This window comes from Tritonibacter mobilis, assembly GCF_001681715.1.
GTDB classification, from domain to species: Bacteria; Pseudomonadota; Alphaproteobacteria; order Rhodobacterales; family Rhodobacteraceae; genus Epibacterium; species Epibacterium mobile.
Genome location: NZ_LNWY01000003.1, coordinates 226651 through 284321, shown reverse-complemented (window position 1 = coordinate 284321; position 57671 = coordinate 226651). Strand labels below are relative to the sequence as shown.

Sequence of the window (57671 nt, the reverse complement as noted above, 5' to 3'; positions counted from 1 at the left end):
ATCTCGTCTTCGTCCAGATCCAGCGTAAAGCGTGTGTCGGCAGACAGTGCGCTGTGCAGCAGATCCTGAGATTCCGTCAACAGATTGCGCAGGTCGATCATGCTTTGCTGATCGGTGGACATGCCAAGATCAAGGAAGCGGTTGATCATCTTTGCCGCGCGCGAAGATGCCTCGCTGATGCGGTTGGAATAAAGTTGGACCTTATCCGGCGGCGTGCGGTCATTCAGCAAGGCGGAGTGCCCGTTGATCACCGCCAGCAAGTTATTGAAATCATGCGCAACACCAGCGGCCAGACGGCCTATGCTTTCGTTTTTCTCGAAGTCATGCAGCTTTTGTTCAAAGCTGGTGCGGGCTCTTTCATACTCAATTCGGCGGGTGATGTCGCGCGCCACCACGATGCGCATTTTTTCGTCAATGCGGGTGACGCAGACCTCAAATGTGCGCTCCCCATCCGCCAACTTGGCCCGCATTTCGATCTGCGCGGAGCCTTCGGATGCAACCTTTGAGCGAACCTCGGAGGAGAGGCGGGCGACGTCTTCGTCACGAAAGGCTTTGCACCAGCTTTCCCCAATGATGTCGTCGGGATTTTCTGTGCCAAAGATGCGGGCGAATGCCGGGTTGGCATAGTTGATGCGGGCGGTACGCTCGACAATGGCGATGCCCTCAGCGGTGCTGTCCATGGCGGCGGCGCGCTGTTGCAGCACACGTTTTGTGCGCTTGATGTCCGTGATATCGGTGCCGGTGATGACACGGCCGCCCTCGCTGCTGTCAAAGCTGCGCACAAGGAAGATGGTTCCGTCGCTGCAGGTGACCTCGACCCGCTGATCACTGTCTTCGACGCTTTTGATAAAGGTGACGATGGCCTGATGTGGGCGCATCTCGGTGCCGTATAATTCGTGCAGGAGGCTGCGCATGGCGGTGTTGGTATAAAGCACCTCTCCGTCGGCGCCGGTTGCCAGGATAGCGCTGGTGACAGCCTCCATCGCGGATTCGATACGTTGTTCGAGCTGATGCACCACCAGCTGCGTTTGCGCATGTTCGGTGACATCCGTGTGGGTGGCCAATAGGTAGCGTAGCGTTCCGGAATCGCTGCGGATCGGGGTCAGGCTGATCTCATCGAGAAATGGGGCGCCGTCCTTTTTTGTGTTCAGGATGCGGAACCGTCCCCGCCGGCCATCGGCAAAGGCGTTGCACATGCTGTGTAGATCCGCGCCGGGGCGAAACCGCTCGGTGATAAACATCATACCCAGCATTTCAGAGAGTGTGCGCCCGGACATGACCTCATACGCGGCGTTCACATAGACCACATCGCCGCCTTGATCGGCGGGGTTGACCAGCATCACGGGAACCTCGGCATTCTCAAGAACCGAGGCGAGCAGCGACTGGCGGTCGTCCATGCGGATGCCGCGCAGTGCATGACTTGTGATGGCGGTGAGACGGGACAGAACTTGCGCTTTACTCTCGTCAAAAAAGCCGGGTTCCTGATGCCAGCACAGCACAACCATGAGCTGGCCGTTCTTGCGACGGCAGGGCGTGGCGATCAGGCTGCCTTCGTTATGGCCGCATAGGCTGGCAGCGGCGGGGGTGCGACAACGGCTGAGATTACGGATCTGACGACGGCGCGCGAACCACTCTATTTGCTCAACCTTCAGCGCGCGTCCGCATTTTGGCGGAAACAGCACGGCCGGTTGGCTCTCTGGGCTGCCGAAGTGGCGTTCGCTCACATCGCCGAAAACCAACACCTCTTGCGCGCCGGTGGTGGACTGGAGCGTCTCGCGCAGCGCTTGCAGGACTGTTTCCTGGGTCTCGGCGCTCGTCATCGCCTCAATCCCGTCCAGCATGGCGTTGCTGACATGCAACTCGTGCAGCGTGCCCTCGCGCGGGGGCGCGGGCGCTGTCAGACGATCAGGGGCGTCGTCCTTGGATAAAGGGGCCGGTCGGATGCTCATATGGGCGAGAGTAGACCGGGTATCCTTAAGGATCGGTGCAATTTTCCCAGCAAATTGCAGCGAACCCGCACGGAGTTTCAGGTCGCAAATGCCAAAAGAGGAAGGTCACAAACTGTTTCAATGTTGGGATTGAAAACAGTGGTAGCGGAGGAGGGACTTGAACCCCCGACACGCGGATTATGATTCCGCTGCTCTAACCAACTGAGCTACTCCGCCGCTCGCTGTGTGGAGGCGATTTACGGAATGCCACCGATAGGGTCAAGTGCGAAAACAAAAAGATGCGGAATTTTCAGGAAGTTTTTTCCACGCGCTACCGCATCTTGTTTGAACTCAGTCAGTTACCTCTGCTGCGAGGGGCGTTATTTGTGCCGAAGGCAGGGGAGAGGCATCTTCAAGCTCGATCAGTTTCGGCAGCGGCAACTGATCGAGAAGGGCGAAGACCCGTGAGCGGCAGGATTCCCCGACCCAATCGCCGGGGTGAAAGGCCCCCGGCAGATCTGGGTGGCGCAATGCAATGCGACGCCAGCGATGGACCAGCAGTGTGCGCAGGCAGGCGCGTTGCAGCGGGCTTAGTTCAGGGGGTGGGCCAAGGGGAGCAAGGGCGCGGTCCAGTTCGGCGCAGCTTTGGCGCAATGGCTCCGGGAACAGTTCTTCTTGGAGCCACTGTGGGACATGGGCAATTTCAATATTGGCGACCAGCATGTCTGACGCAGCTGTCGCGGTAGGCTCGGCGTGTCCTGTAGCAAGGCCAGTATGACGGTTGATGCGGATCGCCCGTTGCGGTCTTTGCTCACCGAGCGCGTCCAGTGCTTCCAGACCCTCGGGCGTGCCCGCGATCAGCAGATGCCACGCCTGCGTCTGGCAAGCGGTGCGGGCATATATCCGCGGCGTAACCAGCGCAGATTGCGCGCGACCATAGGGTGTCAGGAAATGATGCGAACCACGGCCACGACGCTCGCTCTCGGTCCAGCCGTCCTTGCGTAGGCGGTGCAGGGCAACGCGAATGGCCTCGGGCTTGATCCCAAGGGGGGTGATCACACGGGTCAGGGCGGCACTGCTGATGCCTGCGCCCTCATCCTGCGCCATGTCGCCGAGAAATGAAATGATGATGGACCAGACCCGCTGGCCCTGCGGCTCTGCAAGCGCTGATAGCGCGGTGGCAAACCAGTCATGTGTGTCCAGTGTCATAAAAATACGATAGGGGCTGGCGCGATTGAGCGCCAGCCCCATCAAAATATGCTGATATCACATCCGAGGTGGGTGCGGTCAGAATGCAACCATCGTCAGCAGTTCATATTCCGCCACCAGTTCGTCGTCCTGATTGGTGAGCGTCACGTGCCAGCGTATTTCGCCATATTCCTCGTTGCGCGGGGTCTTGGCCTTGACGGTGAGGCGCACCTTGATGCTGTCGCCGGGCACCACTGGTTTCATGAACCGCAGGTTGTCGAGACCGGTGTTGGCCAGAACCGGACCCTCGTCCGGCTGCACGAACATGCCCGCAGCAAAGGACAACAATAGATAGCCATGTGCGACGCGGCCCGGGAAGAACGGGTTCCGTTCAGCGGCGGCGTCATCCATGTGGGCATAGAACGTATCACCCGTGAACTGCGCAAAATGCGCGATGTCGTCACTGGTCACGGTGCGCGGTGCGGTGTGAAGCGTCTCGCCAATGGCCAAGTCGCCAAAGCGACGGGTGAAGGGATGCGCCGGGCCGGTGGCCTCTGGGCTGCCGGGCACCCATTTACCGGTAATGGCCGAGAGGATCTCGGGCGAGCCCTGCACCGCAGTGCGTTGCATGTAGTGTTTCACCGCACGCACACCGCCCAGTTCCTCGCCACCACCCGCGCGACCGGGGCCACCATGCACCATATGGGGCAGGGGAGAGCCGTGGCCGGTGGATTCCTTCATGGAGGTGGCGTTGTTGATATAGACCCGCCCATGGAAGGCTGCGATGTTCAGTGTCACCTCACGCGCCACCACAGGGTCGGCAGTGATGAGCGAGGCCACGAGGGAGCCTTGGCCGCGATTGGCCAGTTCAGCGGCATGCGCAAGGTCGCGATAGCCCATGACGGTGGAAACGGGGCCAAAGGCTTCGGTGTCGTGGACATGTTGGGCGGCGTCGGGGTCAGCGCAATGAAACAGCATCGGCGGCACAAAAGCACCCTTATCCTTGTCGGCGCCCTCAACGGTGAAATTATCGGGGTCGCCAAAAACGCGGGTGGCTTCGGTTGCGATCTTGGCGGCTTGCTCCAGCACATCGCGTTTCTGCGCGGCGGAGACCAGCGCGCCCATGCGGGTGTTGTCGGCGCGTGGGTCGCCAATGGTGATTTTGGCCAGCGCGGTGCTCAGCCCCTCTATAACGGCTTCAACCTGTGCGTCGGGCACGATGATGCGGCGGATTGCGGTACATTTCTGCCCCGCTTTGGTGGTCATTTCGCGCTGCACTTCCTTTAGAAAGAGGTCGAATTCCGCGCTGCCGGGTGCTGCGTCGGGGCCGAGGATCGACGCATTGAGGCTGTCTTGTTCCGCCACGAACCGCACGGAGCTTTCAACGATTGCAGGCGTTTGGCGCAGCTTCAGCGCGGTCGCGGCAGAGCCGGTAAAGCTCACCACATCCTGACAGGTCAGCCGGTCCAGCATGTCGCCAATGCCGCCGCTTACCAACTGTAGCGCGCCCTTGGGCAGAAGGCCGCTGTCCAGCATCAGGCGCACGGCGGCCTCGGTGACGTAGCAGGTGGCGGTGGCTGGTTTTACAATGGCCGGAACACCGGCGAGCAGGGTGGGGGCGAGCTTTTCCAGCATGCCCCAGACCGGGAAGTTGAAGGCGTTGATATGCACCGCAACACCGGGCAGCGAGGTGCAGATGTGCTGGCCCATAAAGCTGCCGTGGCGCGACAGTTGCTCGACCGCGCCGTCGGCATAGACCGTGCTGTCGGGCATCTCGCGCCGCCCCTTGGAGGCAAAGACAAACACCGTACCGATGCCGCCGTCCACATCAATCAGGTGGTCCTTCTGCGTCGCGCCAGTGTCAAAGCTCAGATCATACAATTTCTGTTTGTGGGCGTCCAAATGCTGTGCCAGCGCCTTGAGCATGCGGGCGCGGTCATGGAAGGTCATGGCGCGCAGGGCGGGGCCGCCTGTATCGCGGGCATAATCGAGCATCGCTTGCACATCGAGCGTGGCATTGCCTGCGCGGGCGATCACCTCTCCGGTGATGGCTGAGGCAATCTCGCGTGCGCTGTTGTCCGGTGCGATCCATTCTCCGGCGGCAAAGCTCGCCACATCTTTCGGGCACATGTCTCGGGTCTCCCTGAAGTCTGTTGTGCAACGTGCCTGCGCCCGGTTTCGGGGCGGCCCATTTTCCTGATCAGATATATTGACCGTCCGGTCGGTTTATGCAAGTCTTTTCCCAATCGGGCGCCGGATCGCCCGCCGCTGCGAGGGGAGGCATCATGGAACAGAGTATTCTGACGCAGGATCACGGGACGTGGTGCGAGATCACACTGAACCGCCCGGATCGGCTCAATGCGTTTACCGATGAGATGCATCTGGCCCTGCGTGTCGCCTTGGAAGAAGCGCGCGATTCTGGCAAGCGTGCGCTCTTGCTGACGGGCGCGGGGCGGGGATTTTGCGCCGGGCAGGATCTGTCGGCGCGTAACCCGGATGCGGCGGGTGGCGCTCCGGATCTTGGGCAGACGGTGCGGACCTTCTATGCGCCCTTGGTCAATCTGATCCGGTCGCTGGAGTTTCCGGTGGTCTGCGCGGTGAACGGCGTGGCGGCAGGGGCGGGGGCGAACCTGTCGCTGGCCGCAGACATCGTGCTGGCAGCGCATAGCGCGAAATTCATCCAGTCCTTTGCCAAGGTCGGGCTGATCCCCGACACCGCTGGCAGCTATCACTTGCCGCGCCTGCTGGGCGAGGCCCGCGCCAAAGCGCTGGCGCTGACCGGAGAGCCGCTGAGTGCCGAACAGGCCGCCGACTGGGGGCTGATCTGGAAATGCGTCGCCGATGACGTGCTAATGACCGAGGCGCGCGCCCTGACGGCCAAGCTCGCGGATGGGCCGACGCTGGGGCTGAGCCTGACCAAATCGCTGATCCAGACCTCGGGGGCCTATACGCTGGCCGAGCAGCTGGAGCGCGAGGCGGATGCGATGAAAACCTGTGGTGAGAGCGCGGATTACGCCGAGGGCGTGCGGGCATTTCTTGAAAAGCGCCAGCCGGTATTTCGGGGGGAATAAGCCGTGACCATGACCGCAAAGACCCGCGCCGAGAAATCCGCCGCCGCCATGTGGGCCGACGATCAGGCGTCCAAATGGGCCGGTATGGGCATCGAACGCGTTGACGAGGGCAGTGCCGCGCTGGCCCTGACCGTCGAGACGCATCACTGCAACGGCCATGGGATCTGCCATGGCGGTGTGATCTTCATGCTCGCCGACAGCGCCTTTGCCTTTGCTTGTAACAGCCGCAATCAGGCGACGGTGGCGCAGCACAATATGATCAGCTTTATCGCGCCGGGGCGCAAAGGGGACCGATTGCTGGCCGAGGCCCGCGAGATCTCGCTCACCGGGCGCAGCGGTCTCTATGACGTGAGCGTCAAAAATCAGGACGGACAGCTGATCGCAGAAATGCGCGGCTGCTCGCGCGCCATCAAAGGGCATCTGTTTGAGGAAACCGATGCGCCTATGCCCCGCGATTAAGCGGCACCAGGACTATCCCGCGACGGAGGACGCCAATGATAGATTTGACACCCAACCGGTCAGACCTTGACCCGATCGAGATCGCGTCCATCGACGAGATCCGCAGCCTGCAACTGGAGCGCCTGAAATGGTCGCTGCGCCATGCCTACGACAATGTGGCGATGTATAAGGCGCGGTTCGATGCGGCCGGAGTACACCCGGACGATCTACAAGAGCTGTCGGATCTGGCGAAGTTTCCCTTCACCACCAAGGGTGATCTGCGCGATGCCTATCCTTTCGGCATGTTTGCAGTCCCGCGCGAGCAGATCCTCCGGGTGCATGCGTCTTCCGGCACCACGGGCAAGCCGACGGTGGTGGGCTACACGCAAAAGGATATCGACACCTGGGCGGACCTTCTGGCGCGGTCCTTGCGTGCGTCCGGCCTGCGGCGCGGCGATATGGTGCATAACGCTTATGGGTACGGGCTCTTTACTGGCGGGCTTGGCGCGCATTACGGCATTGAGCGCCTCGGCGCGACGGTGGTGCCGATGTCGGGCGGCCAGACCGAAAAACAAGTGACGCTGATCGAGGATTTCCGCCCCGACGGCATCATGGTAACGCCGTCCTATATGCTCAACATCCTTGAGCAATATCACCGCATGGGGATCGACCCGCGCAGCTCTTCGCTGAAGGTTGGCGTCTTTGGCGCGGAACCCTGGACCGATGCGATGCGCCGCGAGGTCGAGGCGGCCTTTGATATGCATGCGGTGGATATCTATGGTCTCTCGGAGATCATGGGGCCGGGTGTTGCCAATGAATGTGTGGAGACCAAGGACGGGCCAGTCATCTGGGAGGATCACTTCCTGCCGGAAATCATTGATCCCGAAACCGGCGCGGTGCTGCCCGATGGCGAGTTGGGCGAGCTGGTCTTTACCACGCTGACCAAGGAAGGCCTGCCGATGGTACGCTACCGCACCCGCGACCTGACCCGCCTGCTGCCGGGCACTGCGCGTTCGATGCGGCGGATGGCCAAGATCACCGGGCGGTCGGATGACATGATCATCCTGCGCGGCGTCAATGTGTTTCCAAGCCAGATCGAAGAGCAGATGCTGACGGTGGAGGCGCTCGCGCCCTATTACCAGATCGAGCTTTATAGCAAGGGCCGAATGGACGCGATGCGCATCCATGTCGAGGTCTTGCCAGCGGCCACCGCACCCGAACAGCGGGAGGCCTGCACCAAGCAACTGGCCAAGCGGATCAAGGATATCGTTGGCATCTCGGCAGAGATTTCTGTAGGCGAGCCCGGCAGTGTCGAACGCTCGCAGGGCAAGGCGCGCCGCGTCGTCGACAATCGCGAGAAAGGATAGGCGCCCTTGGCCCGGACCATTGCCAAAGACCACGACCAGAAGCGCGCGCTGATCCTGTCGGCCTCGGCGCGGCTGTTTGCCGAAGAAGGCTATGACCGGGCCTCGATGACCCAGATCGCGCGCGCCTGCGGGATCTCCAAGGCCAATATCTACCATTATTACGAGGGCAAGGACGCGCTGCTGTTCGACCTGTTGGACAGCTACCTGCGCAGGCTGCGGGATCGGGTCTGTCAGATGGACCTGAGCGATCTGGACCCTGTGGCGCGGCTAAGACGTATCCTGACAGAGGTGCTCTTGGCCTATGAGGGCGCCGATCACGAACACAAGGTGCAGCTCAACGCAATCTCGGCCCTGCCGGAGCCACAACAGGAGCATCTGCGCACCTATCAGCGTGAAATGGTGAAATTCATGAGCGCCGCCATCCGCGACGCCGCACCCGAGACGTTTGGTGCGGATAAAGGCAAGCTGCGCGCGGTCACCATGTCCGTCTTTGGCATGTTGAACTGGCATTACATGTGGAATGCCGGGGCTGACACCGAAGATCGCAAAGGCTATGCCGACCTTGTCGCGCGGCTGACGCTTGAGGGTGTTCAGGGGCTGTGAGCACCGTCTTGGGTGACCGCTGCGCCAGATAAATCGGCCGTATCCATAGCCGTACAACAGTTTCCACAAGAGGCGCTCGGGCACCCGCCGATTTAGGGGGGTGTCATCGGCAATCTATTGCTGTGTCAAAATTTCTTCGCTTGGAAAGGCTGTTGAACGGTCTAGGTATAACAGAGGCTTATCGTCCGTCCCGTGATGGATCTGAAGGTATTGCGCGGCTGATGCGCTCTTTGCGGGATGACGACACCAAAGAAACGTGAACCATTCAGGAGATGGGAAAATGTCAAAGACTTCAGGTGTGATCGCAGCACTGTTTGCATCCGCACTCGCCGTGGCGGGCTGTACCGACAATCAGGACATCAACGCCGTATCTGGTGCGCTCGTTGGCGCGGCGGTTGGCAATCAGGTTGGGTCTGGTAGCGGTAAAACCGCGGCGACGCTTGTGGGCGGTGCCGTTGGCGCGCAGCTTGGTGCAAACGCACCACGTCAGTGCACGTATCGCAACGCCAACGGGTCGACCTACAAGGCCGCGTGCCCGTCCTGATCTCGGTATCGACAGGTCGGCTTTGCCGGCCTGCTCGCAAGATAAAAAATGCCCCGGCGATGTGCCGGGGCATTTTTGTTTTTGTTGACCGCGCTTACTGTCGCGATGCCAGAAGTGGTGTAATCCGCCGTACGGTGACGCGGCGATTGGCGCGTTCGGCGTCCAGCACCGGCACCGCCAGATCGCTTTCGCCATAGCCCTGGATCACCATATTTTCCGGTGGCACGTCAAAATACTCGGTCAGCGCCAGCGCCACGGTTTCCGCCCGGCGGTCAGAGAGCGCAAGGTTGTAGGTCGCTGCGCCCACCGCATCAGTGTGACCTTCGATCAGGAACACCTCGGTCGGGTTCCGCTCGATCATCTGGCGCAGTGCATTGCCAAGGGCTGTCAGCTCTTCGGCCTGTTCCGGGCGGATCACCGAGGAGCCGGTTTCAAAGGTCACCTTGTCGACGTTGATTTCCGGTACCAATCGACGCACCGCATCGATGTTACGCACCTGTGCAAGCGAGAATCGACGGTCGATCCCTTCGGGTTGTTGGGCTGCGAGTGCCGCGGCCAGATCCTCAGCGGAGATGCTGCCATCCGTCGAGAAAGCTCTGCGGTTTGGCGATGCTTTGGGCAGCTCTGTTACCACCACTTTTTCAGCCTCTTGTGTGTCGTCGAACAACACCACCGTGCGGCCATCGGTCAGGGTCTTGCTGCGGCGCAACACACGGCCATCGGCGGCGCGGATGGTTTCCACCTCGATGCCGTCCTCGCGTGTGACCACGGTGCGGGTGGAGCCGTCCTTAAACTGGTAGGTCTTCACGTTGGAGCCGGGTTGGCGCAGCAGGGCATCGTCATTTTTGATGACGCGATACTGGCCGTCCTGTTCAACCACCGCGCGGTCACCGCTGTTAGAGACCACGGTCTCGCCAGATTTCAGCAATTGCCCAACTGCCAAAGCGCCAAGCCCGAGGAGGGCTGCTTTTTCCAGTTTGGACAGGCCATCGTCTTTATCGGCTTCTGCGCTTGGCGCGGCAGGGGCGGCGTCTTCGGTCGCGGCGGTCTCGTTCACCTTGGTGTCGAATTCCTCGGCAGAGCTGCGCGCGGTGTCCTCAGTCACGGTCTCTTCAATCACCTCAGCGTCAGCCTCCGCGTCATCCCCTGCGGCGGCTGCTGCGGTGGTTTCGGTCTGGGTTTCCGCCAATGCGTCGGCTTGTTCCTGACTGTTGCGTTCGGTGACTTCGGGGTTGTCAACAGGAGCGCTATCGGCCACCTCAGCCTCAGCCTCAGCCTCAGCCTCAGCCTCAGCCTCAGCCTCAGCCTCAGCCTCAGCCTCGGTGGTGGCATCGGCGTTTTCTACCGCCAGTTCCTCCGCTAGGGCCTTAGCGGTCTCATCGGTGGTTGGTTCTGCTTCAACTGCCGCGTCTGCGTCGGTCGCAGCGCCATCTGATTGATCGACCTCGGCAGATTGTTCTGCCTCTGCAGGCTCTGTTTCAGCGGTACTATCAGTCGTCTCGGCGGGGGCGGTGGTTTCTTCAGCCTCCGCAGCAGCGGCCTCATCGAGGGGCGCTTCTTGCACCTCTTCCCCGGCGTCCGCTTCTGGTGCAGGTTCTGGCTCAGCGTCTGCCGCCTCTTCCAGCTTCTGTTCGAGGTCGCTCACTTCCTCAGCGGCCGGTGCCAAGGCCGACAGAATTGAGCCAGACTGCAACTCAACCGGCAGCGCCTCATCATAGGTGCCTTCACCATATTGTGCGCAGAACTCGGCAATCGGGTCAGCCCCGTCGGCCTCTGCGTTCGCCTCAGCGCCTTCGCGGCAACGCTCCACAAGTGCAGCGATTTCGGTCTCGCTCATTTTGCTGAGGTCGAATGTTGCATCGCCTTCAGTTTGGGCCACCCCCGGCATCGGCGCTGCCAACGAGGCGATGACGGCCAATGCGGTGGCCGATTTGAAAAATCCCGGTTTCATTGCGAGTCCTTTCCTGTGTCAGCACATGACTGTGCCCCATGAACGCAGAAGTCGGACGAAAGTTGCATCACATAAACGTAAGGGCCACCCTTTGGGCGGCCCTTCGCGTGTTCGGACGGCAGTGTTGTGCAGGTCAGATTTCGACCGGGGCAACCATGCCAACGATGTCATAGGTCTTGCGCAGGATCGGCGCGGTGATCTCGCGTGCGCGCTCCGAGCCTCGGGCGAGGATCTTGTCGATCTCGTCCTGATTTTCCATCAACCGGGCCATTTCGGTAGTGATCGGCGACATTTTCTCTACCGCCAGATCGGCCAGCATCGGCTTGAACTCCGAGAACTGCTTGCCACCCACATCCGCCAGCACCTGATCCACAGTCTGACCCGAGAGCGCGGCATAGATATTCACGAGATTGCGCGCCTCCGGGCGTTCTTCCAGCCCTTTTGCTTCGGAAGGCAGGGCCTCGGGGTCGGTTTTGGCCTTGCGGATCTTCTTGGCAATGGTGTCCGCATCATCAGTTAGGTTGATGCGGCTTGCATCAGAAGGATCTGATTTCGACATTTTCTTGGAGCCATCGCGCAAGCTCATGACCCGCGTCGCCGCGCCCTCAATCACCGGTTCGGTCAGCGGGAAGAAATCAACGCCGTAGTCGTGGTTGAACTTGGTCGCGATGTCGCGGGTGAGCTCAAGGTGCTGTTTCTGGTCCTCGCCCACCGGCACATGGGTGGCGTGGTAGATCAGGATATCGGCGGCCATCAGGGACGGATAGGCCAACAGGCCGAGCGAGGCATTCTGCTGGTTCTTGCCGGCCTTGTCCTTCCACTGGGTCATCCGCTGCATCCAGCCCATACGGGCGACGCAGTTGAAGATCCATGCCAGTTGCGCGTGCTCTGGCACTTGGCTCTGGTTGATCAGAATGGATTTCTCCGGATCAAGCCCGGCGGCGATAAAACCCGCACATAGCTCGCGGGTGGCCTTTTTCAGATCAGCCGGGTCTTGCCAGACGGTGATCGCATGCAGGTCCACCATACAGTAGATGGATTCCACATCCCGCGATTGCCAGTCGACGAACCGCTTCAATGCACCGAGGTAATTCCCCAGATGCAGATTGCCCGAAGGCTGGATGCCTGAAAAGACACGCGGGGTGAAGCTGGTTTCGCTCATCGTCGAAAACTCCCGTCTGGAATTATGCACCATCGTCGCTTACCCATGGCGCAGAGTATCGTCAACAGGCCTAGACCCGCAGAGAGCGCCGGAGAGCAGGACCAATGCAAGATCAAAACCAATCCCCCTTTAACGCGTTGCCACCGGTGGTGGTGGCTCTGGTGATCGTGATCCTCGGGATCGAGATTGTATTTTCGCTCGGCGCGCGCGGCTTCATTGGCGGGCCAGAGGCGGTCGGCTGGCGATTGAGCGCGCTGCAGGAGTACGGTTTTGGCGCGCAATATTTCTGGTGGATGTGGGAGAGCGGAACCTGGCCCTTTGATCTGCTAAAGCGCTTTGTCACCTACGCTTTTGTGCATGGGGCCTTCACCCAGACGATCTTTGTCTGTGTGTTCCTGCTGGCCATGGGCAAGATGGTAGGCGAGGCGATGGGAGAGATTGCCGTGGTGCTGATCTTTCTCGGCTCTGCCATCGGCGGGGCGTTGGCCTATGCGCTCTTGGTGGGCGGCAATGTGGCGTTGATTGGGGGCTTTCCGGCGGTCTACGGGCTGATTGGTGGGTTTACGCATCTGTTGTGGTTGTCGCTCGCGACCGTGGGGGCGCAGCAATATCGGGCGTTCTCCCTGATCGCCTTCTTGATGGGTATTCAGCTGCTCTTTGGCCTGATATTTGGCGGCAGCCCGGAATGGGTGGCCGACCTCGCGGGCTTTGGCACCGGTTTTGTGATGTCGTTCTTTCTGGTGCCCGGCGGGTGGGCGCGGATCTTACAGAAACTGCGTCAGGAACGGTGATGGGGTGGGTCCCTGCGGTCAGGCTTTGCCGCGCCGCAGGGCCGATCTGAACTCCGACAGTCTGAAGGCCCCGATGATCTGGCCGATGGCGAAATAGGCCACCGCACCGATTACGATCAGCGCCAGCAGGGCGAGGTAGCGCCAATAGGCCGTCGCTAATGCTGGGCCGAGCAGCACGGCGGCGGCGAACAAGACGCCGCCCATGGCAATTGATGCCAGCACGATGCGCAAGGACCGGCGTTGAAAGCGCGCGTCAAACTGCGCTGCTGCACCCATGCGCCGCGCGCCGAGCCAGAGCTGCAACACCATCACCCAGCCCGCGACCGGGGCGGCGATGGCCGGGGCCAGCCAGCCAAAGACAGGTTGCAATCCCACCGCAAGAACCGCGTTCACCACCATTGCCACAAGCGCGTAGTGAAACGGGCTGCGGGTGTCTTCGCGCGCAAAATAAAGCGGTTGCAGCACCTTTTGCAGCACAAACGCCGGCAGCCCTGCGCCGTAGATGGCTACGGCCATGGCAATGGCTGCTGCGTCCTGCGGCCCCGTTGCGCCACGCTCATAAAGGACAGAGACCAGCGGCAGCGGAATGGCGATAAAGGCCACGGCGGATGGGATCGTCAGCAGCAGGGAAAACTCGCCCGCGCGCGACAGCGCATCCTGCGCGCCCTGATCGTCTCCGGCCCGCAGGCGGCGCGACAGATCGGGCAGCAAGACGATGCCCACCGCGATGCCCACCACGCCAAGCGGCAATTGATAGAGCCGATCCGCCAGCGAAAGCCAGGAGACCGCACCGGCGTAGCTGGAGGCAACTGCCTGACCCACCACCAGATTGACCTGCGTGACCCCCATCGCGAGGGCGGCGGGCAGGGCGACGCGCACCAGTTGCTTCATCTCGGGAGTGAGGCGGGGCAATCCGGGGCGCAGGGAGATGCCCGCACGTGCGGCGGCGCTCCAGACCAGCGCCAGTTGCGCGATGCCTGCAAAGGGGATCACCCAGACCAGCCAGTCGATCACCTCTTGTCCGAGCAAAGCGCCCGCGAGCATTGCGGCGCAGGCGAGGATGTTCAACAGCACCGGCGCCGCCGCCGCCGCCGCAAAGCGCCCGGTGGCATTCAGAACGCCGGAAAACAATGCGGCCAGCGACATGCAAAGGATATAAGGAAAGACAATGCGACCATAGCCCACGGTCAGATCGAACCGTGCGTCGCCGTCAAAGCCACCGGCGGTCAGCAGCACCAGCGCTGGCATGAACACCATGCCCAATGCCGTCAGCAACAGAACCGAAGCCGCAAGGAGGTTGAACGCATCCTGAGCAAAGCCCTGCGGGTTCTCATCCGCCTCCCAGCGTTTGGCGAACATCGGCACGAAGGCCGCGTTGAACGCGCCCTCGGCAAAGAAACGGCGGAACATATTGGGCAGGCGGAAGGCGGCGTAAAACGCATCCCCCAGAACGCCGGGGCCAATATAGGCGGCGATCAGGATTTCACGCATGAACCCCAGAACACGGCTCGCCAGCGTCCAGAATCCGACTGTCATAAAGCCGGACATCAATTTGATCGGCTTCATGTATCGGCCCGCTTTGCACCGTCGATGATGGCTTCGCGCAGTTTTTTCTCAAGCGACTGCTGCTTGGCTGCGGAGTGGTATTTCAAACCGAACATGTCCTTCACGTAGAAACTGTCCACCACCTGTTCGCCATAGGTCGCAATAACCGCATTGGCGATATAGACATTCGCCGCCGCCAAGGTGCGCGCCAGATCATAGAGCAGGCCGGGGCGGTCGCGGGTGTCGACCTCGATGATGGTGTAGATATCGGAACCGTCGTTATCAAAGGTGATATGGGTCGGCACCCGGAAGGCACGCTCGCGCTTCTTGATCTTGTCGCGCGATTTCAGCGCGTCGCGGGCGATCACTTCACCATGCAGGGTTTTCTCGATCATGCTGCGCAGGCGGGGCAGGCGGGAGGCCTCGAACGGGTGACCGTCGGCATCCTGAATCCAGAAAGCATCGGTCACAAACCCGTCCTTGGTGGTGTAGCTGCGTGCATCAACCACATTGGCCCCCACCAGCGCTAGCGCGCCTGCGATACGGGCAAAAATGCCCGGATGGTCCGGCATCACGAAACAGGCTCGGGTGGCGTCGCGGTCCTCGTCCGGGTGCAGGCGCACCAGCATGGCCGAAGGGTCATCCAGCCTGTCGATCTCGCGCAGCATCTCGGCAAAATCCACATGCGCGGTGACATGCAGCCCCTGCCAATAGGGCGGATAATGGCGGGCGGTTTCGCGTTTGACGGCGGCTTTTTCCCAGTCGGGCAGAGCCTTGCGCAGGCGTTTCTTGGCCTCGGTGCCGCGATGCTCGCGGTTGAAGGCTTCCAGCCCGTTTTCCATCGCATCGCGGGTCTGGTTATAAAGTGCGCGCAAGAGCACCGCTTTCCAGTTGTTCCACGTATCCGGGCCGACGCCGCGAATGTCGCAGACCGTTAGCAGCAACAAGAGATCCAGCCGTTTGACCGTCTGCACCGCCTTGGCAAAATCGCGCACCGTGCGCGGGTCGGCAATGTCGCGTTTCTGTGCGGTGTCCGACATCAGCAGATGGTAGCGCACCAACCATTCCACCGTCTCGGATTCGGATTTGTTGAGCCCCAGCCGAGGCGCAACCTTGCGGGCGATCTGCGCGCCAAGAATAGAGTGGTCCTGCGGACGTCCCTTGCCGATGTCATGCAGCAGCATGGCGATGATCAGCACCTTGCGATTGACGCCCTGTTTGATCAGCGAGGACGACAGCGGCAACTCATCCTCCAGCTCGCCCCGTTCAATGGCAGAGAAGTTGGAGATCACTTGGATCGTGTGCTCATCCACCGTGTAGGAGTGATACATGTTGAACTGCATCATCGCCACGATCGGCTCGAACTCCGGGATGAAGGTCGACAGAACCCCCAGTTCATTCATGCGCCGCAGCACGCGCTCCGGGTTGCCGTGTTTCAGCAGAAGGTCGATGAAGATCCGCCGCGCATCCGGGTTGTTGCGCATTTCGTCATCAATCAGATGCAGGTTGCCGCGCGCCAGTCGCATGCTGTCAGGATGCAAGAGCAGGCCGGTGCGCAGGGCCTCTTCGAACATGCGCAACAGGTTCAGCTTGTCCTGCAGGAAGCTCTCGGGGTCGGCAATTTCCAGACGATTGTGATTGATCTTATAGCCGGGTTTGATGCGGGGTTTGCGCCGGAAGATGCGTTCCAGCAGCGGTTCGCTCTTGAGCTGGCTGTCTTCGAGTTTGGAGAGCAAGATGCGGGTCACATCGCCCACTTGCGTGGCGTGACGGAAATAATCCTGCATGAAGACCTCGACCGCGCGCCGGCCGGAGGTGTCCTGATAGCCCATGCGCTCGGCGACCTGCACCTGCATGTCAAAGGTCAGTTGCTCGGTGGCGCGCCCCGCACTCAGATGCAGATGCGCCCGCACGGCCCAGAGGAAGTTTTCTGCCTTTGCAAAGAAATCAAATTCTTCGGGGCGAAACAGGCCGAGGGGGACAAGTTCGGCCACGTCCTGAACTTTGTAGAGATATTTGGCGATCCAGAACAGCGATTGCAGATCGCGCAAGCCGCCTTTGCCCTCCTTGACGTTGGGCTCCACCATGTAGCGTTCGCCCTGCTTCAGGTGGCGGGCATCGCGTTCGGCCAGCTTGGCGTCGATGAACTCGGCGGCGTCCTTGGCAAAGAGATCCTTTGCCAAACGCTCTTCCAACTCTGCCGCGAGGGGGCCGTGACCTGCCAGAAACCGGTGCTCCAGCATGGCGGTCCGGATGGTGAAATCCTCAGAGCCGAGGCGGATGCAGTCCTTGATGGTGCGGCTGGAATGGCCGACCTTCAGCCGCAGATCCCACAGGATGTAGAGCATGGATTCAATCACGCTCTCCGCCCAGGCGGTGATCTTGTAGGGGGTCAGGAACAGCAGGTCGACGTCGGAAAACGGCGCCATCTCACCCCGGCCATAGCCCCCCACCGCAAAGACAGAAATCCGTTCGCCGGTGGTGGGCGTGGCGATGGGGTGCAGCACGTCCACGGCGGCCATGAGCGCTGTCGTGACCAACCCATCGGTCAGATAGGTATAAGACCGGGCCAATTCCCGCGCCGCGAAGGGCTGCAATTCAAAGGCCTCGGCAATGGCGCTGCGTCCGGCCTTATTGGCGTCGCGCAATAGCGCCACCACAGCGGCGCGAAACTCTGCGCCCTGGGCCTCTTGAGCCAAGTCCTGCACCCGCAGGCGGATCGCATCGGTATCAAAAATCATACTGGGGTCGCAGATCAGCGACCCCAGAGGTTCGGGATGGGTTTTGTCGTTGGCGTCCGCCGGTTCAGGAACCGGCTCCTGGGAAGCTTCGGGGCGCTGGGTCAATGATGACGACTTTCTTGTCCTTGATCGTTGCGATGGCGAGGCCACGTTCGTTGGTGCCATCAGGACGCAGGCGGAAGATACCCCCTGTGCCTTGGAACCCTGCGGATTGTGTCAGTGCCGCACCGGTCAGCGCACCGGAATTGCCAGAGCTGACAAGTGCACCAATGGCGGCAATGCCGTCATAGGCCAACCCGCCAATCGGGTGAGGGGCTGCGCCGTAGGCGGACTGGTAGCGGGCACGGAAAGAGCCGGACTTTTGCGGGTCAGGCATCGCAAACCAGCCATTTTGCACGCCGGACAGTTCCAGCGTTTGTGCCGGAATGTCCCAGCGAGTCAGGCCCATGTACTGCACATCTGTGGTTGCAACACCCGCTTCGGGCAGCAGTTGGGTCAACAGCGGCAGCGCACCTGCGGTGGTGGCGGTCAGGAACATCACGTCTGCGTTCTTTTGGCGAACGCTCTGGGTGATGGTCGGGATCGCATTGATCACGCCCTGCTGCGACAGATCATAGCTCACACTGCCGGCAACGGTCATCCCGCTCTGCACCGCAGCCTGCTGAATCGCGGCGCGTCCGGTCTGGCCTGCGGCGTTATTGCCGGAGACCACGACCATATTGCTCTTGCCTTGGCGCTTTGCGTATTGGGTCAGGCGGCGGGCGGAGTTTTCAAAGGTAGATCCCAGCACAAAGACGTTACCGCCCGCGATGGAGGTGTTGTTGGAAAACGCCAGCACGTTCACGCCACGCTTGGCCGCGGCGATGCCCGCGGCATTGGCGGCCTCAGCGTAAACCGGCCCGAGGATGATGCGCGCGCCGTCTTGCACCGCTTGGGTTGCGACGGCAGCGGCAGTTTGTGGATTGCCCGCGGTGTCATAAACCCGCAAGTCCACCTGCACACCGTTCAGGTCTGCAATCGCCAGACGCGCGGCATTCTCTAAACTCTTGGCCAGCACGTCATCACCGCGCTGGGCAGAGCCGCGCGGCACCAGCAAAGCGACCGGCACGGGTTTCGAAGTATTGATGGTGGGTCCACCGCCGGAAATCGCACCGGGATCACAGGCGGCAACGAGTGCAGTGGCAACAACTGTGGTGGCGGTCAGGACAACCTTGCGGGCCCGATTGAAAACAGCAAACATAAAGCGCATAAACTCCCTGTTCCGGGCCGCGACGATATGCTTCGCGTACCCGTTTTGGTTTGGAGCGATCATAGACGACCAGGAAAGCGGGTCCAGCGTGAATCACAAAATCGTCAGTTTGCCGCCGGGGTTATACTTTGTCGCAACTCCCATCGGCACCGCACGCGACATTACTCTGCGCGCCCTTGACGTGCTGGCCTCTGCCGACGTCATCGCGGCAGAGGATACGCGTTCTATGCGTAAACTCCTTGAAATCCACGGGGTGCCTCTCGGGGATCGTCCAGTGGTTGCCTATCACGATCACTCTGGCGCTGGCGCGCGTGCACGCCTGATGGCGGACCTCGCTGCGGGCAAATCGGTGGCCTATGCATCTGAGGCGGGCATGCCGATGATCGCCGATCCGGGCTATGACCTCAGTCGCGAGGCCGCGCAGGCGGGCCATCTGGTGACGGCCGCACCGGGCGCTTCTGCAGCACTTTGCGCATTGACCCTCGCGGGCCTGCCGACAGATGCGTTTTTCTTTGCAGGTTTTTTGCCCAATGCCAGCGGCGCGCGGCGTAAGCGTCTGGAAGAGGTGGCGAATATTCCCGGCACCTTGGTGTTTTACGAATCACCCAAACGCGTTGCGGCCTCGCTTTTGGATATGGCGGAGGTCCTTGGCGGGCGTGAGGCGGCGCTGTGCCGTGAGCTTACCAAAAAATTCGAAGAGGTGCGCCGGGGAACACTCTCGGATCTCGCGACAGGGCTTGCCGAAGCCCCGGTGAAAGGTGAAATCGTAATCCTTGTGGACCGGCAGCGAGAAGCTGCAACCAGCGCTGCTGATCTGGAGGCCGATCTGCGCGCGGCCCTGCGTGATAATTCGGTCAAAGATGCAGCCGCGATTGTGGCCGAGGCGCATGGCGAGCCACGCCGCAAGATCTATCAACAAGCGTTGCAAATCGCGCGCGAGAGCTGAGGGCGGATAGCATGGGGCAGGGCAGGCAGGCGCGAGGACAGAGGTCTCATATCGCGGGTGCTGCTGCCGAGGAGATTGCCACCCGTGCCTATCTCGCCCGTGGATATGCTTTGGCCGAAACGCGCTGGCGTGGCCCACATGGCGAGATCGACCTGATCGTTAGAAATGGTGAAGAGGTCATCTTTGCCGAGGTGAAATCCAGCTCCACCCGTGATCGTGCTGCTGCCCGCATTTTGCCTGCGCAAATGCAGCGGGTGATGGCAAGCGCGGCCGTCTTTCTGGATGGCGAACCCAAGGGCCAGCTCACTGAGACGCGCCTTGATGTGGTGTTGGTCTGGGGGGCGGGTGAGGTGGAAATCATCGAAAATGCCTATGGCCACGGCTGAGCCATTGAACATGGCTAAAGCCTGCGCCATGTATCGGTGGTGAAACAAGGGACACATGTTATGAAAATTGCCTTTCAGATGGACCCGATCATGGGCGTCGATATCAACGCCGACAGCAGCTTTCGCCTTGCCGAAGAAGCGCAAAAGCGTGGTCATGAGCTGTTTTACTATGGCCCCGATCAGCTGGCCTATCAGGAAGGGCGCATCACCGCGCGTGGTCATGACATGGTCGTACAACGTGTGGCTGGCACCCCGGCTACGCTAGGTGAACTCCGCGAGGTCGATCTGGCGGAGTTCGATGTTGTCTGGCTGCGTCAGGACCCGCCGTTTGACATGCATTACATCACCTCGACGCATCTGTTGGATCGGCTGAAGGACGACGTGCTTGTGGTCAACGATCCCTTCTGGGTGCGCAACTACCCGGAAAAACTGCTGGTTCTGGACTTCCCGGAGCTGACACCGCCAACCACGATCGCGCGCGATCTCGACACCATCAAGGCGTTCAAGGCCAAACATGGCGATGTGATCCTGAAGCCGCTTTACGGCAACGGCGGGGCAGGTGTGTTCCGGCTGGATGCCAATGATCGCAACCTGTCGTCGCTGCATGAACTGTTCACTGGTTTCAGCCGCGAACCGCTGATTGTGCAGAAATTCCTGCCCGATGTGTCCAATGGCGACAAGCGAGTGATCCTCGTGGATGGTGAGCCGGTGGGGGCGATCAACCGCGTGCCCGCTGCGGGCGAAACACGTTCCAACATGCATGTGGGCGGACGGCCTGAGAAAATCGGCCTGACCGACCGTGACCTTGAAATCTGTGCCGCAATTGGCCCGCTCCTGAAGGAGCGGGGGCAAGTGTTTGTGGGCATCGACGTCATTGGCGATTACCTGACCGAAATCAACGTGACCTCGCCCACCGGCATTCAGGAGCTGGAGCGGTTCAACGGTGTCAATATCGCTGAAAAGGTCTGGGAGGCCATTGAGGCACGCGTTGCGTGAGCCGCGCACTTAACCTGTTGGTGGCAGGGCTGCGCCATCTGGTGCGGCCCCGGTTGCAGCGTGTCAAAGGCCCAGAAGAGGCGCGCGCATCGTTTGAACGCACCGCACGTCTGGTGTTTCAAACGCCGCCATACCTGTGCCATATCGCGGATCGCGCGGGGCTGGACCGTATCCGGTGTGGTCCCTGCACGCCGGGTAAAATCATCCTTTACTTTCATGGCGGTGGCTATATCGCCGGAAGCCCCAAGAGCCACGCGGCGATGCTGGGCCGGCTCTCGCGGCTTTCTGGGCTAGAGGTCTGCGCCCCGGATTATCCGCTCGCGCCAGAGCACCCCGCTCCGGCGGCCTTTGACGCAGCCGTTGCGGCGTGGGCGCATCTGATCGCAACGGGGTATGCCCCCTCCGATGTGGTGATTGGCGGGGATTCCGCAGGGGGAGGGCTGGCACTGGCGCTGCTGTCGCATCTGTGTCGCGCGGGCACGCCGCCAGCGGCCCTGTTTGCCATGTCGCCGTGGTGTGATCTGAGCCTGAGTGGTGAGAGCCTGACCCGCAACGCAGACCGTGATCCTTTTCTGCCGGTCGCACGCATCAGAGAGCTGGTGGATTATGTGGTTCCAGCGGGCATGCAACCCGCTGATCCACGAGTGTCGCCCCTATTTGCCGCGTTTCCCGACTGTCCGCCGGTTCTGTTACAGTATGGCGAAACCGAAATCCTGTTTGATGACTGTCGCCGCATGGCAGAGCATCTGCGTGGATCCGGTGCAGAGGTCTCAGAGTATCTGCACCCCACAGCGCCCCATGTCTGGCATCTGTTTGACGGTTGGATTCCTGAGGCGCGCAGGTCGCTTTGCGATATTGCCTATTTCGCCCGCATGAACCTCTAGGCTCTGATCTCAGCGCGGCAAGCGATACGAGAGGGCCTCGGCGACGTGATCACGCGCGATCTGGGGCGCGCCGTCCAGATCGGCGATGGTGCGGGCGACCCGCAGCACCCGGTGATACCCCCGCGCGCTAAGACCGAAATGTTCGGAGGCCTGCATCATGAGTGCGCGACTGTCGTCTTGGAGCTGGGCGACATCTTCCAGAACGCGTCCTTCGGCGTCGGCATTCACACTCGTCCCGTCACAAGCCGCATATCGCTCTGCCTGTATGGTGCGGGCCTGTGCCACCCGCCGGGCGACAGTCGCGGAGCTTTCGCCGGGGCGGCTGCGTTCCAGATCGGCAAAGGCCACGGGCACTACCTCTATGCGAAGATCGAACCTGTCCATCAGCGGGCCGGAGATGCGCCCCATGTAATCCGTTCCGCAGCTTGGTGCGCGGGGGCAGGCGCGGGCAGGGTCGGTCATGTAGCCACACCGACAGGGATTGGCGGCGGCCACCAGCATGAAACGGCTCGGATAGCGCACATGCGCATTGACCCGCGCGACCATCACATCTCCTGTTTCCAGAGGCTGGCGCAGGGTTTCTAGAACGGCGCGGGCAAATTCGGGTAACTCATCCAGAAACAAGACGCCATTATGCGCAAGGCTGATTTCGCCCGGTTGTGCCCGCCGCCCCCCGCCAACGATGGCCGCCATAGAGGCCGTGTGATGCGGTGCCCGGTAGGGGCGGGCGCGGCTGACTCCTCCAGCCTCGATCAGACCGCAGATAGAGTGGATCATCGATGTTTCCAGCGCCTCTTGCGGCGTGAGCGGTGGCAGGATCGACGGCAGGCGCGCGGCCATCATGGATTTCCCAGCCCCCGGTGGACCACTCATCAACAGATGGTGGCGTCCTGCAGCGGCGATTTCCAGTGCGCGCCGTGCAACCTCTTGTCCTTTAACGTCCGACAGATCCTTGTCGGGTGGGCCATCAATGACCTCGCCCGGCTGTGCAGGTGTAATCACGCCCTGTCCGGTGAAATGGCGGATCAATTCCGACAGGGAGGCCGCGCCGATGACTGTTGCGGCCTCGACCCAAGCGGCCTCCGCGCTCGACCCTTTCGGGCACAGGAGCGTGCGGTCCTGTTCCGCGGCGGCGAGGGCTGCGGGCAGTGCGCCGGTGATTGCAACCAGCGTTCCGTCCAGCGACAGCTCTCCAAGCGAGAGGGTCTCATTGGCCGCCTCGGGGGGCAGTATTTCAAGGGCTGCGAGCAGGGCGACCGCAATGGGTAGGTCGAAATGGCTGCCCTCTTTGGGCAGATCCGCAGGGGATAGGTTGATGGTGATCCGCTTCGACGGCAAGGCAATCGACATCACTGCCAGTGCTGAACGCACGCGATCACGCGCCTCGCTTACTGCTTTGTCCGGAAGCCCCACGATGGAAAAGGCCGGAAGCCCCGGTGCCACAGCGCATTGCACCTCCACCGGGCAGGCCTCAACACCCTGAAATGCAACAGTTTGTGCGCGTGAAATCATAGCTGCCCCCGGAGAAATCTCGGATGAGATCCTCAAGGGACAGCATTGGAAATCGTGGTTACTGATTGGTTAAGGGCGGCGTGAAGCCTCCGCGAAATCGTGCAGGGTGAATGTCAGAGCGCCCATGGCTTGCGGTCCAGATCCAGCAGATAGGGCTCCGGATCATACCGCACCTCGTGTGCGGCCTCTTGCCACGACAGCACGGCTGGATCGCTCAGGAGGTTGATGCAATAGGCGCGGGTCGCGTCAGAGACTGGCAGATCATAGCCAACGATCCGTGCCGCAACAGGGGTGTAGAACACCTCTGCCAGACTATACGCGCCAAAGAGCGGCCCGGTTGTGTGACCAGATATCTTGCGCGCATGTGCAACGAGCGCCTCGACCCGCCGCAGGTCTGCCAAAACCGCCTCAGACGGCTGAAAACCTTGCCATATATGGCTGAGTTGCATGGGGCAGGCACTGCGCAGGGCGCTGAACCCTGCGGCCATCTCAGCACAAAGCCAGCGTGCGGTGGCGCGGCTCTTGGCATCTTGCGGCCATAAACCCGCGTCCGGGTGGCGCTCCGCGAGGGTTTCGGCCATCGCCATCGTTTCGCCGATCACCGTGCCATCAGGCAACTTCAGGGTGGGCACGAGACGCGCCGGGGCGAGGTCCGCGAGATCCTGCGCCATGGTTCCAGAATAAAGCCCCACAAGCTGCGCGTCATAGGGCAGCGAGAACTTCTCGAGCATGAGCCAGCCGCGCAAAGACCAGCTGGAATACATGCGATCACCGATGTAGAGTGTATATGTCATGGAGCTAGGATAGCCGTGCGTTCGCCATCAGAATAACTAATGTTTGTTGCGAAATATATCACAAAATTTGATTTATAGTGCCTGCACGCCAGCCCTCAGCGCTATGATAAATCTGGCTCAGGGAGAGGTTGTCGATTTTCTGCGCAAAAGCCTCGGTCGCGGTCAAACGGGAGGCCCGTTGCACCTGACAGAGGATCTGACCGAAATGTCCGACGACGATGATGTCTTGTCCTCTGTGATCTTCTGCAAGCGTATCAAACTGAAGTGATACACGCCGCATCAGCGCGTTCCAGCTCTCGCCATTGGGCGGGGCGATGTCACCCGGCTGCTCCCAAAAGGCGCGAATGTGATCAGGGCTTTCGGCGTCGATGTCTTTCCAGCGGCGCAATTCCCAATCGCCAAAGTGCATTTCGCGCAGATCGGGTGCATGGGGAAGGCGATGACGCTTGCCCTGAATCGCATCAGCGGTGGCAACCGCACGGTCGAGGTCAGAGGAGATCACCAAAGCCTCACTTGGCAAGCCGTCTGACAGCCGTCTGAGCGCCTCGGTATCCGACAAATCTGCGGGCACATCAGACCATCCCACCATGCATTTTGCATGGGTCGGGCCGTGGCGTATCATGTGGAAACGGGTGATCACAACGCGCCTTTCAACACCATGGGTAAACCTGCCGCGACCATCACGACGCAGTCGGCTTTTGCAGCAAGCGCGATGTTCAAACGTCCTTGCGCCTCACGGAAACGACGCGCCAAGGCATTTTCGGGAACGATCCCAAGACCGGTTTCATTCGTTACCACAATCACCTCTGCCGGGCATGTCTCAATTGCAGACAGAAGGCGGTCTGTTTCCTCTTCCAAATTATGCTCAGCTATCAAATGATTAGTCAGCCACATCGTCGCACAGTCCATAAGGACTACATCCTTTGGTTGAGTATTCTCAAAGGCTGTCGCTGCGGTATAAGGGTCTTCGATTGTGGTCCAGTCGGGGCCGCGTTGAGTAAGGTGGCGCGCGACTTTCTCTTTCATTTCAAGGTCAAATATTTGTGAAGTCGCCCAATAAATTTTGTTTTTGCCTGTTTTAACACAGGCTTGCTCGGCGAATGCGGACTTTCCCGAGGCGGCACCACCGAGAATAATTGTGACTTTGCTGGCCAAGTTGGTTATCCTCAAAGTTGTAAGCATACTGCGCGTCGCGCCGACAAATGCGGCCGCTCAGGTAATTTGCATTCCTACTGTTCACCGGGATGCGATGGGCATCTTTCAAAGATCCGGCACATTTATTTTTGAACCAAAGCCCGCCCTCACACGTTGTCAACGTAGTTCTTAGAACAGGGAGTTTAAAATGGCACTGGACGAGACCACCGAAAACCCCCTCCCGAAGCGGGCGATGAAAGCCGAGCTTCTGGATGCAGATACAGAGTTGGCTTTGGCCTACGCCTGGCGGGATCATCAGGATGTGCAGGCGCTGCATCGCCTGATCACGGCTTACATGCGGCTTGCGGTCTCGATGGCCTCCAAGTTCCGTCGTTACGGTGCGCCGATGAACGATCTGATCCAAGAGGCGGGACTGGGCCTGATGAAGGCCGCCGAGAAATTCGACCCCGACCGTGGGGTGCGCTTCTCGACATATGCGGTCTGGTGGATCAAAGCGTCGATTCAGGACTACGTGATGCGCAACTGGTCTATGGTGCGCACAGGGTCGACATCATCGCAGAAGTCACTGTTTTTCAACATGCGCCGCGTGCAAGCGCAGCTCGAACGCGAAGCAGAGAGCGATGGCGTGGAATTGGATCGCCACAAGCTGCACCAGATGGTTGCCGAAGAAATCGGCGTGCCCCTGCGCGATGTGGAGATGATGGATGGCCGCCTTGCGGGCGCGGATTTTTCGCTGAACGCTGTGCAATCAGCAGATGAGGACGGGCGCGAATGGATCGACGCGCTGGAAGACGACAGCGAACAGGCGGCCGAGCGCGTCGCGGCGGATCATGATCGCAGGCAACTGCGTGAGTGGCTGGTGACGGCGCTCAACGGGCTGAATGAACGTGAGCGCTTTATCGTGCGCGAGCGCAAGCTGCGCGAGGACTCCCGCACACTCGAAAGTCTCGGAAATGAGTTGGGCCTGTCCAAAGAGCGTGTCCGCCAACTGGAGGCGGCGGCATTCCTCAAGATGAGAAAGAGCCTTGAAGGTCAGTCGCGTGAGGTGCAGAACTTTCTCGCATGAGAATACCGAATTTTAAGGGCGGACCTCAGGGTCTGCAATTTAGTCTGGCAGCAGCCGCAATTGCTCTTCTGCCCTATACATTCGCTGCCAACGCCGGGCAAAATCCTGATTTGGCAGCCGTTATCGAGAAGGCCAAGCAAGCCGATATCGTCCTGCTTGGCGAAGTTCATGACAATCCGGCCCATCATCTGGTGCAGGCTGAGGTCATTGCCGCGATCAATCCAGTCGCTGTGGTCTGGGAGATGCTGACGCAGGAACAGGCGGAGCTGTTGAACCAAGAGGTGCTCGCTCAACCGGCGCAACTGGGTGAGGTGCTGGGGTGGGCAGAAAGTGGCTGGCCAGAGTTTTCTATGTATCAGCCGATCTTTGTCGCCTCTCCCGCAGCTCAACATTGGGGGGCGGCGGTGCCACGATCAGAGGCGCGCGCTGCGGTGGCAAAGGGCGGTGTGGCCTATTTTGGCCAAGAAGACGCAGCCCGCTTTGGGCTAGACATGGCTTTGTCAGAAGAAGAGCAATCCGAACGTGAGGCCGACCAACAAGCCGCGCATTGTAATGCGCTGCCGCATGATCTTTTGCCCGGTATGGTCGAGGTTCAGCGGCTGCGGGATGCATCACTGGCGCGGGCCGCGCTCCGGGCACATGAGGGTGCGGATAATGCCAAAGCGGGGCCAGTGGTGATCGTAACGGGAAATGGCCATGCAAGACTGGATCGCGGCGCGGTGGTCTATCTGCGCTATGCAGCGCCGGAGCTTTCGGTGTTCTCCCTCGGTCAGGCGGAGGATGGGCAGATCGATGGAACCTTTGATGTGGTGATCCCATCCGATCCGGTAGCGCGCCCGGACCCTTGCGCGGCCTTCAACTGATGCACAGAGGCATGTGAGGCAGTGTTTGCCCTTGCACATCCGATTAACTAGGGTGGGCGAGGGCGTTTGTTTTGCCCGGAGAACCCAAACACCGAGGGCGTATCATGCTGTCAGGAAAACACATTCTGCTGATTATTGGCGGCGGGATCGCGGCCTATAAATCGCTGGAGTTGATCCGGCGGCTGCAAGATCAGGGCGCGCGTGTGACGCCTGTTCTGACCCGCGCTGGCGAGGAGTTTGTAACACCTTTGTCTGTCTCGGCGCTTGCTGGGTCTGCGGTGCACCGGGATCTGTTTGACCTGACTGCAGAAGCGGAGATGGGGCACATCCAACTGTCGCGCAGCGCGGATCTATTGGTGGTGGCCCCGGCGACTGCGGATCTGATGGCAAAGATGGCACAGGGGCATGCGAACGATCTCGCCTCGACGCTGCTGCTGGCGACCGACACGCCCGTGCTGCTGGCACCTGCAATGAATGTGCGCATGTGGGAGCATCCGGCAACCCAACGCAATCTGGCGCAGCTCCGGGCCGATGGGGTTCAGGTTGTCGGCCCCAATGACGGGGGCATGGCCTGTGGTGAATATGGTCCCGGCAGGCTTGCGGAGCCGGATGAAATCGTCCGGGCCATCGCTGCGCAGCTTCAGGCCGGGCCGCTTAAGGGGAAGCGTATTATCGTCACATCCGGCCCGACCCATGAGCCGATTGATCCCGTGCGCTACATCGCCAACCGATCCTCTGGGGCGCAAGGGGCAGCGGTGGCCCGTGCTCTGCAGGCATTGGGTGCGGAAGTGGTGTTTATCACGGGCCCGGCAACGGTGCGCCCTCCTGAGGGGGTGCAGGTGGTGCCTGTGGAAACCGCGCGTGAGATGCAGGCCGCTGTGGACGCGGCATTGCCTGCGGATGCGGGTGTTTTTGCCGCTGCGGTTGCGGATTGGCGCGTGGCATCTGCGTCGGATCGCAAACTCAAAAAAACCAAGGACGGCATGCCGCGTCTGGAATTTGCCGAAAACCCAGACATCCTGCGCGATGTCTCGACCCGTGCCGAAGGACGGCCCGGTCTGGTGGTCGGATTTGCAGCGGAAACCAATGATGTGGTGGAGCACGCCACGGCAAAACGGCTTCGCAAAGGCTGCGATTGGATCGTCGCCAATGATGTATCACCCGCCACGGGAATCATGGGGGGGACGGAAAATGCAGTGGTTTTGATCACTGCTGATGGGGCGCAGCATTGGCCGCGGATGCCAAAAGAGCAGGTGGCCGCGCGTTTGGCTGAAATAATCTGCAACGCACTGTCCTCGCCAATCTCGGGGAATTGACAGCAATAAAACTGCAAAGCCTTCAATCGGAATTGCCGGATATACCCTTTAGGCTGGGTTTGTGCGTGAAACTTATGCCTTCGTTTTTTACGCTCGAACGATAGGGAATTAAGCGATTAAGAGGTAAAACAACCCCCAGATGATCAGAAAAGATCATATCGGAGGTTTCGCAGGTGATGAGCAGCAAAGTTAAATCCCTCTACCCAAGCGGGCTGAACCCCATTTGGGACGCAAACTGATGGCACTGGCAGAGCGTGACATTCTGGTCTTGGAAGATGACATCCTACTCGGCCAGCTATTGTGTAACATGATACGCATGTACCGCATTGGTCTGCCCCATCTGTCGCTCAGTGAGGTTGATGCCTGCCAGATGATGCGTGAACGCGATTTTCACATTTGCTTCTTAGGGCTTCGGCTTCGGACGGGCGTGTGCGAACGCGCTGTGGCACTGGCCAACGCCAAGAGAATTCCCACTTTGCTGATGGCGGATGCAGAAGGTCTTGAGCCGCTCTCCATCCAACCGCAACGGGGCTTGGTGGTTCAAAAACCCGCCAGCGAAGAGATGATCCGCGATGCGGCCGCGGCGCTCCTGATGCAAGAAGCAGTGCGCTGACGCATCGAGCTCTTTGAGGTGAATTTTTGAGCCACAAATGATTTTCACTCGCCACCCAGCGTGCTAGCGTGGTTGAGAAGTGGCAGTCGTAATTTTTCCAAAGTTGTTATTGTAGCGCCCGAGAAATACAGAGGCCTTTTCAAGGCTTGCGCACGACAGGCTAGAAAACAAGGTTTCGTCCATGAGGACCCGCAAATGAGCGATCGCACTATTCCCTTTATGGTCGGCATTGCCGCCTCGGCTGGCGGTTTGGAGGCTCTTTCAGAGCTGGTGCAGGAGTTGGGAGAGCAAAATTCGGCCTCTTATGTCATTGCCCAGCACATGTCCCCGACACATAAAAGCATGCTGAGCGCATTGATCGCGCGCGAAACCCGGCTGCCGGTGAAGGAACTGACCGCAGAAGAGGACATCTGGCCGGAGGTGAATACCATCTATGTGGTGATGCCCGGTCAGGATGTGGTGATCGCCAAAGGGGGCAAGCTGGGATTGCGGGAACCGGATGGCCAGCGTGGACGTCCCAAACCGCTGGCCGACCGTCTGTTTAAAACCATGGCGGAGGAATACGGCGAAAACTGTGCCGCCATTGTCCTGTCGGGCACGGGCAGCGATGGCAGCTACGGGGTGCGCGCCATTCGTGAGGTGGGCGGGATCACCATTGCGCAGGATCCAGACAGTTCCAAATATTCCGGCATGCCGTCGTCGGCCCTGCAAACCGGATGCGTCGATCTCACGCTCTTGCCGAGCGAAATTGGCGAACATCTGGGCAAGATTCTCTCGCGTCCGCGTGATTTTACCGAACTGCAGGAATTGCACCACAAACCGCACAAGCTCTCTGATCTGTTTCAGATCCTGACGGCGCGCACCGGGGTGGATTTCCGGGAATATAAAGCCTCCACCATCAATCGCCGCATCGCGCGGCGCATGCTTGCATTGGGGTTTTCTGAATATAACGCTTATGTGGATTTCTGCCGCCGTGATCTGGCGGAGGTCGATGCGCTCTACAAAGATCTGATGATTTCGGTGACGCGGTTTTTTCGCGATCCGCAGCAGTTTGAGGCGCTCAAGTCCAATATCGAGGCTATGGTCTCGAAAATGGATGCCTCTGACCAGCGCACCGTGCGCGTCTGGGTATCGGGCTGTGCCACCGGTGAAGAGGCCTATTCGGTTGCAATCCTCTTTTTGGAGGCGATGGGGGGGCTGGAGAAAGTGGCGCAACGCCGCTTGCAGGTGTTTGCTACCGATATCGACCAGCAGGCATTGGATGTGGCGCGGCGGGGGGAATATCCGATTTCCGCGGTCAGCGACATCCCGGACGAACTGGTGGATCGCTACTTTGTTGAGCGTACCGAAACCATTGAGGTCAAAAAGGCGCTGCGGGCATTTGTTCTGTTTTCACGCCACAATGTCATTCAGGACCCGCCGTTTACCAATCTTGACTGCATCAGCCTGCGCAACCTGTTGATCTATTTCAATGGCACCCTTCAGGATAAGGTGCTGGCGCGGGTTGGGTATGCTCTGGTTCCAGACGGATTGCTGTTTTTGGGCGCCGCCGAGACCGTGGGGTCGATGGAAAACATCTTTGAGCCCACCACCCCCTCAGACCGGATTTACCGCAAGCGTGCAATGACGCGCAAACCGGCGTTGCAGTCTTTTCTGGAAGAGACTTCTCCGCGCCCTGCGCAAGAGCAGACCTCGGTTCGTTTCTTGTCGGATAAGAACCGTCATCACGGCTCGACCCGCCAGTTTGATAGCCTGATCCGGGTGCTTGCACCGAACGGGTTCCTTGCGAGTTCGACGGGGGCGATCCTGCGGATTATTGGCGATATTTCTTATGTGACGGCGCTTACGGAAAGCTCGGGGCTGCAAGTCGATCTGAAGATCCTGATTCCGTCCCTGCGCAGTGAGGCCTCTAGCCTCATCAACGTCGCGCTGCGGTCTCGTGGTGTGCGCAGTGGGCAATGGCATCCGTTGCCTCGGTCCGATCATGAGCAGGTGCGTCTGACTTGCTATCCGATTGCCGCGCCCAGTGATGGTGACGGCGATGGGGCCAGCGTTGTGCTGATCGCGGTGGAGACCCGGATCAAGGAAGAGCAAACCGCAAGCCCCGAACATCTCGACCCGCAAGAGCAGGATCGCTACATCCGTCAGATCGAGGATGAGGTGATTTCGACCCGCGAAGCGTTGCAGCAAACCATCGAAGAGTTGCAGACCGCAAATGAGGAACTGCAGTCCGTCAACGAGGAAATGCAGGCTGCGAACGAGGAATTGCAATCCACCAACGAGGAGCTTGAGACGTCGAATGAGGAATTGCAGTCCACCAACGAGGAACTGATTACCGTCAACGAGGAAATTCAGGTCAACTCAACCGAAATCCAGCATGTAAGTGCGGAATTGACCGCCGTATTGCGCGCCAATCCCTTTGTCATGATCGTGGTGGATCAGGCGTTGCAGGTTCGGCATGCATCGCGGCAGGCCATGACCATGTTCGAACTGGATTCGTTGCCAAAATCCGGCATTCACATCAGCCAATGTGCGCCGGTGAAAGGGTTGCCGGATCTGACATCGCGGATTTCGCAGGTATTTCGCTCCAGCGCACCGCTGGTCGAAAACGCTGAATTTGGTGGGGAAAACCACGAGATGACCTTTACGCCGTTCCGCCAAAAGGACGGCCGAGAGCTGATTGGTGTGGCCGTTACCATCGTCTGAGGACGCGCGTGAAAGCTGTCGCGTGCAGGGATGTGCGGCCGCTTCAATAACCATGTGGCAATTCCCTGCCGTTCCGGGGCATAAACGCTGCGCACAGGTGGGCGAGACAGGCCCATATGACGCAAGCGTAAGAAGGATAGCCCCATGACTGCAGCGCCCTTTGCGGTAGAAGTGAAAATCATCGACCCGCGTATTCGGGACTGGGGAATGCCCAGCTATCAGACCGAAGGCTCTGCGGCGATTGATCTCTTTGCATGTATCGACGCCCCAATGGAGATCGCAGCACAAGCGCCCGCTGTTCTGATCCCGTCTGGGCTTGCGTTTTACATGGGCGACAATGCCTGCGCAGCCCTTGTGATGCCGCGTTCGGGTCTTGGTCATAAGAAGGGTCTGGTTATGGGCAATAACGTCGGGTTGATTGACGCTGACTACACGGGACAAGTGTTTATCAGCGCATGGAACCGGAACCCGCCGGGCACCGATGCCATCCGTATTGAGCCGGGCGAACGCATCGCGCAGCTGATGTTTGTGCCAGTTCTGCGTGCAACCTTGAATGAGGTTGAGGACTTCTCTGACAGCACCGAGCGTGGGGCCGGGGGCTTTGGTTCCACCGGTGCCGGAGCCAAGCCGGTATGATTCTGGTCCTCGGGCTTGCTGGGCTGATCTGGTGGGGCGGTCGTCTGGTCGGTTTCTCCCGCCCAATGCGCATGGCGCTGCTGGCGCTGCTTTATGCGGCGGTCTTGCTTATTCAGCTGACCTTGCCCGAGGGCAGTCCGCTGCGTGAAGCGACCGGCGGTTCTGCCAGTCTGTGGCTGATCTTGGGTGGCGTTGGTGTCATCGTGGCGCTTTATACTGCGGTGTTGAAGCGCCTGCGCCAACGTGTCGAAGCCAATGACAACACCCCGGAGACGCAAAAATCCGAGGCTCCTTTTCGTGATGTAGAACTGGACCGTTATGCGCGCCATATTGTGCTGCGCGAAGTAGGCGGTCTGGGGCAAAAACGTCTGAAGGATGCAAAGGTTCTGGTGATCGGGGCCGGGGGGCTGGGCGCACCGGCGCTTCAGTACCTCGCGGCAGCGGGTGTCGGCACCATCGGGGTGATTGACGACGATGTGGTGGAAAACGCCAATCTGCAGCGACAGATTATTCATCGCGACCAAGACATCGGTATGCCAAAGGTCTTTTCCGCGCAGGCTGCGATGGAGGCGCAGAACCCCTTTGTTGAGGTGCGTCCCTATCATCGCCGTCTCAGCGATGAACTGGCGGCGGAACTCTTTGCTGACTATGATCTGATCCTCGACGGGACAGACAATTTTGCCACTAGATATCTCGCCAATCGCACGGCGGTTGCTCAGAAAAAACCGCTGATTTCGGGCGCGCTGTCGCAATGGGAGGGGCAGATTTCTGTCTTTGATCCCGTCATAGGTGGCCCTTGCTATCAATGCATCTTCCCTGAAAGCCCCGCAGCAGGTCTCGCACCGAGCTGCGCCGAAGCAGGCGTGATTGGACCTTTGCCCGGCGTATTGGGCGCAATGATGGCCGTGGAGGCCGTGAAACAGATCACTGGCGCCGGAGAGGTCTTGCGCTCACAGATGTTGATCTACGATGGTCTCTATGGTGAAACCCGCCGGATAGCGCTGAAAGCGCGCGCCGATTGTCCGATTTGTGGACCCCATAATGGCAACCCGGCCCCGACAGGAGAAATCTGATTATGACCCGCACCCTTGCCCTGAGCGCCCTTGCGACGGCGATTTTTGCCACTGGCGCTGTTGCCGCCGATCTGCCGGATCTTGAGGGGCGCGAGGTCGTATTCGCGACCGAAAACACCTATCCGCCGTTGCAGTTCATTGACCCAAACAGCGGTGAGGCCATCGGCTGGGAATATGACGCCGTCGCCGAGATCGCTCAGCGGCTGAACATGACCGTGGTCTATGAAAACACCAGCTGGGATGCGATGATCCCGGCGATCACCGCCAGCCAATACGACATCGCCATGAATGGCATCACCATTCGCGACGACCGTAAGGAAAAGGTGGATTTTTCCGACAGTTACCTGACCTCGCAGATGCGTATGATCGTGGCGGGCGATGAGGATCGGTTTGTCGATGCTGCGGGTTTTGCAGCCGACGAGGACCTGCTGGCCGCGGCTCAGCCCGGCACCACGCCCTTTTATGTGACCGTCTATGATGTGTTAGATGGCGACGAGGTCAATCCGCGCATCAAACTCTTTGAAACCTTTGGCGCATCACTGCAGGCCTTGCGCGCTGGTGATGTTGATCTGGCGCTCTCGGACAGCACCGCTGCTGCCGGGGTGGTCGCCGCCTCTGATGGGGCGTTCAAAATCGTGGGTGAACCGCTCGGCACCGAAGATTTCGGCTTTATTTTCCCCAAAGGCAGCGATCTGGTCGAACCCGTGAATGCGGCGCTGGCGGAAATGAAAGCGGATGGCACGCTCGATGCGCTCAATAAGAAATGGTTCCTCGACTATAAGATGGGCCAATAAGAGCCTCTCTTTTTGAATTTCAATACCGCCCCGGCCAGACAGTAGGCCGGGGTTTGTCGTGACAGGGCAAGCACATGACCAATCGCCACAAGCGCGAAGACAAAGAAGATTTCCCGTGGTGGCTGGTGGCCGTTGGGCTGACGGCAGTCTATCTGGGCATTGAGGTTGCGCGCAGCGATGTCTACGCCCAGATCATGAACACGCTCTGGCGTGGTGTGGGGATCACCGCCTTTGTGACGGTCGTGAGCTTCTTTTCGGCCTCCGTTTTGGGCATGGCGCTGGCGCTGGGCGCGGATTCGCGCTGGCTTGTGCTGCGTCAGATTTGCCGGTTCTACGTCGAGGTGGTGCGCGGCGTGCCGATCATCGTGCTGTTGCTTTATGTGGCCTTTGTGCTGGCACCGGCCCTAGTGGATCTGCGCAACTGGTTGGGCAGTTTCATCGGGCTGGAAGAGATCCGCACGCGAAACTTCCCGCTGTTGTGGCGCGCCATTGTGGCGCTGATGATCGCATACTCCGCCTTTATCGCTGAGGTGTTTCGCGCAGGCCTGCAATCGGTACCCGAAGGTCAGGTCGAGGCGGCAAAGGCGCTGGGTCTCAATTGCTGGCAGCGGTTCCGGTTCATTGTATTTCCGCAGGCGATCCGCACGATCCTGCCGCCGCTTGGCAATGATTTTGTGGCGCTGGTCAAGGATTCCTCACTGGTGTCCGTGCTCGGTGTTCTCGACATCACCCAGCTTGGCAAGGTCACGGCGGCCAGCAATTTCCGCTATTTCGAGACCTACAACATGGTGGCGCTGATCTATTTGGCGATGACCATTTCCCTGTCGTTAGGCCTGCGCGCACTGGAACGCCATTTGCGCAACAAGCAGGATCAGCGATAGCGGGGCAGGCCGTATTGCAGGCGTAGAAACCGTCGTGGTGCAGACAGATTGCAGGTCGGAGGGGAAGGCGCTAGCGTCGACCTAAAGGAGACCTCACATGACAAATCCGCTGCTGCGCGACTGGCAAACACCCTTTGGGATTGCGCCCTTTGATCAGATTTCTGACGATGATTTTGCCCCCGCGCTCGATCAGGCCCTTGCGGCGCATCAGGCGCAGATCGAGGCCATCGCCACCAATCCCGAGCCTCCCACATTTGCCAATGTGGTGGAGGCGTTGGAGACCCCCTGTCAGCAGCTCGAGCAGGTGCTGTCGGTGTTCTTCTCGGTTGCCGGGGCGGACAGCAACCCGGCGCGTGAGGCACTGCAGCGGGAGTTTTCACCCAAGCTGGCCGCGCATTTTTCTGCGATCACCGCAAACAAGGCGCTCTATGCCCGGGTGCAGGCGGTCTGGGAGCAGCGCGATGAGCTTGACCTGACGGATGAGCAGGCCCGTGTGCTGATGCTCACGCACCGTGGGTTTGTGCGTGGTGGCGCTGCGCTTCAGGGTGCGGAAGATACGCGCATGCAGGAGATCAAATCGCGTCTTGCAACGCTTGGGACCAATTTCACCCAGAACCTCCTTGCGGATGAGCGGGAGTGGTTCATGGAACTCTCGGAGGCGGACCTCGAAGGCCTGCCCGAATTTGTGGTCAAAGCCGCACATACGGCGGGCGAGGAAAAGGGCGCATCCGGTCCGGTGATTACGCTCGCGCGTTCGATCGTGACACCCTTCCTGCAATTTTCGCCCCGACGGGATCTGCGCGAAAAGGCATTCCGCGCCTGGGCGGCACGTGGCGCGAATGGCGGTGAACACGACAATCGCGCAATTGCCGCTGAAATCCTGGCCCTGCGTGAAGAGCGCGCCAAGCTGCTGAGGTATAAGAATTTCGCCGCCTACAAGCTGGAAACCGAAATGGCCAAGACGCCAGAGGCCGTGCGCGGTCTCTTGATGGATGTCTGGGGGCCGGCCAAGGCGCAGGCCGACAAGGACGCCGAGGCGCTGACGCAGATGATGCATGAGGATGGCATCAACGGCGATCTGGAGCCGTGGGACTGGCACTATTACGCAGAGAAGCGCCGCAAGATCGAACATGACCTCGATGAGGCAGAGCTGAAGCCCTACTTGCAGCTTGACCGGATGATCGAGGCGGCCTTTGCCTGCGCCAATCGCCTGTTTGGGCTGGAGTTCGCACCGCTTGATGTGCCGCTTTATCATAAGGATTGCCGCGCGTGGGAGGTGACCCGGAACGGCAAGCATCTGGCGGTGTTCATCGGCGATTATTTTGCCCGTGGCTCCAAACGCTCGGGCGCATGGTGTTCGGCAATGCGGGCGCAGGCGATGTTCCCCGAGGCGCAGACGCCCATCGTGGTCAATGTCTGCAATTTCGCCAAAGGGGACCCGGCGCTGTTGTCCTATGACGATGCGCGCACGCTGTTTCACGAGTTCGGCCACGCACTGCACCAGATGCTGTCGGATGTGACCTACGAGAGTGTCTCGGGCACCTCCGTGGCGCGTGATTTTGTGGAACTGCCGAGCCAGCTTTATGAGCATTGGCTCGAAGTGCCGGAGGTGCTGCAAGAATTTGCCACTCATGCCGAAACTGGCGAGCCGATGCCAAAAGCAATGCTCGACAAGGTGTTGGGAGCGGCGACGTTCAACATGGGCTTTCAGACCGTGGAATATGTCGCTTCGGCACTGGTTGATCTGGAGTTCCACGATGGTGCCGCCCCCGCTGATCCGATGGCAAAACAGGCCGAAGTTCTGGCCGAGATCGGCATGCCCTCAGCCATTGTCATGCGCCATGCAACGCCGCAGTTTGCGCATGTGTTTTCGGGCGATGGCTATTCCTCGGGCTATTACAGCTACATGTGGTCAGAGGTGATGGACGCGGATGCCTTTGCCTCTTTTGAGGAGGCAGGGGGCGCGTTTGACCCCGAACGTGCCAAGGCGCTGGAGGCGCATATCCTCTCCAAGGGTGGGTCGGAGGATGCGGCGGATCTTTATACGGCGTTCCGAGGACGGTTGCCCGGTGTTGAGGCGCTTTTGAAAGGGCGCGGGCTGGCAGCGACGTAAGCGCCTCCTGCAGGGACGCGGCCTCCGGCGGAGGTATTTTGGAAAAGATGAAGAGGGGCGCGATGCGGCGCCCTTCTTTGTTAGTAGCCGCGCTCGCGGTCCACCACATGCACAAAATCCTCGCCTGCCTCACCGCGACGGATGTTTTCTGCAATCACGCGCGATGCGGTGAGGGGCCGGGTTTCGGCGGCAATATGCGGTGTGACCGTGACGCGGGGATGCGCCCAGTAGGGATGGTCGTGGGGCAGGGGCTCCACCCGGAAGACATCCAGCGTTGCGTGAGCGATCTGACCGCTGTCCAGCGCAGCCAGCAGAGCCGTGTCATCGATCAGTGGCCCACGCCCCGGATTGATGAGGCGCGCGCCTTGGGGGAGAAACCCGAGGCTCTGTGCGTTCAGGATGTTTTCTGTCTGCGGAGTGTCTGGCAACAGCAGCACCACGATTTGCGCGTCTGCGAGCGCGGGCTTGAGACCATCGGAGCCATGGTGGCAGGTCACATCCGGCAGATCCTTGGCGGTGCGTGACCATCCCGATACTGGAAAGCCCAGCTGAGTCAGCGCCTTGGCGCAGGCTTGACCCAACGCGCCGAGGCCAAGGATGGTCACAGGGCGTTCCTCCGCCAATGGTGGCACATAGGGCTGCCAGCGGTCTTGCAATGCGACGGACCGGTCGATTTCCAGATGGTAGCGCAGCACGTGGCCGGTGACCCATTCGACCATGGATTGGGTGAGGCCCGGATCAACCATCCGACACAGGGGCTGGGTCAGGGTTTCATTGCCGGTGATCTTCTCAACGCCTGCCCAAAGGTTCAAAACCGCCTTGCAGCGCGTGTAGGGGCGAAAATCCTGCACGCCCGAATTGGGCGCATAGACGATGTAGTCGACGTCTTCGGGTGCAAAATCCTGACGCAGATCGACCTTCAGCCCATTGGCGACAAATGCGGCTTTGAGCGGGGCCTCATAGGTCTCCCAGCGTTCGGGCCGGGCGGCAAACAGGGCGTTGATCATGTTGCGAAAACTCCGTCCATATCTGCAAAACCTTTGACTTCGATGGGGTTGCCGGCAGGATCATAGAAGAACATCGTGCTTTGTTCGCCCGGCTCGCCCTTAAATCGGGTGGTCGGGGGGATCTCAAACTCCACGCCAGCCTCGTGCAGACGTTCGGCGAGGCGTTCCCATTGATCCTGAGGGAGGATCACCCCGAGATGCGGCATCGGGACGAGGTGTTCGCCAACCCGGCCGGTTTTGGCGGTTTCAAAGGGTGTGCCCTTGTGGAGCGATATTTGGTGGCCGAAGAAATCGAAATCAATCCAGCTGTCGGTGCTGCGTCCAGCGCGGCAGCCCAGTGTCTCTGCATAGAAGCTGCGCGCGGCGTCCAGATCGTCAACGTGATAGGCGAGGTGAAAGATGCTCATTCGGCGTCTCCTGCGGTTGCATTGCATTTGAGTTCTGCATAGCGCTTCGAGAGCTTAACATGCTAGCTTGTTTTTGAGGGTTCAATCGTAAGGAAAACTGTGGACACGCGATTTGTTGCCAGCCTGTTGGCCATTGTCGACGAAGGTTCGATTGCCGCTGCGGCGCGACGTGCTGGCGTGACGGCCTCAGCGCTGTCGCAACGGGTTGCTGCGTTGGAGGGTGATCTCGGGGTTGCGCTGCTGCGGCGTGAGGGGCGCATGGTGCGGCCTACCCATGCCTGCAGCCGTTTGTTGCCGCGACTGCGGGAATTGATGCGGTTGGAAGGAGATCTGCGTGCTGACCTGCGAGGGCATGGGATGGCAGGCACCGTGCGCGTCGGGGCGATTTCTACCGCGTTGGGAGATTGGGCCGCACCTCTGCTGCGGCATCTGCGTGCCACTGCGCCTGCGGTGGATCTGCGTTTGGTTCCGGGGACCTCGTCTGGATTGCTTGCGCTGTTGGAGGCGGAAGAAATCGATGTGGCTGTGGTGGTGGAGCCGCCTATGGCGTTACCGAAATCACTGCGGTTTAAGTCACTTCTTAATGAGCCGATTGGCTTGCTCAGCCCCGCGCAGGGACCCTCAGACAAGCTGCCCTATCTGGTCTATTCACGCGATGCGTGGGGAGGGGCGTTGTGTTGGTCCGCGCTAAACGCGCGTGTTCATGATCCTGCGGTTCTGGTTGAGATGGATGCGTTGGAGACCATTGCCCAGATGGTGGAGGACGGGGTGGGCCAGGCGGTGCTGCCAAGATGGCGCGGCCTGTCGCGGCACGCGCCCAAGGCGCAGTTCGCACCATGGCCAGATGTGCATCGCACCATAGGTTTGGTGCATCGCTTGCGGGATTTGGACAGCCCCTTGCTCGCCCTTGTGCGGGACGGGATCGGAGGTGGGCGTCTTGATCTTTAGCGCGGGCGGTGGACGTTTGCGCTCTGCACGATGCCGAAAGCTGCCAAAAGCACCAACATCGCCGACCCGCCATAAGAGACCAGTGGCAATGGTACGCCCACAACGGGTGCAAGCCCCATCACCATCGACATATTGACTGCAAAGAACAAAAAGAAGTTCAGCGCGATCCCAAGTGTGACCAGCGACGAAAAACGGTCCTTGGCCGAGATCGCGGTGGAGACACAAAAGACAATGATCATCACATAGATCGACAGCAGCATCACACCGCCAACGAAGCCGAATTCCTCGGCGAGCGTGGTGAAGATAAAATCGGTCTGCTTTTCCGGCAGAAAGTTCAGCCGCGATTGGGTGCCTTGCATGAAACCGCGCCCTGACCAGCCGCCGGACCCTAGGGCAATTTTGGATTGGGTGATGTGATACCCCGCACCCAGAGGGTCTTGGGATGGATCAAGGAAGGTGTCGATCCGGCGATACTGATAGTCCTTTAGCAATTGCCAATCGGTGCCCCGGCTTTGAAATACGGCCGCCACAAGCCCCCCTGCTGCGGCAAACACCGCTGCAAAATAGGCCCAGTGCACGCCAGCCAGAAACATCACGCCACCCCCTGCCGCCAGCAAGAGAATGGAGGTGCCAAGATCGGGTTGCTTGAGGACCAGAAAAGTCGGTGCGAGGATCAAAAACAGTGGCAGAAGCACAAACAGGGGCCGCGATGTGCGGTTTGCCGGAAGCCAGTCGTAATAGGCTGCAAGCACCATCACGAGGGTGATTTTCATCAACTCTGAGGGCTGTAGACGAATGGGCCCAATGTCGACCCAGCGTTGCGCCCCCATGCCGACAGAGCCGAAGAACTCCACTGCTACCAAAAGCACCAAGGCCAAAAGATAGGCCACCACCGAGATATTGCGCCAAAACCAGATTGGCACCATTGCCACCACCAGCATGACGCCCAGCCCGAGCAGAAAACGCTTGGCCTGCGGTTCGACCCATGGCGTAAAGGATCCCCCCGCCACAGAATACAGCATCAAGAAGCCAACACCTGCGGCCGCAGACAGCAACAGCACCAGCGGCCAGTTCAGAAAGAGGATCTTGCGCAGCCCGGTTGGAGTCGATTTTGCGTGATACTCAAGATAGCTCATGCCCGATCACTCCCGCCGCTCTCGGTGCGCTGGCGCATCTCGCGTTCAAGACGCTCTTGCTGTGCTTCGATCTTGCGCCGGTCACCAGCCGGATAGGCCTCCAGCGGCGGGGTGCCACCATAAAGCGCCTGCAACAGCACATCGCGCGCAACAGGGGCCGCAACAGAAGAGCCGCCACCGCCATGTTCAACCACAACGGCGACCGCGTATTTCGGTTTGTCATAAGGGGCGTAACACACATAAAGCGCGTGGTCGCGGCGCTCCCATGGCAAATCCTGATTTCGGATAACCCCCGATGCGCGTTCCGCGGCGGTGATATTCCTCACCTGACTGGTGCCGGACTTCCCGGCCATGCGCATCCCGTCCCCGATAATGCGCGAGCGGTAGCCCGTGCCGCGTCGGTCGTTGCTGACCGCATACATGGATTTGCGCACATGGTTGAGGTGGTTTTCATTGAGCCCGATCGGTTCACCGGCGCCGGAGGGTTGCTCGACCCCATTGATGGATTTGATCAATCTCGGAGAGACTGCGCGGCCCGATGCAAGGCGCGCTGTCATCACCGCCAACTGCATGGGGGAAGCCAGCATATAGCCCTGACCGATGGAGGCATTCACGGTGTCGCCCACCAGCCAGTCCTGACCGTAGGTGCGCGATTTCCATTCGCGGTTCGGGGCCAGACCTGCGGCCACCGCAGACATCGGGATATCATGGCGGATGCCGAGACCAAGCCGGTTTGCCATCTCTGAAATCCGATCGATGCCAACCTTGATGGCGAGGTCGTAGTAATAGACGTCACAGGAACTTTTGAGCGAGTCCAACAGGTTAACATGCCCATGCCCCGCACGTTTCCAGCAGTGGAACCGCCGACCGGAGACTTCCAGATAGCCGGGGCACCAGGTTGTTTCCTCAGGCGTGATGACGCCAGCTTCTAAACCCGCAAGGGCGGTGACCATCTTAAAGGTCGATCCGGGCGGGTAGGTGCCTTGAACCGTTTTGTTGGCCAGCGGGCGATAAGGGTCTTCGGTGAGCGCGCGGTAGTCGGCAACTGATATTCCGCGCACGAACAGGTTGGGATCAAAACTCGGACTGGAACAGATCGCACGCAGATCGCCATTTTCCACGTCGATGATCACGGCAGCCGCGCTTTCGGTGCCAAGACGGGCCTGCACATAGCTTTGCAGGTCTGCATCCAGTGTCAGCTGCATATCTGCGCCTGCTTCGCCTTCGCGCCGGTCGAGTTCGCGCATCACGCGGCCTGCGGCATTGACCTCGACCCGTTTGATGCCTGCTTTGCCGCGCAGGGTTTCTTCTTGTTTGGATTCAAAACCCACTTTGCCGAACTGAAAACGCGGGGTCAGCAGGACGGGATCTGGGTTTTCCATCTTTGACAGATCATAGTCCGAAACCGGGCCGACATAACCCACAACATGCGCAAAATCAGAGCCTTGCGGGTAGACACGCGACAGGCCCACTTCTGGCGTGATGCCGGGCAGGGCAGGGGCATTCACCGCAACCTTGGAGATATCGTCCCACGAAATCTGGTCCGCCAGCGTGATCGGCAGGAATGGTCGCGAACGGCGCATTTCCGTGCGCGCGCGCTCCAGATCTTCTTCATCAAGCGGCAGCAAACGGGTCAGATTGGCAATCACCTGCTCCACATCACCTGCGTCCTCAGGGACCAACACAATCCGGTATGACGGCGAGTTTTGCGCGATGATATTGCCATTGCGATCATAGATCTCGCCACGGCTGGGCGCGAGCAGGCGGATGTTGATGCGGTTCTCTTCTGCAAGCAGTCGGAACTGGTCGGCCTGATCGACTTGCAAGAACCGCATTCGCATTGCCAAGGCACCGGTAAACCCAAGCTGCAAACCACCCAATACCAAGGTGCGCCGGGTCAGCATGCGGTGGCTGTGGTCCTGATCTTTCTGATTGCGTTTCACAGGCGCGCTCCAAGGGTTTCTGCATCCGCCGCCGACAGACGGCGCACTCCAAACAGGCTCTGGCTTATCAGAACCACAAGCGGATAAGCGGCAATGGTCATGACGACCTGCACCAGAATCAGCGCAATATGCGCCTGATCCACGGCCAGAATGCCAAGGATCATCCGGTTGAGCAAAGCGATGGCAATCATGACGATGCTGACCGCGACCCACTCACCTAAAAATGGCGTTTCGCGATGCGTCGACAAGCGCGATTTCAGGAATTCGCAGGCCAACAGCACCAAGAGCGCCCAGAGGCCGGGGGGGCGCTGGAACAAAAGATCTGCCAGCAGCATCACCATCGCGATCAGAAGTGGCGGCACAAAATCGGGCCGTCGCGATGACCATGCCAGCGCCATCGCCAGCAGGAAATCCGGCGGGCTCCAGCGTCGGGGGATGGTGTCGAGCGGCAACAGGTGGAAGAACATGATCAGAAGCGCCAACCCGGCAAAGATCGCGCGCATGAGCCAGATCGCAGCCGGAGAGGTCTTAGCCATTGTCAGCCTCTTCCGGTGTCTCGGCGGGCGTTGCGCCCTCAAGAAACCCATCGGGGCGCGGCAGCGGGATCATGTCTTCGGGGACGGGCGCGATGAGAGCACCGGGATCGGTGATCGGCGTACTACCCTGATGACGCAGCACCCGCAGGAACTCAAGCCGCTCATAATCTGCAGACAAACGGACCCGCAGGCGTCCGGCGCGGTCTTGCGCGACCTGACCGATCAAAAGACCCGGTGGAAAGACTTTGCCATCGCCCGAGGTCACGACCCGGTCGCCGGGGCGCACCAATTCAGGGTTTTCAACAAAGTTCAGCAAAGGTGCTGCGGTGTTGTCGCCGCTTACCAATGCGGATTGCCCCGAAGGCTGCAGCGTCGCAGGCACGGCACTGGCGGCGTCCGTCAAAAGGATCACCCGCGCGGTATCAAGTCCGGTGCCAGAAATCCGACCGACCAGCCCGATCCCATCCATCGCGGCCCAGCCGTCCTGGATGCCATCACGCGCGCCCACATTCAAAAGCACCGATTGACGAAAGGGGGAGCCTGAGTCGGCGAGTACCACGCCCGTCACATAGGTAAGCTGTGGATCAAGACGCACATTGTTCAGATCCAGCAAGCGCGCGTTTTCCTGCTCCAACTGCAGCGCGGCCTCTTTCCACGCGCGCATTTGGCGGAGTTCAGACCGCAATTCCCGGTTTTGTTCCGACAGTCGCTGGTAGCTCTGAAAGTCGCGCACCAGGTTGATTGCGCCAGTGACCGGCGCCATCGCCCATTGCATATTGGGCACCACTGCATCCACCACCTGTGCGCGAAACCGTTCCACGCGAGGGCTGTCGATCCGCCAGACCAAAAAAATCACCGCCAGCACAAGCACCAAAATCCCGACAAGCAATCGCTTGAGCGGACCGGCGTAATCTTCGCGCTGTGACCGGTCTTTGGCCAAGGCTCTCCTTCCAGAAGTCAATCAAAACCAAGGGCATGCCCGATCAGGGCGGGGGCGTTAGCTGTCGTAGTCGATCGCGTGGCGCAGCTGCTTTTCGTACTCAAGCGCCTTGCCGGTACCCAGTGCCACACAGTTCAGGCTCTCATCCGCGATCGAGACCGCAAGGCCAGTTTGTTCGCGCAGCGCCAGATCCAGATCACCCAAGAGCGCACCACCACCGGTCAACATGACGCCCCGGTCCACGATGTCTGCTGCCAGATCAGGCGGTGTGGTTTCCAATGCGGTCATCACCGCCTCGCAGATTTGCTGCACTGGTTCGGCCAGAGCTTCGGCGACCTGAGCTTGCGAAATCTCGATCTCTTTGGGCACCCCATTCAAAAGGTCACGCCCCCGGATCTGCATCGACTGGCCACGGCCATCGTCGGGCATGCGGGCGGTGCCAATGGAGGTTTTGATGCGTTCGGCCGTGGCCTCACCGATTAACAGGTTCTGCTGGCGGCGCAGGTAGGAGATGATCGCCTCATCCATACGGTCACCACCGACGCGCACGGAGCGCGCGTAAACGATGTCGCCCAAGGACAGAACAGCCACCTCTGTGGTGCCGCCGCCGATGTCGACAACCATGTTGCCGGTTGGGTCCGTGATAGGCATGCCAGCGCCGATGGCTGCCGCGATCGGCTCTGCGATCAGCCCTGCGCGGCGCGCACCGGCGGCCAGCACCGACGAGCGGATCGCGCGTTTTTCCACCGGGGTTGCGCCATGCGGGACGCAGACGATGACCTTCGGCTTGGAGAATGTGGAGCGTCTATGCACCTTGCGAATAAAGTGCTTGATCATTTCTTCGGCAGTATCAAAGTCCGCGATCACCCCTTCGCGCATCGGGCGGATCGCCTCGATGGAGCCGGGGGTCCGACCGAGCATCAGCTTGGCGTCCTCACCGACCGCGAGCACCTTTTTCACGCCATCTTTGACGTGATAGGCGACCACGGAGGGCTCCGACAGGATGATGCCGCGGCCTTTGACGTAAACCAGCGTGTTTGCAGTACCGAGGTCAATGGCCATGTCCGAGGTGAACAGACCGCCGAGATTTCCGAAGAGCGCCATGTAAAAGGGATCCTGTAAGTACTGCAATTGCCGGGCCGCGACTCTTTCGTCGGGCCGCAGACTTTGACCTTATAAGCATGGCGGGCCTGCCGTAAAAGGGAGTATTGGGTTCACCTAGCGTCTTTTCGCTTGTGAAACGGGCCAATTGCGTCCTCAGAGGTGGAGGAATCACATCAAGGCGTCGCCCTAGCTCGAAAAGATAGCATCCATGCGGGCCTTATAGCTGTCCCAGCTGACGGTGGCGCGGTTGCCTGCATAGTTGTGATAGTAGGATTTCCCATTGGAGGTTGGGAGCCCTGCCCAGATCTTGGCGAGGTTGTTCATGAATGTGGTCTGGGTCATGTCACCGGCTTTGAACTGAGACAGCCCCGCCTCTTCGATCAGCTGATGCGCCAGTTGATCCTGCAGATCTTTGTTGAATTTGCGGCCAAGCGGGACGCCCTGGTGTTTGACAAGACGGCGCAGTGTGGCGGGGATGAACTGATAGCGCCCGATGGCGTGTGGTTGCCCGGGTGTGGCGTCAATCCAAGTGTAGATCTCCAGCAATGTCATGTCTGTCGGGACTGCCGGGGGCTTGATCTTAGCGCCATGTTGGACGGCGTCATAATCAGCCTTGCCAGCCTCAGCACTTGCGATGACGTTCATGATTTCCGCGACATCGATGCCCACCGCCACGGCCGCACGCGCAAAGAGGCTGCCGCTGCTGCGGCCTCGAAACAGGCTGGCTGCACCCGGATTCATCGACACGGCGCCGCGCCCGGTTGCATCATCATTGAGCACCACGTCACGTGCAGATGGGGCAGAGGTCCGCATAAAGAAACCGCCATCGCCAACCAGAGAAAACCCCGCAGAATTGGCATGAAGGGCGCTGTTCCAGCTGGAAAAGATCAGCGTAAGCGCAATGAAAACGCCGGATGTGAGGCTCGTTCTGAGGGGCATATGGACCTGCTTCTGCGGGTAATTTCTCCTCTCACTGTGCCGCAATGTGGTTGAGATTTGGTTTAGGGAGCGTGAGCGCAGCCCCTTTCGCAACGCCTGCATTGCAGCTAAGGGAGGACCATGCTGTCCTATCAACATATCTATCACGCGGGTAATCTCGCCGATGTTCAAAAACACGCGCTGTTGGCGTGGATGCTGGACTATATGACCCGCAAGGATAAGCCATTGAGCTATCTGGAAACCCACGCCGGGCGGGCGCTCTATGATCTGGCGTCTGCAGAGGCGCAAAAGACCGGTGAGGCGGCACAGGGTATCGACATCGCGCGGGACTGGTTTGCGCCCGATCATCCTTACGCACGGGCGTTGGATCGTGTGCGGGCGGCACATGGCGCAACCAGCTATCCGGGGTCTCCTCAGATCGCGGCAGAATTGTTGCGCCCCATCGATAAGCTGCATCTGGCGGAGCTTCACCCGCAAGAAGCCGCGGCACTCCGGGATGCGATGCGCGGCAGCGGCGCGAAAGTCCATGTGCAGGACGGGTTTGAAATGGCGCAATCGCTGGCCCCGCCAGAACCGCGCCGGGGGCTGGTGCTGATAGACCCGAGCTACGAGATCAAAACCGATTACACGCGCATTCCCGGTATCATCGCGAAACTGCATCGCAAATGGAACGTAGGCGTTATTGCGCTTTGGTATCCGCTGCTGAGCGATGGGAGCCATAAGTCGATGCTTGCAACGCTTGAAGGGCAGGGCCTGCCGGATGCGCTGCGCCATGAGGTGCGGTTCCCGCCTGCGCGTGAAGGACACCGGATGGTGGGGTCGGGGATGTTCGTGGTCAACGCGCCCTTTGGGTTGGCACAGGAAGCGGCGCGTCTAGACGCGAAATTCGCACGCCTTTGAACGCGCGAGAATTTCAGCTAACGCCATTGATTATATAAGAAAACCGCCCGCGTCTGAACGCGGACGGTTAATGGATTGCGTATGCTCTTGTGAGCGGTGTTTACGACGCGCGGCGCAATGCGCTTGTGTCGTCTTTCTCCACCTGAAACTGGCGGGCGTTTTGCGCCAGAGTATTGGCTTCATCCCGCAGGCGTTGGGTTGCCGCCGATGTTTCCTCAAACATTGCCGCGTTCTGCTGGGTGACTTGATCCAGCTGGTCCGCAGCGGAGGTGATTTCAGACAGGCCGGTGGATTGCTCGCGGGCGGCCTCTGCAAGGGCGCTGACGGTTTCATTGATCGCCGAGATATGTTCGTTGATCTCGTCCAGCGCGGTGCCGGAATCACGCGCCAGAGCGACGCCGGTTTCGACCTCGCGGCTGGCGTTAGTAATCAGTTCCGCGATTTCACGTGCCGCATCCGATGATTTGCCGGCCAGGGCACGGACCTCACCAGCGACGACCGCAAACCCACGACCCGCTTCGCCAGCGCGGGCAGCCTCGACCCCGGCGTTTAGGGCCAGAAGGCTGGTCTGGAATGCGATGTCGTCGATGAGCGAGGTGATGCTGGAGATTTTGGCTGAGCTTTCCTCAATGCCGCGCATCGCATCAATGGTGCGACGGACCACCTGCGCACCACGCTCCGTGCGGTCGCTGGCTTGTTGAACGCGTTCAGAGGCGGCACGGCTTTCCTCGGCAGAGTTTTTAACCGATGCCGAAAGCTCTGTGAGGGCGGCGGAGGTTTCCTCCAGCGAAGCGGCCTGCGTTTCTGTCCGCATGCCCAGTTCTCGCGAAGAGCTGTCGAGCGCTTCGCTTTCGCTCTCGATGCGCTCCACGCCGACCATCAGCTTGCGCATCAGATCGGAAATCTGCGTCACAGTCGCGTTGAAGTCTTCTGCCACCTGCCGGAACTCTTCCGGCATGGCGTCATCAACGCGCACGGTCAGATCACCTTGGGCGAATTTCGCCAGACGTTGGCTGAGGATGGCCACGACGCGTTGGCGTTCCTCATCCTTGATGTGCGCTTCTGCTTCCAGTGCGGCCTGCATCTGCAACCCGTCGCGGAAATTGGCAACCGCATGGGCCATTTGGCCGATTTCACTGCGGTCCGTGAGGCCCGGCACATCAGAGTCGAGATCGCCATCAGCCATCGTCGCCATACGCCCCTTGAGCGCATTCAGCGGTGGCAGCATGCTGCGAATGATCAGAAGCGAAACGCCGATCAGCACCGCCAACGCAACGCCCAATCCAACCAAAGCACGCATACGCATCTGAGCAATATCAGCCTCAATGTCATTCACGTAAGCGCCGGTCCCCAGATACCAATCCCAAGGTTCGTAATACTGCGCATAGGTCAGTTTGGGTTCTACCTCTTTGGTCGCGGGGTTCTCAAAGTAGATGGTGGAGACGGACTGCCCGTTCTCATCCAAATTACCGAGAATCGCCTCAAAGATTTTGTTGCCGTGCACGTCTTTCAGATTGCGCTGGCTTTCTCCGCCAACCCACTGCGGGCGAAAGGGGTGGACGGAATAGACGATGTCGCTGTCAAAGGCGTAGATATAGCCGTTGTCACCAAACCGCAGGTCATTCAGAATCTGGCTGACGGCGGCCTTGGCCTCTTCAAGCGTGATTTCACCGGCTTCTACGCGGTTGTTATAGGCCTCAATCTGGCTGCGCCCGACATCGGTGATATGACGCAGTTCTTCTGCTCGAAGGTCATATGCGGCATCAGATGCGCGGTTGAGGGTGAAGAAGGTCAGGCTTGCGGCTGCGATGAGCGCAAGCGCCACGAGGGCGTAGATCCTATAGGATAATCCGTAAAATGCGGCGGGCATGGTGGTAGGCCTTGCGTGTTTTCGATTGGCTCCCTTTTTGCGCCAAAAATACTAACGCCGACTTTACAGAAGGGGTCTGACACAAAGGCGGTCAGCGGGTATTCACAAAATGCAATTCAAAACTGTCACGCGTCACAGATGGCGCTGGCCCTAAAAAACAACGCCCGGACAGGGCCGGGCGTTGCAAGTTCTTATTGTTCAGTCGGCTTAACCGATGATGTCATTGAGCGTTGCAGAGGGGCGCATGACTGCAGCCTTTTTCTCAACAGACGGGTGGTAGTAGCCACCGATATCGGCAGGCGCGCCTTGTGCGGCTGCCAGTTCCGACAGGATTGCACCTTCGCTGGCTGCAAGCGCACCGGCGATGGGGGCGAAGTGTTCTGCCAGTTCTGCGTCTTCGGTCTGGGCTGCGAGCGCTTCTGCCCAGTAGCGGGCAAACCAGTAGTGGCTGTCGCGGTTGTCGGGCTGGCCGACTTTGCGGTCTGGCGATTTGTTGTTGTCGAGGATGCCTTGGGTTGCAACCTCGGCTGCTGCACCCAGCACGCCTGCTTTCTTGTTGCCTTTTACATCGGCAAGGAAGTTCAGGCTCTCACCAAGGGCACAGAACTCACCCATCGAGTCCCAGCGCAGGTGGTTTTCCTCAACCAGCTGCTGCACGTGCTTCGGGGCAGAACCGCCAGCGCCGGTTTCAAACAGGCCGCCACCGTTCATCAGTTTCACGATCGACAGCATCTTGGCCGAGGTGCCCAGTTCCAGAATTGGGAACAGGTCAGTGAGGTAGTCGCGCAGCACGTTGCCGGTGATGGCGATGCTGTCCTTGCCTGCGGTGATGGTCTCAAGGCTCTGACGGGTCGCTTCGCGCGGCGCGAGGATCAGGAACTTATCCGCAACACCTGCCGCTTCCAGCGCGGGCGTCACGTATTTGATCAGCTCGGCATCGTGAGCGCGGTTGGCATCGAGCCAGAAGATCGCCTCAGATCCGGTCAGGCGCTGACGGTCCAGTGCCAGTTGTATCCAGTTCTCAATGGGTGCTTTCTTCACGGTGCAGGCGCGCCAGATGTCGCCTGCCTCAACCTCATGAGAGTGCAGCGTGTCGCCATTGGCTAGAACCACCCGGATCACCCCGTCTGCGGGTGCCTCAAACGTGGTCGGGTGAGAGCCGTATTCCTCGGCCTTTTGTGCCATCAGACCGACGTTGGCAACAGAGCCCGCCTTGGTCACGTCCAGCGCGCCATTGGCTTTGAAGTAGTTGATGGTCTCGTCATAGACGGTGGCATAGCAGTTGTCGGGGATGACGCAGTTCACGTCGCCCTTGTTGCCTTGGGAATCCCAGCCCTTGCCGCCTGCGCGGATCACGGCCGGCATGGAGGCGTCGATGATCACGTCGGACGGAACATGCAGGTTGGTGATGCCCTTGTCGCTGTCGACCATGTACATTTCGGGACGCTCGGCGCGCACGGACTCAATGGCTGCGGTGATCTCGGCATTGCCTTTCACGCGCTCCAAGAGGTCGCCCATGCCGGAGTTTGCATTGACGCCCAGCGCCTTCAGCTCCGCGCCGTATTTGTCGAACACCGGCTTCAGCCAGGCCTTCACAGCGTAACCAAAGATGATCGGGTCGGAGACCTTCATCATGGTGGCCTTCATGTGCAGCGAGAACATGGTGCCATCGGATTTGGTGTCTTCAATCGCACCCTCAAGGAAGTTCGACAGCGCCTTAACGGACATGAAGGTCGCGTCGGCCACGGTGCCTTCGGTCAGCGGCCATGCGTCCTTCAGCACGGTGACAGAACCGTCCTTGGCGACAAATTCGATCTTTGCGTCGCCCGCCTGATCGGCGGAGATGGTGGCGGATTTCTCGTTTGCATAGAAATCATTGCCCGGCATCGACGAGACTTTGGTTTTGCTGTCGGAGGCCCACGAACCCATGGAATGCGGGTTGTTCTGGGCGTAGTTCTTCACCGCCTTGGCGGCGCGGCGGTCAGAGTTGCCTTCGCGCAGTACCGGGTTCACGGCAGAGCCTTTGATGCTGTCGTAACGGGCACGGATTTCCTTTTCCGCGTCGGTGGACGGCTCGTAAGGGTAGTCGGGCAGCTTGTAGCCCTGTGCCTGCAACTCTTCGACGGCGGCGACCAGCTGCGGCACGGAGGCGGAGATGTTCGGCAGTTTGATGACGTTGGCGTCTGCGGTCTTTACCAACTCGCCCAGCGCGGCGAGGTCATCGCTCTGACGCTGATCGTCGGTCAGGTTCTCGGGGAAGGTCGCGATGATGCGGGCCGCCAGAGAAATGTCCTTGGTGCCGACGCTGACACCGGCGGCATCCGCGAACTTGCGGATGATCGGCAGGAAGGATGCCGAGGCCAGCTCGGGCGCTTCGTCTACAATGGTATACAAAATGTCCGGCGTTGAATTTTCTGCCATGTTTCACAACCTTTCTGCGAATTCGGAAGCTGTTGTTCGTCGTCAAATCGGTGCGCGTTCGTCGCGTCACCTGTTGTCCGTCCGGTCAGCGGCATAAAGCCAGCGCCGGGCAGGCATGATGTTCACACGCCTCTCCTAGACCACGAGGCGGCACAAGGCAATTGTCTCCATGCGACTTCGCGGGATTGTTGCGCAGCGACGGATAGAACTTAACCCTAACCTTTAAGGATATGATCTATCCCTGCGAAGGTTCCCCCTGTCCATTTGCGCGTTTCGGCTATTCTGTCGTTGGTTTGAGTGTCGCTGTGGGTGCATGGTTAACATGGCTTAAGGGGCGTGATGGTTAATGCCCTGACACCGGAGCGGGCGCGGTACGGAATGCGGGGGGCACTGAACCGCGCCCCCGGGCTGCCTCGATCCAGATGAACGGCAGGGTGCCGTGTTGAGTGAGGCGATCGTCTCCTCTCTCAGCGCAACGGAGAATGAAACTATGCGGACAGCGGCAGCAGGCCATCTGTTTATATATGCGCCGGTTCCGGTCTACCGGGACGCAGACGCGCTTTATGTCGAGCGGCAGGCGGTGAACGGCCTGCGTCTCTGGTCGCGTCATTTCGCCCGAGTTACCGTTGTCATGCCGGAAAAAAATGCTGATGTGCCAAAGGGCTGGATGCCACTCGCGGAGGCGTTGAGCGAACTGCCGGACGTGCGGGTGGAGACCGTGCCTTCGGCCTTTAGCCCGCAGCATTTCTTGCGTGTGTGGCCACGCGAACGCCGCCGTCTGAAGGCGCTTGTGGCGGAGGCCGATTACCTGAGTTTTGCCATTGGCGGGTTGTTTGGCGATTGGGGGGCAGTCTGTGCGCTGGAAGCGCTGCGTTTGCGCAAGCGCTTTGCCATCTGGACGGATCGTGTCGAATCCGACGTGCTGCTTAAATCCCGCGAATGGGGTGATTGGAAACAGCGCCTGAAGTCGCGCCTTTATCGTCGCCCCATGGCGTGGCTGGAGCGCACGCTGATTTCACGTGCCGATCTGGGCCTGTTTCACGGCAAAGAGACTTACGACGCCTATGCAGGTTTCAGCCGTAATCCGCAGTTGGTGCACGACATCCATATTGCCGGGGCGGATCACATCAGCGATCAGGCGTTGCAGGTCAAGCTCAGCGAACTTCGCCAGAGGCCGCTGCGAATCGTCTATGCGGGCCGTGCCGAAGGCATGAAAGGCCCCGCCGATTGGATCTCCGTGTTGGAACGCCTCTCGGTGCTCAACGTGCCCTTCGAGGCAGAGTGGCTTGGTGATGGCAGCTGCTTGCCAATGATGCGCAACCGCATCCGGCGTGCGGGCCTGTGCGATCAGGTGCGTTTTCCGGGGTTCGTCGAAAATCATGCAGATGTGCGCGTGCGTCTGCAGCGCGCGGATGTTTTCCTGTTTTGCCACAAAACCGCCGAGTCGCCGCGCTGCCTGATCGAGGCACTTACCAGTGCCACGCCGATTGTGGGCTACGAGGGCGCTTATGCGCGGGATCTTATTGCCGGTAGCGGTGGGGGACTCCTGGTGCCGCAGGGAGATACCGAACGATTGGCGCAAACGCTCGCTGTGCTGAGCGATGAGCGTGAAACCTTGGCGATGTTGATGCGCCGTGCCCATATGGAGGCCGCGCCGTTTACGGATGAAAAAGTGTTTGCACACCGCTGCATGTTGATCCGGCGCTATCTGGCTCCGACGTCGCGCACATCGGGCCGTGGACCCGGAGGGCGTGCTTTACGGGTGGCCGCCGAAGGGTGAGCGGGCTGCGCCTATTCGCGCAGCTCGTCCGCGTCTACGCCCCATAGATTTTCCTTGCGCGTCCAGCCGGTGTGACCTCCGGCGGTGACCTCGCACCAGCTGGGATCACAGGCCCCCAGTTGCGCAACAACGCCCAGTTCAAAAGCGGCGACGACGGGTGCGCCTTCTTGGGGGCGGGCTCGCACCTGCAGCATGTCTTCTTCGATCAATACGGTGCGAATCCCCGACAAGAGTGCGTAATGCACCCAGCCGCCTTGTCCGTCACGGTCCTGCACCCGCCGCCAATGACCGTACTCTGCAGTTACTTCAAGTGGCATGCCACGCCGTTTAAAAACCCAGTCGATCCGGTGATTGAGCGAGGGCCCGCGGCGCACGTTTCCTTCGGCGGCTTTCATGGACACGAACCGAGGCAGCGGCAGGTTCGTCACCGGGCCGAGCTTTGGTCCTGTGCCATTGGTACTGGCGCCATCCTGCGCTGCAGCCGCCAATGTTGCGCCCGCCAGAAAGCAGCCCATCAAAAGCACACATAGCGTCTGCCGCACAGCATTTGCTGCGCATAGGCCGCGACGGCGACCTTTTGTTTCAGTGATTTTCTGCACGGCCTCAATGCCCATCATTGTCCCGGGCGCCTTGTTTTTATGATCCCGCCACCCGCTGATCCTGCATCTGCTCATATCGTAACGCAAGCTCGGGCGGAAGGGTGCTTGTGCCCGCAATTATCTTGCGACACGATGCCATGGAATGGATCGACTTGCATAGCCCGAGGGAGAAGGCACGTGCCCAGAGAACGCCTGAGTGTTGTTGTTACGCGACGGTTGCCAGAGCCGGTGGAAACCCGCCTGAGTGAGCTGTTCGACGTGCGGTTGCGCACCGATGACACCCCGATGAGCCGCGAAGAGCTGGCCGCCGCCATGAAAGAGGCTGATGTGTTGGTGCCCACAGTCACCGACACGATCGATGCGGGCCTGTTGGGGCAGGCGGGCGAACGGTTGCGGTTGATCGCAAATTACGGCGCCGGTGTCGACAATATCGACGTCGCGACCGCACGTCAGCGTGGCATTCTGGTGTCCAACACACCCGGCGTGCTGACAGATGACACCGCCGATATGACCATGGCGCTTATCATGGCGGTCGTGCGCCGCATTCCCGAAGGTCTCGCTATTATGCAGCGCGGCGACTGGGAGGGCTGGTCGCCGACGGCCATGCTGGGGGGCCGTCTGGCGGGGCGTCGTCTTGGTATCCTAGGGATGGGGCGTATTGGTCAGGCCGTCGCACGCCGGGCCCGCGCCTTTGGCATGCAGGTCCATTACAACAATCGCCGCCGCCTGCGCCCCGAAGTCGAAGAAGAGCTGGAAGCCACTTGGTGGGAGAGCCTCGATCAGATGGTGGCGCGGATGGATGTGATTTCGATCCACTGCCCATCGACGCCTTCGACCTTTCATCTGATGAACGCCCGCCGCCTGAAGCTGTTGAAACCGGATGCGGTGATCGTGAACACGTCACGCGGTGAGGTAATTGATGAGAACGCCCTGACACGCGGCCTGCGCGGCGGTGAAATCGCAGGCTGTGGTCTGGATGTCTATGAACACGGCACCACGATTAACCCGCGCCTGCGCGAACTGCCCAATGTGGTGCTGCTGCCGCATATGGGATCTGCCACGATTGAGGGCCGGATCGAGATGGGTGAAAAGGTTCTGTTGAACATCAAAACATTTGAAGATGGGCACCGTCCACCGGATCAGGTGGTGCCTTCTATGTTGTAGGCGTAACACTCGGCGCGTTCCGGGCTGCGCGATTTGGGAGGAAGATATGAGACCGATATTCTGGAGCGGGGCGCTGTTGGCGTCCCTTGCAACGCCTTTGATCGCCCAGCAGGCCGCAGATGCGGTTGCACCGGAAACCGCAACCATTGGCCCCGGCGCGGCAGGCTTGGTGCTCTCTGATGCGGCGTCTGCCGCGATGGCGTCCCGCAACGCGGGCGAGCCTGTGCTGGCGGATGACTGGATGGTCGCCGCTGCCAATCCGCTCGCGGTCGAGGCCGGTGCACGGGTGTTGCGCGAAGGCGGCACGGCGGCAGATGCGATGGTTGCGGTGCAAACGGTTCTGGGGCTGGTGGAGCCGCAGTCCTCCGGCCTCGGTGGTGGCGCGTTCCTTGTCTACTATGATGCCACGACTGGCGCGCTCAGCACGCTTGACGGGCGCGAAACCGCGCCGCTTGCAGCGACCCCGACCTTGTTTCAGGATCATAACGGCGAGCCGCTAAAATTCTTTGACGCGGTAGTGGGTGGTCGTTCCGTTGGCACGCCGGGCACACCGGCGCTGATGGAGACCGCACATCGCAAATGGGGTAAATCCAACTGGGGTGGGCTGTTTACCGATGCGATCCGGCTGGCGGAATTGGGCTTTGCCGTGTCGCCAAGGATGGCAGAATCGATTGCAAACGATGCGGAGCGCTTGAGCCGGTTCCCCGAGACCGCGGCCTACTTCTTGCCCGAGGGTGCTCCGCTAGAGGCTGGTCAGGTCATCACCAACCAGCCCTACGCCGATGTGCTGCGCCGCATCGCGATGGAGGGCACGGATGCGTTCTATACCGGCCCTGTCGCGGCGGATATTGTCCGCACGGTGCAAAGCGCTGCTGGCAATCCGGGCGTTTTGTCGGAGCTTGATCTGGCGCTCTATCAGGTGAAGGAACGCCCGGCGGTCTGCGCCAGCTACCGCGCTTATGAAGCCTGCGGCATGGGCCCGCCGTCCTCTGGCGCACTCACCGTGGGGCAGATCCTTGGCATGCTTGAACCTTATGATCTGGCAGCGCTTGGGACGGACAATCCGGTCAGCTGGCGCTTGATCGGGGATGCCTCGCGCCTCGCCTTTGCCGACCGGGGCCGCTACATGGCCGACAGCGACTTTGTACCGATGCCCACCAAAGGGTTGGTGGATGCGGAGTACCTCGCAGAGCGTGCAAAGCTGCTGCAAGGCGACACGGCACTGGACAGCGTCGCCCCCGGTACGCCCGCGTTTGACCACGCGCTGATCTGGGCCGATGACGAAAGCATCGAGTTTCCCTCGACCTCGCATATCTCCATCGTCGATCAATACGGCAACGTGCTGTCGATGACGACGACGATCGAGAACGGGTTTGGCTCGCGTCTGATGACCAACGGGTTCCTGTTGAATAACGAACTGACCGATTTCTCCTTCCGCAGCCACAGCGATGGGGTGCCGATTGCGAACCGATTGGAGCCGGGCAAACGCCCTCGCTCCTCAATGGCGCCGACCATCGTGATGCAGGACGGCAAACCGGTTCTTGCGATTGGCTCTCCCGGCGGCAGCCGCATCATCGGTTATGTGGCCACCGCGATTGTGGGCTGGGCCGATTGGGGTCTCAACGTGCAGCAAGCGCTGTCGCTGCCACATGCAGTGAACCGCTTTGGCACCTATGATCTGGAGGCCGGCACAGAGGCAGAGTCCTTCGAGGCCGCGCTGACGGACATGGGATTTGAGGTCAACATCCGCGATCTCAACTCCGGTCTGCATGCAATTGAAATTGGTGAGGGCCTTAAAGGCGGTGCAGACCCGCGCCGCGAAGGCATCGCGCTCGGTCATTGATGTGAGCAGGGGCTTTGCCCCTCCTGGCCTCACGGCCAGTTCACCCCAGGATATTTTGCGTTAGAAGAGGACTGAGTTCCGCTTCTCTTCTAACGACAAATATCCCGGAGCGCGAGGCAGAGCCTCGCATTTCAAACCCCTCAGCGCGCCATGGGCTTGTGATGATAAGACCATCGGCATAGAGTCCGCTCAATTGATTGTTAACAAGGCAAGTTACGTGTCGCGCCTTGTTGATCCTTCGCACGTTCTGAAAGGACATCATTATGGTTCAGGCCACCACCTTGCCCCGCAATGAAGGCGGTATCAAAGCAGCAGTTGAGGCGCTTTTGGAGAAATTTGGCGACCGGATGCAAACCGGGCAGGCGTTGCGCGAACAACATGGGCACACCACCACCTGGATCGAGAACCAAGCCCCGGATGCAGTGGTTTTTCCAACCTCTCGTGAGGAAGTGTCTGATATTGTGAAAATCTGCGCAGAATTTGGCGTTCCGGTCATTCCGTTTGGGACAGGCACCTCGCTGGAGGGACATGTGAATGCGCCTGCCGGAGGGATTTGCGTTGATATGATGCGGATGGACAAGATCCTTGCGGTGCACCCAGAGGATCTGGATGTGGTGGTGCAACCCGGGGTAACGCGGGAGCAGCTCAATACTTATCTGCGTGACCAGGGGCTGTTCTTTCCCATCGATCCCGGTGCCAATGCTTCGCTTGGTGGCATGGTGGCGACACGCGCGTCCGGAACCAATGCGGTGCGCTATGGTACCATGAAGGACAATGTTCTGAGCCTTGAAGCGGTGATGGCAGATGGCACCATAATTCGCA

49 protein-coding genes and 1 tRNA gene (2 of these 50 only partly in view) are annotated in these 57671 nt (G+C 60.1%); 26 read left to right on the top strand and 24 right to left on the bottom strand.

Translation table 11 applies throughout. The annotated features are described in order from the left end of the window. From UB90_RS02830 to paaZ, 4 genes are all read right to left on the bottom strand, one after another. On the bottom strand, nucleotides 1-1949 hold the 5' portion of the coding sequence (locus tag UB90_RS02830; protein WP_065324801.1) for a PAS domain-containing hybrid sensor histidine kinase/response regulator. Its footprint begins 817 nt before the window's first position; only the first 1949 of its 2766 coding nucleotides appear in the window; it begins with the start codon at nucleotides 1947-1949; the stop codon falls past the left edge of the window. A 139-nt stretch (nucleotides 1950-2088) separates the two neighbouring features. Then, nucleotides 2089-2165, bottom strand: a tRNA-Met gene (locus tag UB90_RS02825). 114 nt (nucleotides 2166-2279) lie between these two features. Next, on the bottom strand, nucleotides 2280-3137 hold the full coding sequence (locus tag UB90_RS02820) for a PaaX family transcriptional regulator (protein ID WP_065324862.1): 858 nt from the start codon (nucleotides 3135-3137) through the stop codon (nucleotides 2280-2282). Between the two features lie 78 nt (nucleotides 3138-3215). Then, a complete protein-coding gene (gene paaZ, locus UB90_RS02815; RefSeq protein ID WP_065324800.1) occupies nucleotides 3216-5246 on the bottom strand; it encodes a phenylacetic acid degradation bifunctional protein PaaZ in 2031 nt (676 codons plus the stop codon). Nucleotides 5247-5401: 155 nt separating this feature from the next. Here paaZ and paaG point away from each other — a divergent pair, with 155 nt between their 5' ends. From paaG to UB90_RS02790, 5 genes are all read left to right on the top strand, one after another. Next, the gene (gene paaG / locus UB90_RS02810; RefSeq protein WP_065324799.1) at nucleotides 5402-6187 is read left to right on the top strand and encodes a 2-(1,2-epoxy-1,2-dihydrophenyl)acetyl-CoA isomerase PaaG; all 786 of its coding nucleotides are present in this window, start codon (nucleotides 5402-5404) and stop codon (nucleotides 6185-6187) included. A gap of 9 nt (nucleotides 6188-6196) precedes the next feature. Further along, nucleotides 6197-6646, top strand: a complete 450-nt coding sequence (gene paaI / locus UB90_RS02805) for a hydroxyphenylacetyl-CoA thioesterase PaaI (protein ID WP_065324798.1) — start codon at nucleotides 6197-6199, stop codon at nucleotides 6644-6646. Between the two features lie 35 nt (nucleotides 6647-6681). Continuing rightward, complete coding sequence (gene paaK / locus UB90_RS02800; protein WP_065324797.1) at nucleotides 6682-7992, top strand: phenylacetate--CoA ligase PaaK; 1311 nt, start codon at nucleotides 6682-6684, stop codon at nucleotides 7990-7992. A 6-nt stretch (nucleotides 7993-7998) separates the two neighbouring features. Next, on the top strand, nucleotides 7999-8595 hold the full coding sequence (locus UB90_RS02795) for a TetR/AcrR family transcriptional regulator (protein ID WP_065324796.1): 597 nt from the start codon (nucleotides 7999-8001) through the stop codon (nucleotides 8593-8595). A gap of 280 nt (nucleotides 8596-8875) precedes the next feature. Continuing rightward, nucleotides 8876-9139, top strand: coding sequence for a glycine zipper 2TM domain-containing protein (locus UB90_RS02790; RefSeq protein WP_005670053.1), 264 nt, complete (start codon nucleotides 8876-8878; stop codon nucleotides 9137-9139). A gap of 94 nt (nucleotides 9140-9233) precedes the next feature. On the opposite strand, the gene UB90_RS02785 is transcribed toward UB90_RS02790, so the two are convergent. After that, the gene (locus UB90_RS02785) at nucleotides 9234-11090 is read right to left on the bottom strand and encodes an OmpA family protein (RefSeq protein ID WP_065331874.1); all 1857 of its coding nucleotides are present in this window, start codon (nucleotides 11088-11090) and stop codon (nucleotides 9234-9236) included. A gap of 133 nt (nucleotides 11091-11223) precedes the next feature. Continuing rightward, complete coding sequence (trpS, locus tag UB90_RS02780; RefSeq protein WP_005644500.1) at nucleotides 11224-12252, bottom strand: tryptophan--tRNA ligase; 1029 nt, start codon at nucleotides 12250-12252, stop codon at nucleotides 11224-11226. A 104-nt stretch (nucleotides 12253-12356) separates the two neighbouring features. Between trpS and UB90_RS02775 the strand changes: the two genes are divergently transcribed. After that, nucleotides 12357-13043 (top strand): rhomboid family intramembrane serine protease, encoded by a 687-nt coding sequence (locus tag UB90_RS02775; RefSeq protein ID WP_065324794.1) that lies wholly within the window; start codon nucleotides 12357-12359, stop codon nucleotides 13041-13043. Between the two features lie 18 nt (nucleotides 13044-13061). Here the strand turns inward: UB90_RS02775 and murJ are convergent, their stop codons facing one another. The 3 genes from murJ to UB90_RS02760 are packed head-to-tail and all read right to left on the bottom strand — an operon-like array spanning nucleotide 13062 to nucleotide 18578. Further along, nucleotides 13062-14609, bottom strand: coding sequence for a murein biosynthesis integral membrane protein MurJ (gene murJ / locus UB90_RS02770; protein WP_065324793.1), 1548 nt, complete (start codon nucleotides 14607-14609; stop codon nucleotides 13062-13064). After that, nucleotides 14606-17434, bottom strand: a complete 2829-nt coding sequence (locus tag UB90_RS02765) for a [protein-PII] uridylyltransferase (protein ID WP_456293454.1) — start codon at nucleotides 17432-17434, stop codon at nucleotides 14606-14608. The genes murJ and UB90_RS02765 overlap by 4 nt, the downstream gene beginning before the upstream one ends. Beyond that, complete coding sequence (locus UB90_RS02760; RefSeq protein WP_081285505.1) at nucleotides 17394-18578, bottom strand: penicillin-binding protein activator; 1185 nt, start codon at nucleotides 18576-18578, stop codon at nucleotides 17394-17396. Before UB90_RS02760 ends, UB90_RS02765 begins: the two co-directional genes overlap by 41 nt. Before the next feature lie 88 nt (nucleotides 18579-18666). On the opposite strand from UB90_RS02760, the gene rsmI reads away from it, so the two are divergent. The 4 genes from rsmI to UB90_RS02740 are packed head-to-tail and all read left to right on the top strand — an operon-like array spanning nucleotide 18667 to nucleotide 21790. Beyond that, entirely contained in the window at nucleotides 18667-19524 is an 858-nt protein-coding gene (rsmI, locus tag UB90_RS02755; RefSeq protein WP_065324792.1) for a 16S rRNA (cytidine(1402)-2'-O)-methyltransferase, read from the top strand. 11 nt (nucleotides 19525-19535) lie between these two features. Continuing rightward, nucleotides 19536-19910, top strand: a complete 375-nt coding sequence (locus tag UB90_RS02750) for a YraN family protein (protein ID WP_065324791.1) — start codon at nucleotides 19536-19538, stop codon at nucleotides 19908-19910. Nucleotides 19911-19970: 60 nt separating this feature from the next. Then, nucleotides 19971-20906: a glutathione synthase gene (gene gshB, locus UB90_RS02745; RefSeq protein WP_065324790.1), complete on the top strand. Its 936-nt coding sequence runs from the start codon at nucleotides 19971-19973 to the stop codon at nucleotides 20904-20906. Then, nucleotides 20903-21790 carry an alpha/beta hydrolase fold domain-containing protein gene (locus UB90_RS02740; RefSeq protein ID WP_065324789.1) on the top strand — a complete coding sequence of 296 codons (888 nt, stop codon included), beginning with the start codon at nucleotides 20903-20905 and terminating at the stop codon, nucleotides 21788-21790. The genes gshB and UB90_RS02740 overlap by 4 nt, the downstream gene beginning before the upstream one ends. A 9-nt stretch (nucleotides 21791-21799) precedes the next feature. On the opposite strand, the gene UB90_RS02735 is transcribed toward UB90_RS02740, so the two are convergent. The 4 genes from UB90_RS02735 to cobU form a co-directional block, all read right to left on the bottom strand. Next, on the bottom strand, nucleotides 21800-23302 hold the full coding sequence (locus UB90_RS02735) for a YifB family Mg chelatase-like AAA ATPase (protein WP_065324788.1): 1503 nt from the start codon (nucleotides 23300-23302) through the stop codon (nucleotides 21800-21802). Nucleotides 23303-23415: 113 nt separating this feature from the next. Then, nucleotides 23416-24096: a glutathione S-transferase gene (locus tag UB90_RS02730; protein WP_065324787.1), complete on the bottom strand. Its 681-nt coding sequence runs from the start codon at nucleotides 24094-24096 to the stop codon at nucleotides 23416-23418. A gap of 58 nt (nucleotides 24097-24154) precedes the next feature. After that, the gene (locus UB90_RS02725) at nucleotides 24155-24736 is read right to left on the bottom strand and encodes a histidine phosphatase family protein (RefSeq protein ID WP_065324786.1); all 582 of its coding nucleotides are present in this window, start codon (nucleotides 24734-24736) and stop codon (nucleotides 24155-24157) included. Beyond that, nucleotides 24733-25251 carry a bifunctional adenosylcobinamide kinase/adenosylcobinamide-phosphate guanylyltransferase gene (cobU, locus tag UB90_RS02720; RefSeq protein ID WP_039982622.1) on the bottom strand — a complete coding sequence of 173 codons (519 nt, stop codon included), beginning with the start codon at nucleotides 25249-25251 and terminating at the stop codon, nucleotides 24733-24735. The genes UB90_RS02725 and cobU overlap by 4 nt, the downstream gene beginning before the upstream one ends. 187 nt (nucleotides 25252-25438) lie before the next feature. Here cobU and UB90_RS02715 point away from each other — a divergent pair, with 187 nt between their 5' ends. From UB90_RS02715 to UB90_RS02670, 10 genes are all read left to right on the top strand, one after another. After that, entirely contained in the window at nucleotides 25439-26317 is an 879-nt protein-coding gene (locus tag UB90_RS02715) for an RNA polymerase factor sigma-32 (RefSeq protein WP_065324785.1), read from the top strand. Continuing rightward, a complete protein-coding gene (locus tag UB90_RS02710; RefSeq protein ID WP_065324784.1) occupies nucleotides 26314-27180 on the top strand; it encodes a ChaN family lipoprotein in 867 nt (288 codons plus the stop codon). Before UB90_RS02715 ends, UB90_RS02710 begins: the two co-directional genes overlap by 4 nt. A gap of 104 nt (nucleotides 27181-27284) precedes the next feature. Then, the gene (coaBC, locus tag UB90_RS02705; protein ID WP_065324783.1) at nucleotides 27285-28496 is read left to right on the top strand and encodes a bifunctional phosphopantothenoylcysteine decarboxylase/phosphopantothenate--cysteine ligase CoaBC; all 1212 of its coding nucleotides are present in this window, start codon (nucleotides 27285-27287) and stop codon (nucleotides 28494-28496) included. 238 nt (nucleotides 28497-28734) lie between these two features. Continuing rightward, nucleotides 28735-29109, top strand: coding sequence for a hypothetical protein (locus UB90_RS02700; protein ID WP_065322339.1), 375 nt, complete (start codon nucleotides 28735-28737; stop codon nucleotides 29107-29109). A 195-nt stretch (nucleotides 29110-29304) separates the two neighbouring features. Continuing rightward, nucleotides 29305-31815, top strand: coding sequence for a CheR family methyltransferase (locus UB90_RS02695; RefSeq protein WP_065324782.1), 2511 nt, complete (start codon nucleotides 29305-29307; stop codon nucleotides 31813-31815). A gap of 144 nt (nucleotides 31816-31959) precedes the next feature. Next, nucleotides 31960-32451 (top strand): dUTP diphosphatase, encoded by a 492-nt coding sequence (gene dut, locus UB90_RS02690; protein ID WP_065324781.1) that lies wholly within the window; start codon nucleotides 31960-31962, stop codon nucleotides 32449-32451. After that, nucleotides 32448-33524: a HesA/MoeB/ThiF family protein gene (locus UB90_RS02685; protein WP_065324780.1), complete on the top strand. Its 1077-nt coding sequence runs from the start codon at nucleotides 32448-32450 to the stop codon at nucleotides 33522-33524. The genes dut and UB90_RS02685 overlap by 4 nt, the downstream gene beginning before the upstream one ends. A 2-nt stretch (nucleotides 33525-33526) precedes the next feature. After that, a complete protein-coding gene (locus tag UB90_RS02680) occupies nucleotides 33527-34318 on the top strand; it encodes a transporter substrate-binding domain-containing protein (protein ID WP_065324779.1) in 792 nt (263 codons plus the stop codon). A gap of 74 nt (nucleotides 34319-34392) precedes the next feature. Then, nucleotides 34393-35199: an amino acid ABC transporter permease gene (locus tag UB90_RS02675; RefSeq protein WP_065324778.1), complete on the top strand. Its 807-nt coding sequence runs from the start codon at nucleotides 34393-34395 to the stop codon at nucleotides 35197-35199. Nucleotides 35200-35296: 97 nt separating this feature from the next. Continuing rightward, nucleotides 35297-37312, top strand: a complete 2016-nt coding sequence (locus tag UB90_RS02670) for a M3 family metallopeptidase (RefSeq protein WP_065324777.1) — start codon at nucleotides 35297-35299, stop codon at nucleotides 37310-37312. Nucleotides 37313-37392: 80 nt separating this feature from the next. Here the strand turns inward: UB90_RS02670 and UB90_RS02665 are convergent, their stop codons facing one another. Together UB90_RS02665 and UB90_RS02660 are read right to left on the bottom strand one after the other, a co-directional pair. Then, nucleotides 37393-38319, bottom strand: coding sequence for a 2-hydroxyacid dehydrogenase (locus UB90_RS02665; RefSeq protein ID WP_065324776.1), 927 nt, complete (start codon nucleotides 38317-38319; stop codon nucleotides 37393-37395). Continuing rightward, nucleotides 38316-38726: a VOC family protein gene (locus tag UB90_RS02660; RefSeq protein WP_005623164.1), complete on the bottom strand. Its 411-nt coding sequence runs from the start codon at nucleotides 38724-38726 to the stop codon at nucleotides 38316-38318. The genes UB90_RS02665 and UB90_RS02660 overlap by 4 nt, the downstream gene beginning before the upstream one ends. Before the next feature lie 99 nt (nucleotides 38727-38825). Here UB90_RS02660 and UB90_RS02655 point away from each other — a divergent pair, with 99 nt between their 5' ends. Next, entirely contained in the window at nucleotides 38826-39674 is an 849-nt protein-coding gene (locus UB90_RS02655) for a LysR family transcriptional regulator (RefSeq protein ID WP_065324775.1), read from the top strand. Here UB90_RS02655 and rodA read toward each other — a convergent pair. The 6 genes from rodA to UB90_RS02625 all read right to left on the bottom strand — a co-directional run bounded on the left by rodA (nucleotide 39671) and on the right by UB90_RS02625 (nucleotide 46272). Then, nucleotides 39671-40810 (bottom strand): rod shape-determining protein RodA, encoded by a 1140-nt coding sequence (gene rodA, locus UB90_RS02650; protein WP_005623158.1) that lies wholly within the window; start codon nucleotides 40808-40810, stop codon nucleotides 39671-39673. The genes UB90_RS02655 and rodA overlap by 4 nt on opposite strands. Beyond that, on the bottom strand, nucleotides 40807-42753 hold the full coding sequence (gene mrdA / locus UB90_RS02645; protein WP_065324774.1) for a penicillin-binding protein 2: 1947 nt from the start codon (nucleotides 42751-42753) through the stop codon (nucleotides 40807-40809). The genes rodA and mrdA overlap by 4 nt, the downstream gene beginning before the upstream one ends. After that, nucleotides 42750-43289 carry a rod shape-determining protein MreD gene (locus tag UB90_RS02640; protein ID WP_065324773.1) on the bottom strand — a complete coding sequence of 180 codons (540 nt, stop codon included), beginning with the start codon at nucleotides 43287-43289 and terminating at the stop codon, nucleotides 42750-42752. Before UB90_RS02640 ends, mrdA begins: the two co-directional genes overlap by 4 nt. Beyond that, entirely contained in the window at nucleotides 43282-44229 is a 948-nt protein-coding gene (mreC, locus tag UB90_RS02635; protein ID WP_065324772.1) for a rod shape-determining protein MreC, read from the bottom strand. Before mreC ends, UB90_RS02640 begins: the two co-directional genes overlap by 8 nt. A gap of 57 nt (nucleotides 44230-44286) precedes the next feature. Then, on the bottom strand, nucleotides 44287-45333 hold the full coding sequence (locus UB90_RS02630; protein ID WP_005623148.1) for a rod shape-determining protein: 1047 nt from the start codon (nucleotides 45331-45333) through the stop codon (nucleotides 44287-44289). Between the two features lie 186 nt (nucleotides 45334-45519). After that, the gene (locus UB90_RS02625) at nucleotides 45520-46272 is read right to left on the bottom strand and encodes a lysozyme family protein (RefSeq protein ID WP_065324771.1); all 753 of its coding nucleotides are present in this window, start codon (nucleotides 46270-46272) and stop codon (nucleotides 45520-45522) included. 120 nt (nucleotides 46273-46392) lie between these two features. Between UB90_RS02625 and UB90_RS02620 the strand changes: the two genes are divergently transcribed. Beyond that, a complete protein-coding gene (locus UB90_RS02620) occupies nucleotides 46393-47172 on the top strand; it encodes a 23S rRNA (adenine(2030)-N(6))-methyltransferase RlmJ (protein ID WP_005623144.1) in 780 nt (259 codons plus the stop codon). Between the two features lie 100 nt (nucleotides 47173-47272). Here UB90_RS02620 and UB90_RS02615 read toward each other — a convergent pair whose 3' ends face one another. After that, entirely contained in the window at nucleotides 47273-49042 is a 1770-nt protein-coding gene (locus UB90_RS02615) for a methyl-accepting chemotaxis protein (protein ID WP_005623143.1), read from the bottom strand. 207 nt (nucleotides 49043-49249) lie between these two features. After that, nucleotides 49250-51463 (bottom strand): NADP-dependent isocitrate dehydrogenase, encoded by a 2214-nt coding sequence (locus tag UB90_RS02610; RefSeq protein WP_065324770.1) that lies wholly within the window; start codon nucleotides 51461-51463, stop codon nucleotides 49250-49252. Nucleotides 51464-51953: 490 nt separating this feature from the next. On the opposite strand from UB90_RS02610, the gene UB90_RS02605 reads away from it, so the two are divergent. Next, nucleotides 51954-53243, top strand: a complete 1290-nt coding sequence (locus UB90_RS02605) for a glycosyltransferase (RefSeq protein WP_065324769.1) — start codon at nucleotides 51954-51956, stop codon at nucleotides 53241-53243. An 11-nt stretch (nucleotides 53244-53254) separates the two neighbouring features. Here UB90_RS02605 and UB90_RS02600 read toward each other — a convergent pair whose 3' ends face one another. Next, entirely contained in the window at nucleotides 53255-53860 is a 606-nt protein-coding gene (locus tag UB90_RS02600) for an SH3 domain-containing protein (protein WP_065324768.1), read from the bottom strand. Nucleotides 53861-54019: 159 nt separating this feature from the next. On the opposite strand from UB90_RS02600, the gene UB90_RS02595 reads away from it, so the two are divergent. The 3 genes from UB90_RS02595 to UB90_RS02585 form a co-directional block, all read left to right on the top strand. Next, on the top strand, nucleotides 54020-55006 hold the full coding sequence (locus UB90_RS02595; protein ID WP_005623130.1) for a 2-hydroxyacid dehydrogenase: 987 nt from the start codon (nucleotides 54020-54022) through the stop codon (nucleotides 55004-55006). 46 nt (nucleotides 55007-55052) lie between these two features. Further along, the gene (gene ggt, locus UB90_RS02590; protein WP_065324767.1) at nucleotides 55053-56849 is read left to right on the top strand and encodes a gamma-glutamyltransferase; all 1797 of its coding nucleotides are present in this window, start codon (nucleotides 55053-55055) and stop codon (nucleotides 56847-56849) included. A gap of 263 nt (nucleotides 56850-57112) precedes the next feature. Next, nucleotides 57113-57671: the 5' end (the start) of an FAD-binding oxidoreductase gene (locus UB90_RS02585; protein WP_065324766.1), read on the top strand. 848 nt of this gene lie beyond the right edge of the window; the window shows 559 of its 1407 coding nt (coding positions 1-559); it begins with the start codon at nucleotides 57113-57115; the stop codon falls past the right edge of the window.

Excerpts from the sequence above, each read along its gene's own strand:
- paaI (WP_065324798.1), top strand. The coding sequence starts at position 6,197 with ATGACCGCAAAGACCCGCGCCGAGAAATCCGCCGCCGCCATGTGGGCC.
- UB90_RS02640 (WP_065324773.1), bottom strand. The coding sequence starts at position 43,289 with ATGGCTAAGACCTCTCCGGCTGCGATCTGGCTCATGCGCGCGATCTTT.
- UB90_RS02605 (WP_065324769.1), top strand. The coding sequence starts at position 51,954 with ATGCGGACAGCGGCAGCAGGCCATCTGTTTATATATGCGCCGGTTCCG.
- coaBC (WP_065324783.1), top strand. The coding sequence starts at position 27,285 with ATGCTGTCAGGAAAACACATTCTGCTGATTATTGGCGGCGGGATCGCG.
- UB90_RS02750 (WP_065324791.1), top strand. The coding sequence starts at position 19,536 with ATGGGGCAGGGCAGGCAGGCGCGAGGACAGAGGTCTCATATCGCGGGT.
- gshB (WP_065324790.1), top strand. The coding sequence starts at position 19,971 with ATGAAAATTGCCTTTCAGATGGACCCGATCATGGGCGTCGATATCAAC.
- UB90_RS02680 (WP_065324779.1), top strand. The coding sequence starts at position 33,527 with ATGACCCGCACCCTTGCCCTGAGCGCCCTTGCGACGGCGATTTTTGCC.
- paaG (WP_065324799.1), top strand. The coding sequence starts at position 5,402 with ATGGAACAGAGTATTCTGACGCAGGATCACGGGACGTGGTGCGAGATC.
- paaZ (WP_065324800.1), bottom strand. The coding sequence starts at position 5,246 with ATGTGCCCGAAAGATGTGGCGAGCTTTGCCGCCGGAGAATGGATCGCA.
- UB90_RS02625 (WP_065324771.1), bottom strand. The coding sequence starts at position 46,272 with ATGCCCCTCAGAACGAGCCTCACATCCGGCGTTTTCATTGCGCTTACG.
- UB90_RS02710 (WP_065324784.1), top strand. The coding sequence starts at position 26,314 with ATGAGAATACCGAATTTTAAGGGCGGACCTCAGGGTCTGCAATTTAGT.
- UB90_RS02630 (WP_005623148.1), bottom strand. The coding sequence starts at position 45,333 with ATGGCGCTCTTCGGAAATCTCGGCGGTCTGTTCACCTCGGACATGGCC.
- UB90_RS02785 (WP_065331874.1), bottom strand. The coding sequence starts at position 11,090 with ATGAAACCGGGATTTTTCAAATCGGCCACCGCATTGGCCGTCATCGCC.
- rodA (WP_005623158.1), bottom strand. The coding sequence starts at position 40,810 with ATGAGCTATCTTGAGTATCACGCAAAATCGACTCCAACCGGGCTGCGC.
- UB90_RS02735 (WP_065324788.1), bottom strand. The coding sequence starts at position 23,302 with ATGATTTCACGCGCACAAACTGTTGCATTTCAGGGTGTTGAGGCCTGC.
- UB90_RS02675 (WP_065324778.1), top strand. The coding sequence starts at position 34,393 with ATGACCAATCGCCACAAGCGCGAAGACAAAGAAGATTTCCCGTGGTGG.
- UB90_RS02820 (WP_065324862.1), bottom strand. The coding sequence starts at position 3,137 with ATGACACTGGACACACATGACTGGTTTGCCACCGCGCTATCAGCGCTT.
- dut (WP_065324781.1), top strand. The coding sequence starts at position 31,960 with ATGACTGCAGCGCCCTTTGCGGTAGAAGTGAAAATCATCGACCCGCGT.
- UB90_RS02615 (WP_005623143.1), bottom strand. The coding sequence starts at position 49,042 with ATGCCCGCCGCATTTTACGGATTATCCTATAGGATCTACGCCCTCGTG.
- UB90_RS02685 (WP_065324780.1), top strand. The coding sequence starts at position 32,448 with ATGATTCTGGTCCTCGGGCTTGCTGGGCTGATCTGGTGGGGCGGTCGT.
- UB90_RS02695 (WP_065324782.1), top strand. The coding sequence starts at position 29,305 with ATGAGCGATCGCACTATTCCCTTTATGGTCGGCATTGCCGCCTCGGCT.
- trpS (WP_005644500.1), bottom strand. The coding sequence starts at position 12,252 with ATGAGCGAAACCAGCTTCACCCCGCGTGTCTTTTCAGGCATCCAGCCT.
- UB90_RS02660 (WP_005623164.1), bottom strand. The coding sequence starts at position 38,726 with ATGAGCATCTTTCACCTCGCCTATCACGTTGACGATCTGGACGCCGCG.
- UB90_RS02790 (WP_005670053.1), top strand. The coding sequence starts at position 8,876 with ATGTCAAAGACTTCAGGTGTGATCGCAGCACTGTTTGCATCCGCACTC.
- UB90_RS02600 (WP_065324768.1), bottom strand. The coding sequence starts at position 53,860 with ATGATGGGCATTGAGGCCGTGCAGAAAATCACTGAAACAAAAGGTCGC.
- UB90_RS02760 (WP_081285505.1), bottom strand. The coding sequence starts at position 18,578 with ATGCGCTTTATGTTTGCTGTTTTCAATCGGGCCCGCAAGGTTGTCCTG.
- UB90_RS02670 (WP_065324777.1), top strand. The coding sequence starts at position 35,297 with ATGACAAATCCGCTGCTGCGCGACTGGCAAACACCCTTTGGGATTGCG.
- murJ (WP_065324793.1), bottom strand. The coding sequence starts at position 14,609 with ATGAAGCCGATCAAATTGATGTCCGGCTTTATGACAGTCGGATTCTGG.
- paaK (WP_065324797.1), top strand. The coding sequence starts at position 6,682 with ATGATAGATTTGACACCCAACCGGTCAGACCTTGACCCGATCGAGATC.
- ggt (WP_065324767.1), top strand. The coding sequence starts at position 55,053 with ATGAGACCGATATTCTGGAGCGGGGCGCTGTTGGCGTCCCTTGCAACG.
- UB90_RS02775 (WP_065324794.1), top strand. The coding sequence starts at position 12,357 with ATGCAAGATCAAAACCAATCCCCCTTTAACGCGTTGCCACCGGTGGTG.
- UB90_RS02700 (WP_065322339.1), top strand. The coding sequence starts at position 28,735 with ATGGCACTGGCAGAGCGTGACATTCTGGTCTTGGAAGATGACATCCTA.
- UB90_RS02610 (WP_065324770.1), bottom strand. The coding sequence starts at position 51,463 with ATGGCAGAAAATTCAACGCCGGACATTTTGTATACCATTGTAGACGAA.
- UB90_RS02730 (WP_065324787.1), bottom strand. The coding sequence starts at position 24,096 with ATGACATATACACTCTACATCGGTGATCGCATGTATTCCAGCTGGTCT.
- UB90_RS02620 (WP_005623144.1), top strand. The coding sequence starts at position 46,393 with ATGCTGTCCTATCAACATATCTATCACGCGGGTAATCTCGCCGATGTT.
- UB90_RS02665 (WP_065324776.1), bottom strand. The coding sequence starts at position 38,319 with ATGATCAACGCCCTGTTTGCCGCCCGGCCCGAACGCTGGGAGACCTAT.
- UB90_RS02715 (WP_065324785.1), top strand. The coding sequence starts at position 25,439 with ATGGCACTGGACGAGACCACCGAAAACCCCCTCCCGAAGCGGGCGATG.